Source organism: Streptomyces sp. 8N706 (assembly GCF_052245415.1).
Taxonomy (GTDB): domain Bacteria; phylum Actinomycetota; class Actinomycetes; order Streptomycetales; family Streptomycetaceae; genus Streptomyces.
The window spans coordinates 1-47158 of record NZ_JBQQBW010000052.1 but is presented as its reverse complement, the minus strand read 5'-3'; the positions used below and the strand labels follow the sequence as shown (position 1 = coordinate 47158).

Sequence of the window (47158 nt, the reverse complement as noted above, 5' to 3'; positions counted from 1 at the left end):
CCCGGCTGACCGGCTGGCGGATCGATATCCGTCCGGACACCGAGCAGCAGCCCGTCGAGCAGAACTGACAACCGAGGACCGGTGGCCGGTGACGGGAACCGGGTGACCGTGGGCCGGAGACCGGGAACAAACGGAGCCGGAACCGGAATAACGAGCAGCCATGCGGCCTTTACCCCAGCAGGGTGAGGGCCGCGTGGGGAGGTAGACTTAAGCGTGTCTGGCCGGACGCATGCCCGCGTATGCCCTGAGCGAACCTGTGTGGGATGCCGGGAGCGAGCGGCCAAGGGCGATCTGCTGCGCATCGCGGTGATCGAGGACGCGTGTGTCCCCGATCCTCGCGGTACGCTGCCCGGTCGGGGTGCTTATGTGCACCCCGCCCCGGTCTGTCTCGACCTGGCGGTCCGCCGCCGGTCGTTCTCCCGGGCCTTCCGGGGCCGGGGACCGCTCGATACCACGGCCCTGCGCCGGTATGTCGAGCAGGCAACACCGCAACAGACAGGCAACACCGTAAGAGAACGGCACGGGTAACCGTGCGGTCAGGTACCTCGCGAGTCGGAAGTAGGTCGAGATTGCGATGAGCACTCGATGAGTACGCGATGAGTACGCCCATGAAGTAGCGACGGTCCGGCGGAACCCGGACCTAAAAGGAGCGAAGTGGCTAAGGTCCGGGTATACGAACTCGCCAAGGAGTTCGGAGTGGAGAGCAAGGTCGTCATGGCCAAGCTCCAAGAACTCGGTGAATTCGTACGGTCGGCGTCCTCGACGATCGAGGCGCCGGTTGTGCGCAAGTTGACTGACGCTTTCCAGCAGGGCAACGGCTCAGGCCGGGCCGGCGGTAAGCCCTCGGCGCCCCGCAAGGCGGCGCCTTCCCCCGCAGCCGGACGCTCGGGAGGTTCTCCCGCGCCGTCCGCGCCCACTCCGGGTGCGACGGCCCGTCCCGCTGCCCCCAAGCCGCCGACGCCCGGCCCCAAGCCGGCCGCGGCCGAGGCGCCCAAGAGCAGCACTCCGACGCCCCCCACTCCGGGCCCGCGTCCCACCCCGGCCCCGAAGGCCCCGGCGCCGAAGCCCGGCCCGGCCCAGCCCGTGACGCCGGCTCCGGCCTCCCCGGAGTTCACCGCGCCTCCGGCGGCTCCCAAGCCCGGTGGCACCCCCGGCCCGCGTCCGGCCCGTCCCTCCGGCCAGGGCGGCGGCCAGGGCCGCGGTGAGGGCGGCGCCCGTCCGGGCGGTCCGCGCCCTGGTGGCGACCGTCAGGGCGCTCCGCGCTCCGGTGGCCGTCCGTCCGGTCCGCGTCCGGGTAACAACCCCTTCACCTCCGGTGGCAGCACGGGGATGGCGCGCCCGCAGGCGCCCCGTCCCGGTGGCGCTCCCCGCCCCGGCGGCCAGGGCGGCCCCGGCGGCCCGCGTCCGCAGGGCGGCCCCGGCGGTGCCCCCCGTCCGCAGGGCCAGGGTGGCGCCCGTCCGACCCCGGGCGGCATGCCCCGTCCGCAGGGCTCCGGCCAGGGCGGGCCTCGTTCCGCCGGTGGACCCGGCGGCGGCGCCCCCGGCAACCGTCCGAACCCCGGCATGATGCCGCAGCGTCCCGCTGCCGGCCCGCGTCCGGGCCCCGGCGGCGGCGGCGGTCGCGGTCCCGGCGGTGCCGGACGTCCCGGTGGCGGCGGTCGTCCCGGTGGCGGCGGCTTCGCCGGCCGTCCCGCGGGTCCCGGTGGCGGCGGTCGTCCGGGTGGCGGCGGCGGTTTCGCCGGTCGTCCCGGCGGCGGTGGCCCCGGCTTCGGTGGCGGCGGTGGCCGTCCCGGTTTCGGTGGTCGTCCCGGCGGCCCCGGCGGCCGTGGCGGCACCCAGGGTGCGTTCGGCCGTCCCGGCGGTCCGGCGCGTCGCGGCCGTAAGTCCAAGCGGCAGAGGCGCCAGGAGTACGAGGCCATGCAGGCCCCGTCCGTCGGCGGCGTGATGCTGCCGCGCGGCAACGGACAGACCGTCCGCCTGTCGCGTGGTGCCTCCCTCACCGACTTCGCGGAGAAGATCAACGCCAACCCGGCGTCCCTGGTCGCCGTGATGATGAACCTCGGCGAGATGGTCACCGCGACCCAGTCGGTCTCCGACGAGACGCTGCAGCTCCTCGCCGACGAGATGAACTACGTCGTCGAGATCGTCAGCCCGGAGGAGGAGGACCGCGAGCTTCTCGAGTCCTTCGACATCGAGTTCGGCGAGAACGAGGGCGGCGAGGACATGCTCGTCGGCCGTCCGCCGGTCGTGACCGTCATGGGTCACGTCGACCACGGTAAGACCCGGCTGCTGGACGCGATCCGCAAGACCAACGTCATCGCGGGCGAGGCCGGCGGTATCACCCAGCACATCGGCGCCTACCAGGTGGGCACCGAGGTCAACGGTGAGGACCGCAAGATCACCTTCATCGACACCCCGGGTCACGAGGCGTTCACCGCCATGCGTGCCCGCGGTGCCAAGTCGACCGACATCGCGATCCTCGTGGTGGCGGCCAACGACGGCGTCATGCCCCAGACGATCGAGGCGCTGAACCACGCCAAGGCGGCCGAGGTGCCGATCGTGGTCGCGGTCAACAAGATCGACGTCGAGGGCGCGGACCCGACGAAGGTGCGCGGTCAGCTGACCGAGTTCGGCCTGGTGGCCGAGGAGTACGGCGGCGACACCATGTTCGTCGACATCTCCGCCAAGCAGGGTCAGAACATCGAGAGTCTCCTCGAGGCCGTGGTCCTCACCGCGGACGCCTCGCTCGACCTGCGCGCCAACGCGGAGCAGGACGCGCAGGGCATCGCGATCGAGGCCCACCTCGACCGTGGCCGCGGCGCCGTGGCGACCGTGCTCGTCCAGCGCGGCACCCTGCGGGTCGGCGACACGATGGTCGCCGGCGATGCGTACGGCCGTGTCCGGGCGATGCTCGACGACAAGGGCAACAACGTCGAGGAAGCGGGTCCCTCGACCCCCGTCCTGGTGCTGGGTCTCACCAATGTCCCCGGCGCCGGCGACAACTTCCTCGTCGTCGACGAGGACCGCACCGCCCGCCAGATCGCCGAGAAGCGTGCCGCTCGTGAGCGGAACGCCGCCTTCGCCAAGCGCACCCGCCGGGTGTCCCTCGAGGACCTCGACAAGGTGCTCAAGGCCGGCGAGGTGCAGCAGCTCAACCTCATCATCAAGGGCGACGCGTCCGGATCGGTCGAGGCCCTCGAGTCCTCGCTGCTCCAGCTCGACGTCGGCGAAGAGGTCGACATCCGTGTGCTGCACCGCGGCGTCGGTGCGGTCACGGAGTCCGACATCAACCTGGCGTCCGGCTCCGACGCGATCGTCATCGGCTTCAACGTGCGCGCCGAAGGCCGCGCCACGCAGATGGCCGACCGCGAGGGCGTCGACGTCCGGTACTACTCGGTCATCTACCAGGCGATCGAGGAGATCGAGGCGGCCCTCAAGGGCATGCTCAAGCCGGAGTACGAAGAGGTCGAGCTCGGCACGGCGGAGATCCGCGAGATCTTCCGCTCCTCCAAGCTCGGCAACATCGCGGGTGTTCTCATCCGCTCCGGCGAGGTCAAGCGCAACACCAAGGCGCGCCTGGTCCGTGACGGCAAGGTCATCGCGGAGAACCTCAACATCGAGGGTCTGCGTCGCTTCAAGGACGACGTCACCGAGATTCGCGAGGGGTACGAGGGCGGTATCAACCTCGGCAACTTCAACGACATCAAGGTTGACGACGTCATCGCGACGTACGAGATGCGCGAGAAGCCGCGCGGCTGATCGTCAGCAGAGCGGACCGGGGCCGGTCGGCGGTTATTTCCGTCGATCGGCCCCGGCCGTTGCGTGTACGGTTCTTGTGTCCCTGCCGGGCGAACGGCGGGACTGGTGCTGGACGAGGCCTCACGGGTGGCTTGACCCGGACTGCATGTATGTAGGGACACTGTCCTTTGACCTGCTCCTCGGCGACGTACGGTCGCTGAAGGAGAAACGCTCCGTCGTCCGCCCGATCGTCGCCGAACTGCACCGTAAATACGCGGTGAGCGTGGCGGAGGTCGGCGAGCAGGACCTCTATCGCAGGGCTGAGATCGGCCTGGCGGCGGTATCCGGCGACGCGGGGCATCTCACGGACGTACTGGACCGGTGCGAGCGCATGGTCGCCGCACGGCCGGACGTGGAGCTGCTGGCCGTACGGCGGCGGTTCCACGGAAGCGATGACGACTGATCCCGTCGGTGTCGCGAGCATCAGCATGGTGGAGACGAAGAAGGAGACGGACCGGTGACCGACAACGCGCGGGCCCGCAAGCTGGCCGACCGCATCCAGGTCGTGGTCGCGGAGACCCTGGATCGCCGTATCAAGGATCCGCGGCTGGGGTTCGTGACGATCACGGACGCCCGGGTCACCGGTGACCTGCGGGAGGCCACGGTCTTCTACACGGTCTACGGGGACGACGAGGAGCGCGCGGCGTCGGCGGCGGCCCTGGAGAGCGCGAAGGGTGTGCTGCGGTCCGAGGTGGGGCGGCAGACCGGGGTGCGGTTCACCCCCACCCTGGCTTTCGTGCCGGACGCCCTGCCCGACAACGCCCGGACCATCGACGACCTGCTCGACAAGGCCCGGGCGAAGGACGCCGAGGTACGGGAGGCGTCGACGGGGGCGTCGTACGCCGGGGAGGCGGACCCGTACCGCAAGCCGGAAGAGGACGAAGCGGCCGAATGAAGCGCCGAAGCACCGGACCGGACGGCCTGGTCGTCGTCGACAAGCCGTCCGGCTTCACCTCGCACGACGTCGTCGCGAAGATGCGCGGTATCGCGCGGACCCGGCGGGTCGGACATGCGGGGACGCTCGATCCGATGGCGACGGGCGTGCTCGTCCTCGGAGTGGAAAAGGCGACCCGGCTGCTGGGGCATCTGGCGCTGACGGAGAAGGAGTACGTCGCCACGGTCCGGCTCGGACAGACGACGGTGACCGACGACGCGGAAGGCGAGGTGACCTCCTCGGCCGCCGCTTCCGCCGTATCCCGCGAGGACATCGACGCGGAAGTCGCCGCGCTGTCGGGCGCCATCATGCAGGTGCCGTCGAAGGTCAGCGCCATCAAGATCGACGGCAAGCGGTCGTACTCGCGGGTGCGCGAGGGCGAGGACTTCGAGCTCGATGCCCGGCCGGTGACCGTCTCGTCCTTCGTGGTCCACGAGGTGCGGGAGGCGACGGCGGAGGACGGGACCGCGGTGCTCGACCTCGACGCCACGGTCGTGTGCTCCTCGGGGACGTACGTCCGTGCGCTCGCCCGTGACCTGGGCGCCGGCCTCGGCGTCGGCGGCCATCTGACCGCCCTGCGGCGGACCCGCGTCGGCCCGTACGGGCTCGAGGCGGCGAGGACGCTGGAGCAGCTGGAGGAGTCGCTCACGGTCATGCCGATCGCGGAGGCCGCCGCGGCCGCGTTCCCCCGCTGGGACGTGGACGAGAAGCAGGCACGCCTGCTGTCGAACGGTGTACGGCTGGACGCACCGGGGCTGGGCGAGCCGGGTCCCATCGCCGTGTTCGCACCGGACGGGCGTTTCCTGGCGCTGGTGGAGGAAGCGGGCGGCAAGGCGAAGAGCCTGGCGGTCTTCGCGTGACACAGCGTCTGCCGGGAGTCCGCTGAGGGCTCCCTCCGGACACCATCGTGGAGCGGGGCAGACGCCCCCCTGACGCGTCCCCGCTCCACGATCCCCCTCCGGAGAGTGCCTATCCATCCGCCCACCCGTATTCACCCCAACGGGCAGGCGCGCTGAGTGAATCACCGGAGCGGAAGGGGGCGCGTTCAGTGAGTGCCCCGGTTGATCGCCCGCCTGACGCGCACGGCGGCGGCCCGGACAGCGGTCCGGGCGGTCGTACGGCCTCCGCGGCTGCCGCGGTGCGATGCCGATGCGAGCGCCGAACACCCGGCATGGCAGTCTTAGACCTGCGTAAGCGGATAGGCATCACCTACGTACACGGTTCGGGCGAGGAGCGGTCACAGTGCAGCGCTGGCGTGGCTTGGAGGACATCCCCGAGGGCTGGGGACGCAGCGTCGTCACCATCGGTTCCTACGACGGCGTGCACCGCGGGCACCAGCTGATCATCGGCCAGGCCGTGGAACGCGCGCGTGAGCTGGGCATCCCCTCCGTCATCGTCACCTTCGACCCGCACCCCAGTGAGGTCGTACGCCCGGGCAGCCACCCCCCGCTGCTCGCCGCCCACCACCGGCGCGCGGAACTGATGGCGGAGTTGGGTGTGGACGCCCTGCTGATCCTGCCCTTCACGCAGGAGTTCTCGAAGCTCTCGCCTGCCGACTTCGTGGTGAAGGTGCTGGTCGACAAGTTGCACGCGAGGGTCGTCGTCGAGGGGCCCAACTTCCGGTTCGGGCACAAGGCGGCGGGCGATGTCGCCTTCCTGACCGAGCTGGGCCGTACGTACGACTACGAGGTCGAGGTCGTCGACCTGTATGTGCGCGGGGAGGCGGGCGGCGGCGAGCCGTTCTCCTCCACCCTGACGCGGCGGCTCGTCGCCGAGGGCGATGTGACCGGAGCGATGGAGATCCTCGGCCGTCCGCACCGCGTCGAGGGCGTGGTCGTACGGGGCGCGCAGCGCGGCCGGGAGCTCGGCTATCCGACGGCCAACGTCGAGACGCTGCCGCACACCGCGATCCCGGCGGACGGGGTCTACGCGGGGTGGCTGGAAGTCGAGGGCGAGTCGATGCCCGCGGCGATCTCGGTCGGGACGAATCCGCAGTTCAACGGCGTCGAGCGGACGGTCGAGGCGTATGCGATCGACCGGGTCGGACTGGAACTGTACGGCCTGCACGTGGCGGTGGACTTCCTGGTCTACCTGCGGGGGCAGGAGACGTTCGAGTCGATCGAGGCGCTGCTGGAAGGGATCGCGAACGATGTGAAGCGCTCGCGCGAGCTGATCGAGGCCTACGAGCGCTGAGCAGGGCCGCGGCCGCCGCCGAGCAGCCGAGAAACGGAAACGTCGGTCTTCACCACCTGGTCGCGGGTGATGGAGACCGACGTTCGCGTCGGGGCGCCGCCTGCCCCTACTGCTGCTGCGGTGGCGGGTAGCCGTAACCGGGCTGCTGCGGCTGCTCCCCCTGCCCGGGCTGCTGCCAGCCCTGGCCGGGCGGGAACGAACCCTGCGGGCCCTCCTGTTCGCCCTGCTGGGCCTGTTGGGGTGGCTGCTGTTGGGGCTGTTGCTGTGGCTGCTGAGTCCAGCCCGGCGGGACGGCACCCGGCGGGACCGCGCCCTGCTGGGGCTGCGTACCCGGCTGACCGGGTACGCCCGGCGCCGAGGGCTGGCCCGTCTGCCACTGCGCGCCCGGCTGCGGGTACTGGGGTGGCAGCGGTTGCCCGGTCCGCGGGTCGACCTGCGGCTGCGCCGGCTGCTGTCCGTACGGCTGCCCCGGCTGCTGGGGGTAGCCACCCTGCTGGGGCGGGTAGCCGGCCGGCTGACCGTACGGCTGCGGCTGGCCCGGCAGCGGCGGGGCCCCATGCGGTGGCTGGGCGTTTCCGTCCCCGGTCCACAGCCCCTCGGCCTGCTGAACGCGGATGAAGTCCTCGGCGACCAGGGCCGAGAGGTTGAAGTACGCCTCGCGGGTCTTCGGCCGCATCATGTCGAGATCCACCTCGGCTCCCGCGGCGAGGTGCTCGTCGAACGGTACGACGACCACGCCGCGGCACCGTGTCTCGAAGTGGGCCACGATGTCATCGACCTTGATCATCTTCCCGGTCTCGCGGACCCCGGAGATGACGGTGAGACTGCGTTGCACCAGGTCGGCGTAGCCATGCGCCGACAGCCAGTCGAGGGTGGTGCTGGCGCTGCTCGCACCGTCCACGGACGGCGTGGAGATGATGATCAACTGATGCGCGAGATCGAGCACTCCGCGCATCGCGCTGTAGAGGAGACCGGTGCCCGAGTCGGTGAGGATGACCGGGTACTGCCGGCCGAGCACGTCGAGCGCGCGCCGGTAGTCCTCGTCATTGAAGCTCGTGGACACGGCGGGGTCGACGTCGTTGGCGAGGATCTCCAGGCCTGAGGGCGCCTGTGAGGTGTACCGGCGGATGTCCATGTAGCTGTGCAGACTCGGGATCGCCTGCACCAGGTCACGGATGGTCGCGCCGGTCTCACGGCGGACACGGCGGCCGAGCGTGCCGGCGTCCGGGTTGGCGTCGATCGCAAGGATCTTGTCCTGGCGCTCGGAAGCGAGCGTCGCGCCGAGGGCGGTGGTGGTCGTGGTCTTGCCGACGCCGCCCTTGAGGCTGATCACCGCGATCCGGTAGCAGGACAGCACCGGGGTGCGGATCAGCTCCAGCTTGCGCTGCCGCTCCGCCTCCTCCCTCTTGCTGCCGAGCTTGAACCGGGACGGCTGCGGGACGTTGGCGCCGGGCTTCTTCTTCTTGGGCTGGCTGCGCAGCAGTCGGTCGGAGTTCAGTTCGACCGAAGCGCCGTAGCCCAGCGGCGCCCCGGGGGCGGAGCGCTGCTGCTGCTGGCCCGGACCGGGCGAGGGGGACCAGCCGTCCGTGCGGGGGGTGGTGGGCTGCGGGAAGTGGTAACCCGCCTGTGGCGTGGGGGCGTTCGGGTCGGCGGGTACGCCCTGCTGCTGCGGTGGTTCGGATGCGGTGGGGTGCTGGTCCGGAGCCTGGGCATACGGCTGTGGCTGTGCCTGGGGCGGCTGAGCGCCGGCCTGGGGGTACCCGTAGCCCGTCTGGGGTGCGGCTGCCTGCTGCGGTGGGTGGGCAGCGGGAGGCTGCCCGGCGGCAGTGGGCTGCGGGCCGGGTTGCGGGTAGCCGTAACCGCCGTCCTGCGGGGGATGGGCGGCGGGCTGCCCGGGGTACGCGGTCGCGTACGGATTGACGGGCGGCGCGGCCGGTGCGTCTCCCTGCTGCTGTGGGAGGGGCGCGGCAGGAGCCGGCCAACCGTGCTGCGGGGCAGGGGTGCCCTGCTGGGGGTAGCCGTAACCGGCCTGGGCCTGGGCTTGGGCCTGGGCCTGAGCTTGGGCTTGGGCCTGAGCTTCGGCCTGCGCCTGGGAGGCCTGGGCAGCCTGAGCTGCTTGGGCGGCCTGGGCCTGTGACTGGGCGGGATCCGCAGGCTGGAAGTTCGGGGGCAGCGGCGGGAGTCCACCCTGCGTGGGAGAGCCCGACTGCGGGCTCTCCGGCTGTCCCCCGCTCCACGGGGCGCCCTCGCTCGGCTGAGCCGGGGCCGCCGACGGCTGAGTGGCGCCGGGCTGGGCGGAGTTCGGCGGGGTGGGCTCCACGGGGACGCCTGTGGCCGGCTGGGCGGTCGGCGCGGGCGCGGATTCCTCCTGCTGCTCGTCCTGCGGTGGGGCCTGAGGAGTGTCCGCCGTCGCTTCGTCGGAGGCCGAACCCGCCTCCGGAGTCGCCTCCGGCGTCCGCTCCGGCTCGGGTGCCTGCTCCGGCTCTGGCTCCGGATCCGGATCGTCGCCCCAGAGCGCGGCGGATGGATCGACTCCTGATCCGCTGCGCACGCGCGACGAGGCGGGTGCGGCAGCGCTGTCGGGTTCGGACGCGGCCGCGGGCTCGTCGGAATGGTCGGGTGCGGCAGCGGATGCGGTGTCCGGCGCGGGCTCCGCGCCGCGACCCGGGGGATCGGCCGGGGGAGGCGAACCGTCCTGGGCAGGCGAAACGGCGGCCCTGTCCGCGGGGTCGACCGGCCGCAGCATCGGGAAGCCGGGCGGAGGTGGCCCGCCGGCCGCGGACGTGGCGGAGCCACCCGGTACAGGTGAGGTCGGTTCGGCCGCAGGAGCAGGACCACTTCCCAGAGCGCTGCCCGTTCCAGCCCCCGAGGACTGATGGGGAGTCATGCCGGGACCCCCCGTGGAAGCGGCGGGCGGCTGATGCACCGGGGCGACCGGCGAAGGCGCCTGCGGCGCGGGGGTGTGCGGGGTGAACGCAGGCGGCGTGGGCGGTGTACCGGGCCCGGTCGGCTGCCCGCCGCCCACCGCCGAGCCGAACGAGGGCGGTCCGGCCGTCGGCAACGGGCTGCCGGTCGGCGGCGGAGGAGTCGGTGCGGCGCCGGCCGCACCGCCGCCCGTATCGCCACTGTTCTGCGCGTACCAGGCCGGCGCGGCATAGTCGAGCTTGAACTCGCCAGTGAGCTCGACGTCCCGTTCGTCGTCGGAGTAGGCCCCGTCAGAACGGAGGTCGTCCCGATCGCTGTTCACTGTGCCTCCTGCACTGAAACGCACCTGAGCGGCAGGACCGGAAACAGGCGAATCATTCGGTCGTAGCGGACATGGGTGCGCACCACCGCGTGCCTCACCGACGATCCCCTCCCCGTGTTGGCTGTCTTGAGTGCTGCCGCCGCTCAGAAGACAGCCTAATCATGTGCGCGCCGGAATCGTCAGCTGAGGTCTTGCCACTCCGCCTGCGCCTGGTCACAGCGCTCGGTCACAGCGCTTGGTCGCAGAGTTCGGTTACAGCGCCGGTCGGCCGTCCTCTCGCGGCCTAGTCGATGCGCCGAGGCATGCCCAGCAGACCGGTCTCCGCGTCCGTCGGCTGCGTCAGCACGAACTGCCGGTGGTCGCGCGTGCACCACAGCATGGCATTGTCGCTGAGCGTCGGCAGTGCGGCCGTCACCTCACGCGGGAGCCGCATGATCCGCGCGACCACCTCGGCCTCTTCCGGGGAGAGCCGCTGCATACCGATCACGTCCGCCCGGGCCAGCAGCCGCGGCGCCTTCGGCCCCAGGAACGGCAGCAGGGTCAGCGCCGACTGCCAGGGGCTGGGGGCGAGTTGATTGCGCGGAGGCTGCGCGCCACAGTCCCGTACGACGAGGACCGGGCTGGAGACGGAAGGACCCTGGGGGGCGATCTGCCGCACGTCGTGCACCGATACGCACTGCTGCCCGCCTCCGGCGGCCTGTGCCATCTGGGCCCACGCCGCCGGGCGTGCGGTCTCGACGGCGACCCGTGCGCCCACCGCGACCGTGCGCAGTGCCAGCAACTGGGCCATCCACATGCTGCCCACCAGCACCACATCGAGTGCGGTGGGCCGCAGGAGACTGAGCACTGCGGCCTGGTTCTGCGGGTCGACGCCGATGACCACACCGTCGTCGCCCACCGGCAGCGTCAGATTGCCGAGGGCCTCCGCCGGCAGGACGTGCCGGTCACGCCGCGGCCCCCGCAGCCCGAAACCGGGGAGGAAGCGCTGCTGAGGCAGGGGCGCCTGGGGTGCCTCCGGCTCGGGGGTGGGCAGATGGCTGGGCCGGCCCGGGCGGTTGCTGTTCCAGCTGCGCTGGTTGCTCCAGTCCGCGCGCGGGGGGTACGTGGGCGTGGTCATCAGCGAGTACCTCCGAGGGGGAGCGTTGCCAGAAGACCGGGCAGCTGCTCACGGTCCAGCCGTACGAGCCCCAGTTTCACGGATCCGGAACGGCGCTCCAACTCCCGCTGCGCAGCGGTGAGTTCGTTCTCACTGCGGGACGACAGCCGTACGTACCCGGTCACCCCGGGGGCGTTGGCGCTGCCCCGCGTCGCCGTCAGGCTGAAGGTGCTCGCCATCGCGCGCGTGCCGGCGAGCAGCGAGGCGAGCCCGGCCAACGGTGTGGCGCCCGGGCCGAGTTGCGGCCAGCTGCGGATCCAGTACGAGGTGTGCCAGCGGTCGTCGCAGCGCCAGGCGCGCACCGTCTCCTGGGTGCGCCGGGTCATCCGGCCGCCTTGTCCCGACGCCGCGTTGGTGGCCCGCGGGTTGACGCAGGCGGCGATGCCGAGGGCGGTCACGATCTCCCGTTCCTCAAGGATGTGGGCCCGTAGTCCGGAGCCGTTGAGCCTGCTGACCAGCTGGTCCGCGGCGCGCAGCAGCGAACGCTGGGCACCGCCGAGACCGCCGCCGCGCGCCTCCACGGCCTCCGGGCACAGCTCGGGGTCGAGCTTGAGCGCGATCCAGGTCAGCTGGATGGCCGGGGTCTGCGTCTGGGCCTGCAGCGGGGCGTAGGAGCGGGCGGCGACGGCCTGTTCGGGCAGGTGCGGGGCCGGTGCGGGCTGGGTGTACTGCACGAACTGCGCGGATTCGAGGTGGATGTCCTCCACATCGAGCGCCGAGTGCAGCAGATGGAGGGGCAGCGGGCGGCTGCCGGGCTGCGGACGCAGTGGCTCGTCCCGGGCCTCCACCAGCACGATCGCGGTGAGGAAGGTGCCGTCGCCGACGAACCCGATCGCGCGCTGGTCGCGGTTGGTGTACTCGTACGTCCGCAGGCTGGGGTCGCACTCCACGACGGGCGCGAAGGCGGACTCGATGTCCGGTGGGACAGGGGTCGTGTCGCTCCTGCGCCGGTTCATGGCCCGCACGGTGGCGATCCAGTCGGGGAGCGGGATCCGGCGACGGCGGCCCATCGCGAAGACGACGAGCGCGGCCGCGGCGATCCCGGTGCCGATGGCGGCCACCGGGTGGATCACCAGGCCCACCACCACGAGCGCCGCGGCCACTTCGAGAAGCACGAGTTGCTGCACACGTACGCCGCCGATGCGGCCGGCCTGTGCGCGCAGCCGGGGCGTCACCGGGCCGGCGGGCCGGTAGGGCGCCGGTGCGCCGCCAGGCGCAACGCCCGGCGCTCCCTGGGCCGTTCGTCCCCTGCCCGGACTGCCAGGCTGCTGCTGCCGTTGACTGCGGCGTCGGGTCCTGGTCGCGCTGGACATCCCCCGGCCTGCTCCTCTACTCGTTGGCGCCTCGGCGTCTGACCGCCGCTTCGGTTGGCGCCGTCTAACGTGGCACCCGTACCGTACGGGCCGATCATCGCACGGCATAGTAGAGGGCCGCGGCGCAGCAACAGCCGGGGGCGGTCGCTGGTGGATCCGACAGTCGGGGAGACAAGGCACAGATGGCATCACGTCGGGACGAGCTCAATGCGTACAGCTTCGCGCGCAGAAGGACGGTGGCTTCGTTCCTGAAGCCCCTCCCGAACGGCTCGGTGGAAAGCGCCCCCCGGCCTATGCGTACGGTCCTGCCGTCGGTCCTGCTCGGGACTTTGATCCTGGTCGGATTCGGAGCCTGCGGCCTCATAAAGCCGGTTGCGCCCCAGGGCTGGAATGCACCGGGGGAGAAGGTGATCGTCGGCGATGAGTCCACCACGCGCTATGTGGTGCTCTGCGGCGTCGAGACCAAGGAGGGCGAAGAGTGCCCGAAGGGAAAGTCTCTCCTCCATCCCGTTCTCAATCTCGCTTCCGCCCGGCTGGTTCTCAATGCGAAGAGCAATGAAGTCGTCAAGGTGAAGGAATCGGTGCTCGACGGTCCTTCGGCACCGAAACACGGTCCGTTGATCGGCATTCCGTACGCTCCCGACCGGCTGCCCGACCCGGACGACGCCAAGACGAAGAAGACCTGGATGCTGTGCGAGCGCCCGGGCGGGAACGAGCGCTCGAAGGCGCAACGGGCCGTATTCGTCCTGAGCGAGAGCGACAAGAACCGCAAGAAGCTCGTGGACCCCGGCAAGGGCAGGTTGAACAAACGCACTTCGATGTTCGTCGAGGACGAGGCCGGCCGGCAGTACCTGGTGGACGACCGCGGTGTCGCTTTCCCGCTCAACGCGTCCGCAGCCGCCGAAGCGACAGGAGTAACGGTCCCGGCCGCGGAGAAGGAGCGACAGAACAACCTGCTGCGCAGCATCCTCTACGGAGACACGGCTGAGCCGCAGAAGGTGACGCAGGAGTGGATGGCCACTCTCATCAAGAGCCCTGTCCCCATCTTCCTGCCACCGTTGCCGGGTGCGGGTGGCCCGTCGTCCGCGGAGGGGGTGCCGGAGGAGCACCGGACCATCGGCAAGGTGCTCGAGGCCAATGGCCAGCATTACCTCGTGGAGAGCGACGGGGTGTCGGCGGTCTCGGATTTCGTCGCCAAGCTGCTGTTGGAGGGGCCGGTCGGGAGCGAGGCGTACCCGGACGGGAATCCGCAAGCGGTCGCTCTGGGGCAGGCGAGCGTCACGGCCGACAAGGAGCCGTTCATGGCGAAGGTCATGGGGCCCAAGGGAGCGTGGCCGCAGAAGGTCACGTCCCAGACGAACACCTTCGACGGCAACAAGACCATCTGCAGTGTCTGGTACGGAGCCAACAAAGAGGCCGCCCCGGGTTTCTCCACCGACTACCCGGACATGTCGATGTGGGCCGGAAAGAGCTACCCGGTGCCGATCGCTGACGGCGCCAGCAGCGCATATGTGACGCCGGGCAGCGGGCTGCTCTACACGGAGGCGCAGGGCAAGTCGAAGGATGGCTTCCTCTTCCTGGTCACGGACACGGGATTGCGCTACTCGGTGCAGCGGAACAACGACACCGGGACCGCTGCGGGCAACGCCGAAAAGGATCAGGACCAGGCGAAACTGCGGCTGGGATACGGCAACATCAGCAGTCAGCCCGTGGTGCCGGAGGCGTGGTCGAAGCTGCTGTCGGCGGGACCTTCACTGAACACCGACGACGCAAAGCAGCCGCAGGGCTCCTGATCGGAAGCACCCGGATTCGCCCGGTCTGACCGTCAATGGCCCTGGGGCAGTGGACAGTTGTGTGAATGTTGTGAACCCGTCACAACTACCCGCCCTCCGTTGGGGGATGTCAGACCGGGTGGTTAGAGTGACAGTAGGCATCAACAAGCGATGCCGACCGTACGAGAGCCTCCGCAAGCGCGTACGGGCGAGGTGCGAGTCTCATGGGGGACGTTGACTGATGGCTGGACAGTTCACTACGACCGAAGCAGAGATGGTCGCATTCAGCGGCCGTATCTCCACCGTCAGCAGCTCGATCCAGGGTGAGATCAAGCGTCTGCAGACGGTGGTCGACACGATCACCGGCGGTTGGCGGGGTGCTGCGGCCACCTCGTTCAACACCATGCAGACGCAGGTGAACGAGGACGCGACCAAGCTGAACCAGATCCTGATGGACATCAAGGAAGCGATCGACGAGACCACCAAGAACTACGTGGCCTCGGAAGAGGAGCAGCAGCAGATCGTGTCGCAGTCGGGCGCTTCGGCCTCTCCCTTCGGATGACCGTGCCGCGCCGCCTCCGCGGTGCGCACGCATCACTCTGAATCGACCCGATCTCATCTACTCCCCGAGGAGACACCATGTCCGGTGAAGTTCTCGTCAATTTTGCGACGATCTCGCAGGCCAGCTCTGACGTCCGTGGGACGGCAAGCAACATCAGGACCCAGCTCGACGACCTCGAGAGCGGCGTGAAGAAGATCGCCCAGAGCTGGCAGGGTGCCGCGCAAGAGGGCTACCAGCAGAAGCAGGCGGAGTGGGACAAGCGCGCCGCGTCCCTGCACGCCACCCTGGAGTCCATCGCGAAGGCCCTGGACACGGCGGCTCAGAACTACCAGAGCACCGAGCAGAAGAACGCCGGTATCTGGCATCAGTGACGACTGATGGGCTGAGCAGCCTCACCGGCTCGCACAGTGAGAGAGGGCGGGCGCGCTGCAATGGTGCGCTCGCCCTCATTTCCGTATTGACCCATGCACGTGCATACGTGCATATGTGCCGAGGAAAGAGCAGAACTCCCGTGGGATCTCGCGTCGTAGGACACCGGGCCGGACGCCGGCGGAACCCCGCAAGCGTCCTGGCGGCGGCACTGTGCGCCTTCGGCCTGTCCTGCGCCACCGCTGTGCCGGCGGCCGCGGATGACGGCGTGCCGCTGAACAGCGGCGAGTGCAATATGCCGTCCGACCCGATCAAGGGCACGCCCTGGTCGCTCCAGCGGCTGCTGTTCGACCAGATGTGGGCCGACACCAAAGGAGAGGGTGTCAAGGTCGCGGTCATCGACACCGGTGTCGACAACCAGAACATCCAGCTCCGGCGGGCGCTCGGCCGGGGCAAGGACGTCATAGCCAAGGGCAACGGCACCAACGACGACGTCGGCCACGGTACCAAGGTCGCCGGGATCATCGCCGCGCGTCCGGATGCCCGGACCGGCTTTGTGGGCATCGCCCCCGAAGCCACGATCATCCCCATCCGGCAGAACGACAACGAGAAGCACGGCACGGTCCCGAAGATGGTGTCCGCGATCGACTACGCGATCGCCCAGGACGTAAAGATCATCAATATCTCCCAGGGCACCAACACCAAGTTGCCGCCGGGCAGCAGTCTCGAGAAGGCGATCGAGCGGGCCAGGAACAACAACATCCTGGTGGTCGCGTCCGCAGGCAATGACGGGGCCAGCGGTGAGGCGAAGGACACGTACCCGGCTGCCTTCGACGGCGTCCTGGGCGTTGCCGCGTCCGACCGCAACAACGAGCGCGCGCCGTTCTCCCAGCCGGGCGAATTCGTCGATGTAGCGGCCCCCGGCGTGGACATGGTCTCCACGGTCCCGGGCGACGGCCACTGCGTCGACCAGGGCACGAGCTTCGCCGCCCCCTACGCGAGCGGCGTCGCCGCCCTGATCATGGCCAAGCACCCGGACTGGACGCCCACGCAGGTCATCTGGCACATGCAGAAGACCGCCGACCGGGTCAGGCCGGGCAAGGACATCAACGTCGGCTGGGGCGTGGTCGACCCCGTCGCGGCCCTGACCGACAACATCGAGCCGACGGCCGCGCCCTCTCCGGACACGAACCAGGGCGTCGCCAACGGGAACAGTGTCCACCCGGCGAAGCTCACGCTCGGCGAGACCCCGCAGGAACGGCGCGCACGCTACGGGGTTTACGTGTTCACCGGCGGACTGATCGCCCTCGCAGTGATCGTGGGTTCGGGCATCGCTATCCGCGACTGGCGCCGCAAGACTTCGCTCGACATCAACGGGGAGGCCATCAATGGCTAAGGAAGAGTACGGCGTTGATCTGGATGCGCTGGATCAGGTGGTGAAAGAGCTCCACACGGTCCTCAATCGTATGGGCGGCCCGAAGGGGAAGGCAAAGAACAACACCTACCTTCCGAACGGGGCTCTGGGTAACAACTTCGATGAGCAGAAGGATTTGCAGGCTGCGCATGAGAGCATGAAGCACTTCATCGAGAAGGATATCCTCGGGCTGATCGAAAAGCTTGTTGACGAATTCGGCAAGAAAACCAAGAAAGTCAAAGAAGCTTATGACGACGCTGAGGCCGATAACGCCATGAAGTAGCAGCACTCAGTAGATGGTCGATCAGCGAAGAGACGGAGCAGGGGGTCGGGGGCATGACGAAGCCAGGGTCGAGCGGTGCACACAGCGGTAGGTACGAGGAGACATCGCACTACACGGTCTTCAACGCGAAGCGGGGTAAAGAGCTCAAGGCGATGCTGGACGGAACCAGCGTATCGTCTGTGAAGGAAGTCGCCCGGCACTGGCAGGTGGTCCATGACGAACTCGTCGGGGAGGACGGGAACGGCGGAATCAAGAAGGATTTTGATGAAGCCGTGAAAAAGGTCATGAAGACCTGGCATGGTGAATCGGCCAACAAGTTCTTGCGGCAATCACAGAAGATCAGCGAGAACTTCAGGCGCGGTGCTCCGTACGCACAGGATGTCGCGAACGCGATGGGGCAGGCTGCCGACGATCTGCAGAAGGCGATTGACTCGATGGGGTCGATCGACTGGAGCCCTATGCGTGGGTCGGGGTCGGCCCAAGAGAATGCCGAGTTGGCGATTCAGAAACATATCGAGAAGGGGGGTGGACAGCTGAGCTATGAGTATGTCGCAGACCAGGAGGGGGACCCGGACGGTCTTCGGAGCATCATGATCATGGTTTCTCCAGGTGTCGCCCTCTTCACCGACGAAGGCAACCTGGAAGGGAAAATCAAGTCATACAATGGCGTTCAGGCAGACCTGGCCAGCGGTATGAGCACCGAGGCCGTCCTCAAGAAGTGGGACGATGTCCACGGGGATCTGGGCCTGCCCAAGTTCGTGAGGCAGGACCTCGAATCAGCGGTCGCCATGGAGAAGCTTGGGACTTCGTATGTGGCCCAGTCATCCAAGCTCGAGGTTCCCAAGGGTGCCAAAGACGATGAAATCCCCGAACGCCCGAATGGCGGTGGCGGCGGTGGCGGCGGCAATATCGGTGGCGGTGCCATTGGCGGTGGCATTGGCGGCATTGGCAAAGGCGGAGCCAAGATGCCTTCCGGAGGGAAGGGCATCGGCATAGGAGGCCGCGATCCCATCTCACTCAAGCCGCCCACCGGTACCGGGCGGCCAAGGCCAGGTTCCCAGATCGGCACAGGCTTGGACGGCGTAACGACCGGTCCCACCAAAGTGGGTTCGGGCGGTGGGCTCGGTGGCGGCAGTCTCGGTGTCGGCTCGAGTGGAGGCGGTGCCGGTGGGGGCGGAGTCGGCGCACTCGGCGGCGGTGGTTCCTTGCCCATCGGCGGAGCTGGAGGAATGGGCGGAGCGCGTACAGGCGCCACTGGTACCGGACGTACGGGAGCAGGGGGAGCCGGTAGAGGCGGAGTCGGCAGCGCCGGCACAGGAAAGAGCGGTACGGGCGCCGGGTCCGGCCGAGCTGGCCTGCCCGGCATGGCAGGCGGTGCAGGTGCCGGTGCAGGTGCCGGCCAGGGAGGTGGCACCGGTCGCGGCGGCAGCAGCATGGCTCGCCGGGCCGGTGGAACCGTCGGCAGCCCTGGCGGCAAATCTTCCAGCGGTGCGGCCCAGGGCGGTTCCGGTCTCCATCGCAGCCGCGGTGGCTCGGAAGCCGGTCAGTCCCGAGGCGGCCGTGGTGCGGGCATGGCAGGCGCGCCCGGCGCACATGGAGCGAATGGCGGGCGAGATGGTCAGGGCGGCCAGCGCCCTGACTACCTGACGGAGGAAGAAGAGACGTGGCTGCCGCAACGTAATGTGGCACCGCGGGTCATCGAGTAGTCACGACTGCCGAGTGACCAATCGGCGGAATCACGACAGGGCCCGCAGCCTTCGGGCTGCGGGCCCTGTTCGTTGGGAGAGGTGTTACAGCATGAGCTTCACACGAACGCTGCGTGCGGTGGGTGGCGCGGTGGTGACGGGAGCGCTGCTCTTCGGGACCGCGCCGGCCGCTTCGGCAGATCAGATCAGAGACGACCAATGGGCGTTGAAGGCCTTCGACGCCGAGGCGGTGTGGAAGGAGTCCACGGGCAAAGGCGTGACGGTCGCTGTTCTGGACCACAGTGTGCAGGGAGATCACCCTGATCTGAAGGGGAACGTGCTTCCCGGCAAGAAGATTGAGACTGAGGGGCAGGCAAACTTTCAGCTCAGAGAGAACCATGGTACGGCTATGGCGGCGCTCATCGCTGGTCACGGACATGGGCCTGGTGGTGCTGATGGCGTAAAGGGATTGGCGCCCGACGCGAAAATCCTTCCCGTTGACTTTTTCAAGGGAGACACTGAGTACGCTGTCCGCGACGGGTTCGCGCAAGGTCTGACCTATGCGGTTGATCAAGGTGCCACGGTGGTCAACGTGTCAATCGACCTGGGGGTGTTGAGTGACGACGACAAGAAGGCCATCGCATACGCTCTCAAAAAAGACGTCCTCCTTGTGGCCTCTGCAGGCAATGAGCGCGATGACGAGTTGGATGCACTCGCTGCGTACCCCGGAGTTGTGGGTGTTGGAGCGGTAGACAAGTACCTAGCGGTGTGGGAAGACTCCGATGCCGGACCTGAGCTAATGTTGACGGCACCGGGTGTGTACATCAGGTCTGCCGGAGCCAACAAGCCGTACCGACTGTCGAATGGCACGTCTGATGCTGCCGCGTATACATCAGGTGCGGCTGCCCTTCTACGGTCAAAGTATCCGGACCTCTCGGCCGGTCAGATTGCCAACCGCCTGGTGAAGACCGCGGGGCTGCCCGACGCGAAGAAGAGTCTCAAGCTTCCGGACCCCCATTACGGCTACGGATTCATCCGTCCGTACACCGCGCTGACGAAGGACATCCCGGCTGGCCCGAAGAACGGCCCGCTCAAGATGCCCAAACTGCCGTCCTCGGGGTCGAAGGCATCCGACGGCACAGACGGCAAGGCAACGAACAGCGGTGCCAAGGTGAAGAAGCCAAAGGCCGCCAAGAAAAACACGGGTGCCATCATCGGCATCGGAGTCGGCGTCCTTGCTCTCATCGCCATCGTCGCGGTCATCATCGTGCTGGTGAAGCGCAACAACCGCCGCAACGGCCCGCCGCCGGGCGGTCCTGGAGCCTACGGCGGCCCCGGCGGCTACGGCACTCCGAACGCCCCCGGCTTCCCGCCCCAACAGCCCAACCCGTACCAGCAGCAACCCGCTCCTCCCGGCTACTACCCGCCCGGCCCCCCGAACCAGCCGCCGGGCCAGTAGCCCGGCGTCCACCCGTACGACTCACTGCCTTCGGGGCCCGCGGAATGACATCAAAGTCCGATGCGCGGGCCCCGTTGGCTTGTCCGGACTCGAAGCATAGGGACGTACGGCCTCGAATGTCTCGCGCCAGAGCCGAGTTGGCAGGCTGTAGGAGCCCGGACTGTGCCAGCGACGGAGTTGAGCTGAGTCCCTCAAGGCCGTATCGGCATGGCTGCTCCAAGGGCGTTGTCACAAGCAGGGCTTCCCCTTCGCCCACCTTTGTGGCAAGAGCGCCATAAATCCGGTTGGAGGCAAGCGTTCGCGGTCTGCGGGGACACTCGACCGATGTGATCCGCTTGACGCCCTGCCCGATCGAAATGATCAGGCGTACCCGCCTAGAGTGGAAGTATCGTTCAGCGGACCCTGGTACCCCACGGGCAGCATCTTTCCCTCGCAACTACACTGAGCTTGCCAGGAGTCGATGCGGATGCTGGGCCCGCTGAGGGCGGCTCGCCGGCCGCATGCCCTCACGTGCGGGAGTGACGCTGGTCGGCTGCGGCGGCCAACACTACAGACAGGGTACGTGCAAAGTCAGATGGGCAACGGGGAGGCAGTGAATGGCTGAGCAGAAGCAGTACCGCGTCGACCTCAGCGAGCTGGACGGCGTCGTTAAGAGGCTCAGGGCCCTCGACAAGGACATGGACGAGCCGTGCTCCAAGGTGGGTTACGGCACGTCGATCTCGAAGACCGCCCTCGGGGTGAACTTCGGCGAGGCTGAAGACCTCACTTCCGCTCACGACGAGATGCAGACGTACATGGATCAAACGCTCAAGAAGCTGCAGGAGTTCATCCGTGACTTCGGGCTGAAGGCGCACACGGTTCACGGTGCCTACGACGACGCGGAGCACGACACCCAGAAGTCGATGGGTGGCTGAGGAGAGCATGAGCAGGCGGCTGGCTGGCAAGCCAATGGCAGAACAGGGGGAGAACCGTGGCTGATGCTGCTGGTGAGTACAGGGCGGCACAGGAGTACGACAAGGCCAATGACAAGCGGGAGCGCGACCGGAAGCTGAAGGAACTCCAGCCGGACGGGAAGCGGAAGATCCCTGTCTCGTCCTCGGACTTCCATCATCACGGTCTCGAGGCGCTCAAAGCGATGATCGAGAACGCCGACCCTGACCAGGTGGACAGGGCTGGCGATCATTGGCGAGCTGCTGCCGACCAACTCGGAGGACTCGACGGAAGCGGCGGCATCCGTAAGGCGTTCAAGGACGCGATCGATCACGCCTTGGCTCACTGGGAAGGACCCGCGTCGAAGAACTTCCTCGAGGCGGCCAACGATGTCCTGAGGAAGATCGACCGCAGCTACCGTCACGCGCGCAACGCAGAGATGGCGATGATCGGCACGCGCGAGACCGGCAGGGATGTCGGTATCGCTGCGAATCTCCGCAAGGCCCAAGAGACGATGAAGTCGATTCATCAGCCGGACACCACGGACAGGGTCAAGGACAAGGCCAGTGATGGATCTCGCGACGATGCGCAGTTCCACCGGGACATGGCCAACCCCAACATTGATGCCCGGACGGCACTGGAGCTCAACCGAGAGAATCTCTCGCTGAGCAAGGAGCGCCAGGTCGAAGCGGTCATTGTGATGGAAGAGCTGGCCTGGAACTACAAGCAGCAGTCGAACGGCATGAGGCCCGGCGTCGACAGGGGGGGCGACTGGCCGTCAGAGCCCAATGATCAGACTCCGCCTTCGCCAGTGGTTATGCCCACTATCGGCGGTGACATGAGCCCGAAGAGCTCGGCACCGTCCTCCGGCGCCAAGGGCAGCGGCATCGGCACTCTCAACCCCGCGACCGGACCTCGTGCCAAGGGTATCTCCGGGGGCATCGGAAGCACCGCACCGAAGCAGGGATCTCAGGTCGGTACCGGGCTCAACGGCGTCTCCGGCGGACTCGGTGCGGGCGGTGGCCGTGGTGGCGTCGGCCTGGGCGGCAGTACCGGTGCGGGCGCAGGTGGCGTCGGTGGCGGCTCTGGGACCTCGGGCATGCCCGGCCTTCCGGGAGCCGTGGCGGGTGGGGCAGCTCGCGGCGTTGCCGGCGCGGGCGCCCGGGGAGGACGTGCCGGTATGCCAGGTACGGGCGGTGCTCCCGGTGCCGGGGCGCGCACAGGCGGAGCAAAAGGCGCTGGGCGTGGCGGTGGTCTGGCTCGTCAGCGTGGTGGCGTCGTGGGCGCGGCAAAGGGCGCCGGCGCCGGAGCGCAGGGCGGGTCGGGTCTGCACCGCAGCCGTGGTGGAACTCAGGCGGGCAAGAAGGCCGGTCCTGCAGGTATGGCGGGTGCACCCGGCGCTCGCGGTGGCAAGGCGAACGAGGAGAAGGAGCGCGGTCAGCGTCCCGACTACCTGGTCGAGGACGAAGAGACCTGGACGCCGGAGCGCAATGTGACTCCGAAGGTCATCGAGTAGTCGCTTGACGTACGGCGGAATGTAGCAAGGTGTGGGGGCGTAGCCGGTCGGCTGCGCCCCCACACTCCTGAGAGAGGACAGAGGAATGGGCCACACACGGACGCTGCGGACAGTCAGCGGTGCGCTGCTGGCGAGCACGGTGCTCCTCAGTACTGGTGGGACGGCCGTCGCCGATGAGCCGCGCGACGCCCAATGGCCACTTAAGGCATTCATTGCCGATGACATCTGGAAGATGTCGAAGGGCCGGGGTGTCACAGTTGCGGTGATCGATTCTGGATTCCGTGAATCTCATCAGGACATCAAGAAAAACATGCTTCCCGGGAAGAGTTTCGGTGACGGGGAGAAGAACGGCAGTATTCGCCTCGATCCGGGCGAAGACCTGCGTGATCACGGTACAGCGATGTCGAGCCTGATCGCAGGACATGGTCACGGGCCTGGCAAGTCCAACGGGATCATGGGGTTGGCGCCTGAGTCGAAGATTTTGCCGCTGTCCGTCGAACTCTCAGATTCCAATGAAGGCCAGTTTGAGGCCGAAGCGATTCGGTACGCTGTTGATAACGGCGCGAAGGTCATCAACATGTCCTACGTGCGAGCGCAGGACAGTCGGGTTCAGGGAGCTATTGACTATGCGGTTGATCACGATGTCGTGCTGGTTGCGGGAGTGGGGAACGACGGAATTGCGAGGAAGTGGTACCCCGCAACCTATCCTGGCGTAATTGGGGTTGGGGCAGTTGACAAGTTCGGGAAAGTCTGGGAGGACAGCAACTACAACTCGTCTGTAGATCTTCTGGCGCCCGGAGTTAGGATTCCATCAGCTGGTGGAAAGGGCGACGCGGCGTATCGCATGGCGGATGGCACCTCAGATGGCACGGCTTACGCATCAGCCGCAGCTGCACTCGTCCGTGCTAGGTACCCCAACTTGTCCGCTGGCCAGGTTGCCAATCGCCTCGTCAAGTCGACTGGCCTTCCGGATGACTTGAAGAATGCCAAGCTCCCAGACGAGCATTACGGCTACGGCTACATCCAGCCCAGGGCTGCCCTGTCGCGAGACATTCCCGCCGGCGCAAAGGAAGGACCGCTTCCGATGCCCAAAGCATCGGATTCAGCCTCCACGGCATCGGGGAAGGACGACTCCTCGTCTTCCGCTTCATCCAGGTTCGGTGGTTCCGAACTCGCCCTCGTGGGTATCGGTGCCGCAGCCATCGTCGGCGTAGCAGTGCTGCTCGTCGTGCGCTCCAAGCGCCGTGGCCGGGACAACGAATACGGCCCGGCAGGGGCACAGCAGTTCCCGACATACCCAGGACAGCAGGCCCCCGGCCAGGCTCCGATGCCAGGCAGCCCGTACCAGAACTCGCCCCAGCAGCCCACCCAGACGCCGCCCGGACAGTGGCCCAACCAGTGACCGCGTAAGGAGAGCACGCACGCCAAGGAGCCAGGCCGTCATGGCTCGGACCATGGGAATCCGCCCTGCGGGACTTCATGAGCACGGGGGGTGCCAGGAGCAGTGCAGCTTGGACCAGTGCATAGCCGAGACACCGGCTGAGGCGGGGCTCTCCGCGAAGCGCCCGCCAGCACTGCTGACGGGCGCTTCTCATGGCGTTCTCTGCGACGCTGGACGCCGTAGTCTCGCCCACGGATTACTGGAAGGGTCAGTCGGCGGAGCCGCTGCGCATGGCCTTGCGCAAGTCGCTTGCCTGCTGTGCCAGCCTCTTGACATCGACCTTCTTCAGGGAGGGCGAGGCTGCGTCCCCCAATCCGAGCACATCGCCGACCGAGGTACGGTCGGCCCAGACGCACAGGGGCACGTAGACGCCGCCGCCCTTGGTGACCCCGCAGCGCAGTACGGCCCCTTCGGAAGCGGGGCCCTGGAGGTCGAAGTCCTTTGGTTCGACGGCCATCTGGTTGGGGCTGAATGCCGCCTCCACGCGCTGTGCGGGGTCGGATACCTTCCCCGCTCCTGTGTGGACTCCCAGGATGACCGCGCGGTTGGTCTTCGGGTGGTAGACCGAGTCGACCTGGGCCAGGCCCGTGAACTCCGGGTACGAGGAGGGGTTCCGCTTCTCCGGCGGGAACATCTGCTCCGTGGCCTTGGCGTCATAGCTGAGATCGGCGGGCGTCGACTTCACCACCTTGGGGGTGCTCAGCTTCAAGCCCGCGGGCCTGTTCTGCCCTTGCGCATCCCCCTCCCCTTGCCCCTGTCCGTGCCCTTGCTCTTGTCGGTGTTCCTGCTCCTGCTTCGTCCTCTGCCCGTGCGCAGCGTCGTCGTTGCCTCTGTCATCGAGCATCGACCATGCCAGGAAGCCACCGCCGGCGAGGACCGCCACCACGACGAGGACGACGGTCAGGATCAACCCGGTTCGGCGCTCGGGAGGACCGGGCGGCTGCGGAGCGAAGCTCGGGCCCCAATAACCCGGCAACCCGCCGTGAGCCGTCGGGCCGTTCTGTGGCGGCGCGGGCATGGGGGGAAAGGGCGGTTGAGGGGCGCCGAAGCCGGGCTGTGGCATCTGCGGCGGCTGGTTGGTCACGGTTGTCGGGATCCCTTACATCATCGGTTGCGGGAGCGAGCACCGACATCCTTGCGCAGCCCACCGACCAGCCCGCCACCCGGGTGACAACTGCCTCACTCCCGGAGCGCAGGGTGTTGGTCCTTCCCCTCCCTGCGCGGTGCACTTCTGAGGAATTTCCAAAGAAGGGGACTGCGGACCCGCCACGGTTCTGTATGCGCCGTCCTCAGTCCGACTTGACGCTGTCGTCGATGCCGACCGGGAAGCCTGTAGGAGCAGATTGGGGGACCCGCGGAGGCGGCACTGCCGCGTGGTGAACTCCGGCGGCCGCCCTCGGCGGCACATGTGAACTGGGTTTTGTGAACGGACCCTGGGTGACGGTGGCCCTGCAGGGCAGCGGGTGGAGTCGGTTCGCGAACGCGTTCCCGTTCAGGCTTCGGCACAGCGATCCGCGTCCGTGAGCGCTGGCGGAGCGCGGTGCCTGTGCCGGGCTTGATCCTGGCCTACGCCGTGGTTACCCAGAGGTGACGTATATGGCCTGTAGAACGGCGCGTTGACGGGACAGTTTGAGTGAGGCTCATACAGACAAGCCTTTCGGGGCGTGACTTCCGCGACGGTAGGTTCGCGAGGGGGGAATTCGGGTGAGTGTGCGGTCTCTCCTACGGGGTGTGCTCGTCCAAGAGTTGAAGAGGCGAGCCGCTCAGGTGCTGCCAGCAGATGAGCGGTTGCTGGACAGCCAGTTGGTGTGGCCGGGCCGACGCCTTCCGACGCCCCGGCGTGGGCGTCGTCCGCAAGTCCTGCGCGGGGTACGGATGCCCGGCGACCGGTGGGAAGGGGCGAAAAAACGGTTCTGGGCCGTCTTCTTTCTCGCTTTCTTCTGGGAGAATCTGGGTGGATTCGACTGGCTCTTCGAGTGGGAGCGCAAGAAGGGCAAGCCGCTGAAGGGCGGGTGGAACAGCCTCGCGGGACAGTTCGCGGCAGCTCTTTACCCTCGTTCGAAGACGACGGGGGTTGTGCAGGTGGTACAGCTGACCGATCAGCGGCTGCGGATCACGTATGTCCAGCGGGGCCGCCGGCGCGGCGATGTGGGCACGAGCGAGCCGGGCTGGAATGCAGATGTCCAGCAAGTGGCCTGGCTGCGCGACCGCAGCGATGTCTCGCCCGGTAACCACGAGATCGGATTCGTGGACGGCTCCTGGGTCAGGGTGTACTTCTCGGAGCCGGGATCGGGATCGTTCGTCGGGTCTGTCCGCGGCGGCCTGCTCCCACCGAATCCGTTCCCTGGGGAACGCGTTGAGCGCACTCCCGCTGCCCCGCCAGCCGGTGACCCAGGTGTCTGTGCAGGCTGACTGAGCCGGAGTCCGGGACCGCGTGCGGTCACCGTATGGATACGCTTCCGGACATGACCTCAACCGGCAAGGAAGAACTCGACCGCGAGCAGCTCGAGTCGCAGGAGCAGACCACGGCGTCCGAGGAGCAGAGGCGGGAGACGTTCGAGCGGCAGACCGCGGCGCATGAAGAGGAGCGGGAGACCGAGGAGCAGCGGGAGAGGTCCGAGGAGCAGAGGCGGGAGACGTCCGGGGAGCAGTGGGAGACCCACGAGGAGCGGCAGCGGCGTTCACCGAGCCCTCGACAGGCACGCCGCATACGCATGTTCGTGGCCGCGTTCTTCATGGCTGCGGCTGCGATCGTCCTGGTCGTGCGGTTGAGCGAGCAGAGCTCGGTTCTGACTCTGGGCGTCTACGGGGCAGCGCTCATCCTCTGCGGCGTCGTCATCGAGCTGAGCCGCCGGGGAAGGACCAGGCTCGGCATGTGGCTGCTGGTGGCCGGGCTCGCTGCCGTCGCCGTCGCCGACCAGCTGCTGCGAGCGGGCTGAGGCGCGACGCGTACCGCCGGCAGCGGACATCGGGGATGGTGCCAGGGACCGTAACGCCCGCACTCCCTGGCCCCGGACTCCAGGCCCCCGGCCATGGACTGCCCGGCCCCGGACGCCGAACTCCCGGCCCCCGCCCCCGGACACCGGGCCCAGGCCCCCCGGCCATGGACTGCGCCCGGCCCGGGCGCCGAACTCCCCGGCCCCGGGCGGCCAGGCCTCGGACAGCGTTTCTGCGCAGTATTCAGACCGCAGCGGCCCTCCGCGCTCCCTATGGCTTCCAGTCGTGACCGCTGTGCCGCGGCGGGCGTCCCCGGGAGCCGCCCTCCCGCTCCCGCTGCTCCCGCCGCTCCTCCTCGATCTCCTCACGCTGGGCGTCCAGGAAGCGCTGTGCCTCCTCTTTCTGCCGTTCCAGCTCGTCCGGCGGCAGTTGTTCGTACGCCTGGCGCGCCTGAGCCACCCGCTCGCCGAGCGCGTCCGCGTACGAGCCGACCCGCAGCGCATCGCGCAGACCGACCCGGCCCGCGAGCACCTCGCGCGCCATTTCCTGCAGCACCCCTCCCGCCTGCTCGCTGCCGGCCAGCTTCTGCAGGCTCTTGCGCAGTGCGCGGGCGCGTACTTCGTCGCCGCCGGTGATGCTGGTGAGGTCGGCGTCGCCGATCTGTCGCTCGTCGCTCATGGAGGCCGTTTCCCTATCTCAACTCATTGCGGGGCGCTGGTAGCGGAGCGCCGGGTCGCGGTGACTAGACGGCTCGGTGGTCGTAAGCGCCGCCGGGGACCGGGAAGTTGTTGAACGTGCCGTGGATCGTGGCCCCGATCGTCTCGACGACCCCCACGGCGCCGTTGACCATGCCCTGGGCATTGCCGAAGGCGGAGGTCGCCTGCCCCCATAGCTTGAGAATGTTGGCTATCTCGAGTGCAGCCAGGCCGTAGCCCACCGCCGCACCCACACCTGTCCAGGAGAGCAGGGTCCCGGCCGCCATTTCGATGCCGACGATGATGAGGCCGTCGATGATGCCACTGATGTAGCCCTTGATGGCCTCAGCTGTCGAGTACGCGGCGTGGGCGAGGTGTTTGTAGGTCTCGGCAAGGGAGTCGTACGACTCCTTCTGGCCGCTGAGCTTCTTCGCCAGCTCGTCGAAATAGACGTACGCGGAATCGGCGGCGTTGCCGTTCCATGTGGAATCGAGCGAGGAGTTCCCGGACTTGAGATTGTCCGCCACCGCTTCACAGGCCTTGCCGATGTTCTCCCAGAGTTCCGCACACTTGACAAAGGACTCCCAGTCGCCTGAGAACCACTGGATCACCTCGTCGAGGGGGTTGAAGCCGAAGATCATATTGTAAGCTTCGGTGATCCAATAGGTGGGGCTCATCAGGTCGCTGGCATCGTTGAAGGTGTCCAGCAGGAAGCCCTGCGAAAACTCCTCGGGGGGCTTCGGGGGAGTGAGGAACTTCGTCGGCTCTGCGGTGTCTGCGAATCCGGACATCGTCGAATCTCTCGTGCTCGGCGGCTGCTGTCAGCGCTTGGTCGCGGGGTACGTCGCGTCCACCTTGGCCGCGTTTTCCTCATCGGTGGCGCGGTAGTACTTCGCAGACGCGGCCATTTCTCCGCCCGAACTCCGCACGATCTCCTGGGTCTTCATCAGTGTGGCGGTGACCTGCTGAACAGTCGCCGTGTGCGTGGTGAGGAACAGGTTGAGCAGGCCCTCATTGGAGACGCCGATGTCGCTGTGCTCCCCGCAGTAGCGTTTGGCCTGCTCCAGATCCTCCGCGGCCCGCCCGATCTGCTTGGCGTACGCCTCCAGATCGGTGGGCTGTACGTCGAAACCCATGAAACCCCCGAATACCGCTGATTTCGTCCTTCGTGCCCCCGGGGCGCTTTCGCCTGCCCGAGGCGGTGGGTACCTTACAGGGCGTGTGGAACAACAGGAATGACAACGTCCGTTCTGATCTTGACCGCTCGCGCCCCAACAGTCCGCTGGGTGGGAGTGCCGACCCCGAACTCACCGAGCGCATCTGGACCCAGGGCTTCGGGCTGGCCATGCTGCTCACGGTCATGGTCGGCGGCGGCTGTCTGGCCCTGCTGGCGATCGGTTTTACCGCTGACCCGTCGAGGTACAGCGTCGCGGCACGGGTGGTGGCGGGTATCGGTGTTCCGCTCACGGTCGCGGCCGGTGTCCTCGTCGTACGCGCCAGGCGCAACCGCAGCCTGCCGTGGCTGGTGGGCGCGGTTGCCGTGGAGCTGGCCTGGGCGGCCGTACTGGTGCTGACCGTACGGGGCTGAGGGACGGCACGACGGTCGGGCGCGATCGCAAGCCCGCGTACAGGTGCGTGCCACGACCTCCGCGTACCTGCTACGACCCCGCGTGGGGAGCGTGCCACGACCCCGCGTACGTGCCATGACCCCGCGTCACGCGTGCGTGCCATGACCCTGCGTAACGGGTGTGTGCGCGGAGGGCCGTACGTCCGGCGGGAGTAGCGGGACTCCTGCCGCCGGGTCGCGGTACCGGGGCTCCCGTTATGCTGTCGGCCCATGGCTGCTCCCGGCAACGACGAATTCGAGCGCAAGCAGAACTTCTCCCTCCAGTGGGCGACATCGACTCCGCGGGAGCGGAGGGCCATGCTGCGCGAGCAAAGGGAGCAGACCGCACCACAGAGCACTCGTCGCTCGTACGTCCTCGTGGGCGTGTTCCTCATGACCGCCGCGATCGCCGGGCTGGTGAAGGCCGTCGCTGCGAAGGAACCGGTCTCCACCATCGTTCTGTTCGCGGTGGCGATCCTCTTCTGCGGGGCCATGGCCGAACTGAGCCGTCGAGGCCGGACCAGGATCGGTTTCTCCGTGCTGGTCGTCGGCATGATCGGCGCCAGTCTTGCCGAGACGTTCCAACGCTGACCGGCTGCCGGGCGTGTTCGGAACGCTGGTTCCGGAACCGACCCGGAAGGCTCGTAACGGCTCGGAACGCCGATGGCCTTCCTTCCCGGACCGCGAAAGTCAGGGAAGAAAGGCCATCGTTCGCATCGGACGCCACGGCTGAGCGGAGGTGGTGAGCGAGGCCCCGGGAGAGCCGGTCAGAAGAGTCCGTGCCACATCTGCTCGACGATCACGGCCCACCAGTGGTCCGGCTCCTCCAGCGCCGAGGCGTCGAGGGCGGTCAGCTGCTCCTGGAACTCCGCGACTGCCGCGCCGGCCGCGACCGGGTCCATACCCTGCATCCGCTCCCGGACCGTGGCGAGCAACGCGAGGGAGCGAACGAACGCGGCGAGCGACCCGTTGATGTACCGGCCCCCGCCCGAGGTCGGCTGGACCGCCCGGACCGCGCCGGTGAGATGGGCGGCATCGTCCGGTGCGGTGCACTGGACAGTGATCGCGTACAGCCCGTCCGAGCCGATCCGGACGTGTCCCGCGAGGGTGTCGAGCACGCCCTCCGAGGCTTCGGTCCCGCGCTCGCGCAGGTGGGTCGCGGCGTCCGTGAACAGGCCGCCGGCCGGGGGAGCGTCGGGCCGGTCGGCCGTGAAGAAGAGCGGTACGTCCGCGGGGAGACCAGCCCAGGTGAGCGTCGCCTTCGCTGCCTCCGGCAGCGGCGTCTGCGCCACGTCGTCGGCGTCGTAGCGCCGTACGCCGTCCGTGCCGAAGACCTCGGCAAGGTGGCGGCCCAAGGCGACATCACGCAGGGGCTCGGCGGGCGTCACGTTCGCGGGGACCGGGACGCGGTGCGGGGCCGGCGGCGGCTCCTGGCCGGCGATCCGGTGCATCATCTCGACGTGCTGGAGCAGCGCGTCGATGGCCTCGGCGCGCTCCTCGGGACGCAGACCGTAGTTCTGCGTGCAGGAGAACTGTGCGTTGGGGAAGGCGCTCCGGAGCAGCTCGCCGGGGTAGCCGCCGGGGAGCATGCTGGAGCTGAGATCGGTGTGGACGGCGAGCACGTTCTGCGCGGGAACGCCCATCCGCTGGAGCTCCGCCACCCCCTGGTACTCGGAGTGCGGCAGGCCCGGTCCCGAGTTGCGGAAGAGGCTGGTCTCCTCGCCGTTCGACGGATCGACGTACGTGAAGACGGCGGTGTTGCCGGGACCGGTGACCGGGCGGGCGCCCGAGGCGTCGCCTCCGCCCGCGCCCCCGCCGTGCTTCTGCTGGTACATCCGTACGACCTCCTCGGCCGGCACGGACGGCCAGACGGTGAGCTCACCGGTGCGGCGGTCGACGACACCGCAGGCGTTCCCGATATCGGCGGGCGGCCGTCGCCGGCCGGTCACCGGGTCACGCTCGGGCGGCGGGGGCACGGCCCACACCACCCAGCCGAGGTCGAACTCGTGCGTGGCCACCTGGCGCTGCGGAGCCTGCGCGCCGTGCGGGTTGAGCCAACGGTCGGCGATGGCGATTGCCTGCGCCTGGCTGATCACGAGAAGACTCCTTCAGGACTGACGTGGCCGGCATCGGTGTCGATGGGAAGCCGCGCGTAGGCCGGTACGGGCAGCTTACGAGGCTATCGCTGATCCGTGCGACAGGATGCGGAGAGCCTTGACCCCCCGCCCGGTGGCGACGAGCAGGATGCCGTCGGGGGAGATGTCGGCGGCGGTGAACGGGGTGTCGGAGATCAGCGCGGCGACGACCTTCTCATCCGCCCGGTCCCAGACCCGCAGGTAGTCGGCGCCGCGGCTGAGCGCGAGCGGGGCGGCGGCCCGCTCGTCCTCGGAGGGGCGGAGGATCTGCCCGGGGTCGGCGTGGGCGAGGTGCGTGGGCTGGAGGAGGCCGTGGACGAGTACGGCGGAGCCGCCGCTCTCGCCGACGGGGCGGGCGCCGGGCGTTCCCTCGGGGACGACGAGGACGGCGACGGGCAGCGCGGCCGGAGCATCGGTGTCCGTGTCCGCGCCTGCGTCCGGACCGGCATCCGTGCCCGTATCCGCCGGCGCGTCGCCGATCTCCGCAGGCGCTTGCCGGGCAGGTTCCGCGAATTCCGCGAGCAGGCTGCCCACGGTCACGGCCGTGACCCCCTGGACGGGCAGGCTCCACAGGGTCTGCCAGGGCAGATCCAGCCCCAAGCCATGCAGGGCCGCGGCGTGCTCGGGCATGCCGTCCTCGATGAACGCGGTCTCCAGCAGAGCGGCGCGCATCCCGACGGGCGCCTGGGTCCGGGTGAGGAGCGGGGCGGTGCGCAGATACGTACGGGCCGGTGCCGCCAGTGACTCCACCGGTACGGCCTCGACCGCCGCCCGCAGCGTCACCGGATCGGCGTGGGCGAACAGGCCCGGGTCCGAGAGGAGTTGGGGGAGCAGCCCGGCGCCGAGGGTGTGTCCGGCGGTGTGGTCGCGTACGTACGGGTCGGCCTTGCCCCAGTCCTGTTCGGGAACGGCCTCGAGCAGCGCCATGGCGATCTGCGTCTGCGCCGCGCGTACGTCCGGCAGGCCCGCGCGTATCTCCTCGGCAAGGCCGGGGTGCAGCAGGCGCAGCAGCGTACGGTCACCGTCCTCGTCGGGCGTGACGGGTTGGAGGAACGGCCCGGCCAGCAGCATTCCGTTCGCGATCGCCTCGCGCATGTCCTCCCCGGCGACGGCGCTCGCGAGACGGGCCCACAGCTCGACAGGCAGCCCGTCGCCCTCGGCGAGGGCGAGCGGGGCGAGCATCAACCGCAGCGTACGCGGGTCGGCGCCCAGGCGCCGGGCATGCAGGTCGACCGCTTCGCCGACGCTGCTCGGGAGCAGGGTCTCGTCCGCCGGATCGAAGCCGTCGGGGTGCATGAGGATGCCCCGGACGGCGAGTTGTACGGTCAGTCGGCTGCCGTCGGTGGTGGCAGCGCGGCGGGCTATCGCCTCCGCAAGGGAGCGGCGCGTGTCGGGATCGGTGGTGAACGGCAGCTCCGGAGCCCCGAACTGCGGGTCGAGCGCCGCACCGGCGTGCAGCACCAGGCCTTCCGGATCGGTCCACTCCGGCTCGTCGAGGTCGATGATCTGCGCCATGCCTTCCGGCAGCCCGTCGGCCAACTCGGCGGCGAGCGGGCGGGGGACGTCGGCCAGGAGCCGTACGGCCTCGGTGGCGGCGAGCGGCTTCAGGACCTCCCGTACGAGGAGGGCGGGCTCGTCCGCGGCACGTACGGGCCCGGCACGGTCGACGTCAGGAACGACGACCGTCACGGGGTCGGGGAGGGCGGCGAGTTCCACGTACACGTCCTCCGTACGGGAGGCCCGCAGCCCGAAGTGATCGGCGAGGACCCAGAGCATCTGGGCGGCAGTGAGACCTTCGGGGCTGGGCACGGCGGGAGCGGGCAGCTCGGGCGGAACGGTCGACGGATCGAGCTCATCCAGCGCCACCTGCTTGCGGAACCCCGGGTCACAGAGCATCAGAAAACCGGTCAGCAAACGGGACCGCCCGCTGCCGGAACTCCCGGTGAGCACGACGACGCGCGGCGCGCCGGGCGATCCCGTCCGCCACGCGGCGAGCGCGCGCAGGGCGGCGGCGCGGCCGCCGATATGCGGGTGCGGTGGGTAACCCTCGGTGGGTCCGGTCATGGTGTCCCCCGTCCTACGCCCTCGCGGACTTCAACCGTACGCGGTTGATCTTACGTTCGGTGGAGCTGTGGACAGTGGTCGGGGCGAGCGGGCACGCGGGGCGAGCCACGGCGCATGGCCGGGAGTGCCGGACCACGCTCGTCAACTTCATGGCACGGCTGGCCTGTCACCGGCCAGATGGCGGAAGCGCTCGCACCACGTTGCGTACCACTGGCGAAACCACGGATGGGACTGGGCGAGCGGCACGATGGAGCGCACGGTTTCCTGGTAGTACGAGCGGCGCTTCTCCGGTCGGGGATGTGAGTCGAGACGCTGCACGTTGCTCAGCCGATCCGCCAGCTTGACGATCAGCGCATCGGCCGGTGCGTCGTGCAGCCTCGCCAGATACGCCGACCACGCCTCAGCAGGGGACTGGCCGCCGGTGGGCGCGGGCTTGGTCACCCAGTCGACCAAGACCGCGACGCGGTCCCCGAAGCGCATTCTCACGTCATCGAGCGCACAGCCGGTGTCCTCAACGACGTCGTGCAGGACGGCCGCCCGCAGCACATCGATGTCGGTCGTCTCGACCGCCTCGATCAGTACGCACACGACCTCGAGCAAGTGCTCCACATACGGCTCACCCGCCGGCCGGACCTGGTCTCCGTGCCAACGCGCAGCAAAGTCGACCGCCTCGTCCAGCAAGACCAGCTCGCGCTCCGGAATGCGGCCGACGAACCGCTCACGCAGGACGGGCCAGCCGACCCTCGCCTCGAATGTCCGCAGTGCCACGCTGATGCCCCCTCTCTCCATCTCTCCACCTGTGTGTGGGCGTCGCTGTCCACGTCGCCCTGACACAGGACGCACCCTCATCACGCCGGCCGTACTCTCGCAGTCACCGACCTGGACGTACGAGCCACCGTTTGTCCCTACCGGGAGCAAGGCGCTGACCACCGCTCAGGATGTGCTGGTCCCGCGCAGGCCAACAGATACGGTCGAACGACTTTTTCAACCAGGCGCGGTCCCGGGCGTCCTGATGTGCGCACCGAGGCCCCAGTGTCCTCACCTGGCGACGCGGTACGGGCGCGGCCAGCGGCGGTTTTGGCTTGATTCCCTTGACCTTGTCCTTATGCGCTGGGGCCATAGTGCTTGCGGTACAGATCGATCGCCGTCTCCAGCGGGAAGTTGGGGACGTACCCGAGTTTGCCCGTCGCCTTGGAGACCATGACATTGCTTCCACCAAGTGCCGCGGGCACGGTGGGGTTCGGGTTCGGAGGGAAGACGGCGTACACGAGGTAGCCCAGGTCGAACTCCTGTACCCGCAATGGTGCGAGGCTGCCGTCGGTCAGCCTGGGCTCGAACTCGAGGCGGGCCATCTCGAGGGCTTCCTCGGCGCTTGTGGGCACTCCGCGCTCGGACTCAGGCTGGTTGGGCTGCGTCATGCATTCTCCTGGAGAACCTCGTCACATTCAGGGATGGCGGAGCCAGGCGCGATCCGTGCGGTGCGCAGGATTACGAGATCCTGGAGGCAGGGAATTCTCAACGTCCCCCGCCGTCGGCTCGCGAGGGCACGTTGTGTTCAGCACGGCCACCCGAGCCAATCCACTCATGTCTTACCGGATGTCACGTGCTGGGACGGTAAAATCTGCGGTAGGTCTCGATGGCAGTCTCCGGCGGATAGTTGGGCACGTAAGAAATATCGCCGTTGACCTTGGAAATGACGATGTTGCTGCCGCCGGGTTCCGGGGGAGCGCCGTTCGGGGCGGTGGACGGAGGGAACGCATAGACCAAGTAACCGATGTCGAATTCATGCACGTGCAGAGCAACCGGTGTCCCATCCGGCCAGGCAGCTGGGAACTGGGTGCTACCGATTTCGCGCGCGTCCTCGACGCTCGTAGGCACTCGCTGGTCATCCCTCGGGGGTTCCGATTGCACGCTGTCCTCTCCTGTGGCTCGTCATGGCAGTCTCTGTACCGCAGTGGTTGGTGGTCTTCGTGCGTACGCCGCAGAAGTTTGGTGATGTGGCGCGGTTATGCCCGCGAGAATTAAAGGGGCAGGCTTCGGCGCATGAGATTGATTTGTGACGCGCTGATTGTTTCGTGTTGCCAACCCAGGATATCCAAAACTCATTTGACGCCGGAAGCACGCTCATCCGTGCCCCGGACACTGCACTATTCAATCCAGTCCATTCCTCCTCTACCTCCATGGGCTCTTGTCAATAAGATCCGAGATTGTCCAGGTCGCCGTCGAACACCTGGTCCCAGTGATCGCCGTCTGCTGTGCCGACGTCGATCTCCTCTGCCCATTCGCGCAGACTCCACCGGGCATCCGATGCTTCTGCTTTGGTGACGAACCAACTCATCCGGTACTCGTGATAAAGCCGCAGCACGGTGAAGAACTGAGCAAGACTGCTGGCCAACAGGACCGTGGAGTAACCGCTTTCCGTGTCCTGCAGCACCGAACCACTGGAGCCGTCGAGCACGACGGCACCACCGGTCCAGGTTCCGAGCCGGTAGAACGGGCCTTCCGCCCCAGGCTCCGGGGCGTGTTCCGGCCATTCAAATTCTGCCAGACCTTGTTCATCCAGGTCCACCGAGGTGAAGAATGGTATCTGGTCAGGCAAGAAGGGCATGCCAACTGTGCTCAGGAAACTCCGGGCCGCTTCATCACGTAGTCCGTCAGGCAATGCGGTGTCCCGAATAGTTCTGCAACTGCCATTCCCGAATTGCTTTTCCAGCCATGCCTGTGAGGGTGCGTCTTGGGCGAGTGCTTCCTCGGGGCAGAGCCATGGCGCGGCGGCCGTCATGGCACCGAGGAATGGGCCATCGGCCCACGTGCCGGACTCCCATGCCGACTGCGGCACTTCTACGGCAAACAGCCCGCCTTCTCCGCCGATCAGCCAACGTCCAGGCCCGGCGGCTTTGATCGGCCAGTCGATGTTTGGTGTCCGTGGCGCCGGCAGCGCTGTGTCCTCGTCGAACTCCAGTGGCGTGGCTGTGTCCTGGTCGTGGGGGATCCGTACAGTCGACACGGTGCCCACTTCGGTACCGTCATCGAGCCTGAAGGCACGCTCCACATACAACTCATCCAGCGGCCCACCCATGTTGTCGTGTTGTACGACCCTCCGCATCACGGCGACTGGTTCAGGCCCCCTGCGCTGCACACGCACTTGGTCGACGCGCCCGAGCTCGCCCTCGATCGAGCCGAAGACACCATACGGCCGCCAACGTGACCAGACGGTTCGCCAGGGCATCCGGGACCCAGCGCGCACAAGTCCGTCCGCGACCTCCTGCAAACCCCGGTTCAGGGCCGCCCAGTGCAACCAGGAAATCCACTCCCCGTGCGAGACCGGATCGACCCGCTGCTCTTCCAGGTAGTGCATGTCCCCAGCAAGTCCGTCTTGTGGTACTCCATCAGGCCAGGCCGCCTCTATTCCCTGCAGCAGCGCGTAGCGTCCCACTCCTGCCAGCGACTCACCGTCGGCCAGGAGTTCCTCAAGTGTGCCGCCAAGTGCAGCGTGCAACGGAACGGCCTGGAAGCCATAGCTAGCCGAGAGGGGAAGGGTGGCTCCCGAAGAGAAATGACGGGCGATATGCTTCTGTTTCTCGGCTGAGACGCCGTAGGTCTTGCGGATGAGTGACCGCATGGCATCCGAGGTGATGCCTACGCTCTCCGCGCCGTCAGCATCAATGGCCACGGTCAGCAGGCCCGGGTATTGGTTGACGAGCGTACGAAGTTCCACTTCTCCAGCGGAATGCGACAGTGCCTCACACAACATTTCCCATACGGGAAAGGACACCCGAGCTGTCTCTGCCGTGGCAAGGCACTGAAGGGCGGGATTTCGCTGAACCGCACCGAGGATCGCTTCCGTCCCGTGGAGGGCACGGTCTGGACCATCTCGATGCATCAGCACTTCTGGCCGACGCCGGAGCTGGGGAATGTGTGAGCGTTCGGCATCACCCTCCACCACTATCCGCAAGCACCGCCGATCGTCGCGTCCGAAGCGGTCAGCAACGGCCCGGAGTATGCGCCGAGGCTCGGTTGAAGTGATCGTCGGTCCTGCCCACTGGGCATTGGCCAGCACAACGACCGCATCGCGACTCACTAGCCCTTGCGCGTCCCAGAGGCTTCGCCGCCGCTTGTGTGCATCCTCCGGCGCTACCCCCAGGCTCAATAGCACACGTACAGCCACCTCTTCTGCTGTGAGCCCTCGGCAGTCGATGAACACGGCGTCAGGCATTCGTCGACGCAGGTCGTCCAGCACTGGGCCAGCGCCTGTGTCGGCCTGCCCACGCAGTACGAGTACGCCACCTTTGCGGCGTGGCTCGGTCAGCCAGGCTTCCAGCTGTTCCGCGGCCGTTGCAGGCGACCCCACAGTTGCTCTCCGATCGACGTCATGGGCTGACGGAAGGCGGAACGACACCAGCGTCTCGCGCTCGCGCTGCCGCCGTCCAAACTCGCAACAGTTCACCACGGTACTGGTCCATGTCGCGATCGAACTCTTCCTTGACACCGGAACGGACCGGCGTCCCGGCCTTCCTGGCGTCGGCCTCGGCCTTCTCGGCTTCTTTGACCTCTTCTCGTGCTTCCCGCAGCCTGGCGCGGTCCTCTTGAAGGCTTTCGCTTCCCTCTTGCTTGGATTTCTCTACAGCTTCTTTGGCTTCGTTGAGCCTCTGCTTGGCTGCAGTCAACTCTTCTCGCGGATCAACCTCATCATCTGTCGGCCCCTTTCGGTAACCGATTCCGTAATCGATGATCAAAGGGTTCTTTGGTTGGCCTTCTGGTACCTCTACGCCCCTCTTTTCCCGGGCTCGCATATTGCGTGCACGCTCCTGAGACTCATCTCGGTTCATGTCATGCGTCAGATAGTCGGAGCAGTTGGCGCCACCTGTACCGGTCTTCTCGCCGCAGGGTTCGAACTCTGTATACATCCGCACAGGCTTGAAGCGGTCTCCATACTCCCTCTCGACTTGTCTCACCCATTCGCCGAGATGGGGTTCAGAATGATCGTGATGATGTTCCCGGCTGCCCGGAATGGAGGAATCGATGACATAGTGTATGTCCACCACATTTCCGTTGTCGTCGTACTCCTCCATCATCAGTACGGCATAGTTCTTGCCGGACATGTCTGGCTGTAGTGCACCCTGTCCATGTCGGCTCCGCAGGTCAAGGAACTCCTTGTCCATCTTGTCTATGTCATTCGGGGAAGCATTTTCGCCGCCTGCTTCTTGCCTCACCGCGTAGGTGCGGGCTTCAGCAGACGGTCCACCGCTGCCCACGACGTGGGTCTGATGAAGCGCGTATCCCGGTGTTGGTGAGGTGCCCTCTGGTGCCGCCTTTTTGACCCGGCCCGGATCCATAGCGACAGGACTTACTCCGACCGCGTGCGCCCCGTGGTATTCCGAACTCAATCGACCAAGTCCGCCGATCACGGCAAGCTGTGTTCCTTGGTCGAGCTGATCGAACCCGGGGAGAAGTTTGCGTAGCCTGTTGTAGGTGATCTTTCCGTTGGCTTGTGCTTCCTCCGCGACGCGATACAGAGAGCCGTCATCAGCCCATCCCCGAAGCGGCCTCAGGGCGCCCTCAAGCGCCACTTGGCGCACATCGTGAGACACACGAAGTCGCTCCTGAGATTCTTCGGGAAGCAACCCGTAATGCCGTTGATTGGCATCTTGCGTTTCGCCGAAGTTGGCAGTCCCCCGTGTCCGTTCTTGGTCGAACGTTGAGTCGTTTCCCTTACCGGCTCCCGAAGGATCCGCTGACGGGCGGCGATTATCGGTATTGCCGACGGGGGTGGTGGGGGCTTCACGGCGTGGGGTGGGGGTTCGGTCGGGGCGGTTGGGGGTGGTGGTGCGGTTCGGCTGGGATTCGGTGGTGGGACGGCTGTCGGGTATGGGGCGGCGGTTGGCGTCGAGGGGGATGGCGAAGACGCCGTTGGGGGCGTTGTGGAGGGGGGTGTTGCTGCGAGCGCCGGTTTGGGGGTCTACGTAGGTGATCTGGCCGTTGTGGTTGGCGGCGTTCCAGGCGTGGGCGCGGCCGTTGGCGTCCTGGGTGATGATGACGGCTTGTGAGCCGTGGCCCGCGTTGAGGAGGGTGGTTTCGAGGTTGTTGAAGGCTTCGGGGCCGTCGCCGTGGTCGGTGAAGCGGGCGCCGAGAGTGTTTTCTATGCGGTCGCGGCCGCCTGCTTCGCCGCGGTCGGAGGGGGTGCCGTCCGGGTTGAGATCCGGGGTGCGGGGTGCGGCGACGGTGGGATGGCCGGAGTAGGAGTCGGCGAAGGAGAGGGCGGCGTCGGCGCAGTTGTTGGTGCGGCCTGGCTCGTTGGGATCCTGGCCGCGGCTGTCGTCGACCCAGGTGCCCTCGTTGGGGTCCGGGTGGCGTTGTGGGGTGCCGTCCGCGTTGCGCGGGAAGTTGTCCTCCATGGCCTGGACGTCGCGCGGGCTGGGGCGCCCGACCCCGCCGGGGTCCACGTCGTAGGGGCGGGTCTCCGAAGACGGGAGCGTGGGCCGATTCTGGTCCGAGTCCGAGTCCGAGTCCGAGTCCGAGTCCGGGGTCGGGGTCGGGGTCGGGGCGTCCGAGCTTGGGTCGGTGTCCGAGTCGGCGTCCTCAGCCTCAGGGCTGGTGGAGTCGGCCGGGTTTTCAGCCGTGGGGTCGCTGCTGTTCGGGTCGCTGCTGTTCGTGTCGCCGGTGGTAGGCGGCTCCGTTGGCGTCGGCGGCTCGTCGGGTGCCGGGGGTGCCTGCTGCCGGGTGTCGCGATCAGCCGATGTGGCCTGCTGCTGGTTGGGGTCCGCGGGGTGCCCCTGCTGGGGCACTTGTTGGCGTTCGCTGCCGTCGGTGGCGGCGTCTGGCGTGTGGCTGGAGCCCGAAGCGTCGGGCGCGGACGGACCGGCCGGGTTCTGCGGTGGGGGTGAGTACGGGTTTTGCGGTTGTCCCTGGTGTTGCTGGGGGTTGGGCTGTTGAGCGTACGGGTGGGGTTGTGTGTAGGGGTTCTGCTGTTGAGGCTGGTTGTACGGAGTTGCCTGCGGATTCTGTTGGGCGTACGGGTTGGGCTGGGCATAGGGGTTCTGCTGCTGAGGGTGGGGCTGGCCGTACGGGGTTTGCTGCTGGGCGTACGGGCTTTGTGGCTGGGAGTGGGGCTGCTGCCCGTATGGCGCTTGCTGCTGGGGGTAAGGATTCTGCGGCTGCGGGTGGGGCTGCTGGACCTGCGGGGTTTGCTGCTGAGGATGGTTCGGCTGGTTATGGGGCTGGTTCTGACTGCTGGAGTGCTGCGTGTTCGTCGGGGGTGCGGTCGGAGGAACCACGGGATTGCGGTTGGCATCCAGGGTGAGATGCCAGACACCCAGGGCCTGGGGGTGGATGGGCTGGTGGCTGACTTGGCCGCTCTGGCTGTCGACCCACACCACCCGGCCGTTGTGGTTGACGGCATTGAAGGCGTGACCGCTGCGGGCCTTGGGGTCACCATTCGTGGGCTTCGGCCACTCGACGACGATGATCGCTGCGGCCCCGTGCCCTGCTGCGAGGAGCTCCGCGGCGATTCGGTTGTAGCCCTCGTCCCGGGTGGGGGAGTGTCGATACGTGGTACCGGCCCAGGCTTGGATGTTTTCGTTCGAATGGCGCTCGGGTGACGTGCGGTCGAGGTTGCCGTTGGCGTCGCTGTCCCATGTGCGCGGTGCGGACACCTGCGGGTTCCCGTACCAGGTCTCGAGGAAGGACCTGCTGCAGTCCGCGCAGTTGTTGGACCGGCCCGGGATCAGGGGGCCGCTGTCGTTCTGCAGCCCGCTCCATTGCTGGAACGGGTCCGGGTGTCGTTGGGGGCTCCCGTCGGGATTGCGCGGGACGGCTTCTTCCAGCAGCCGCTGGTCAATGGCGTAGGGAGGACGCAGTCCGCCGACGCCGCCCTGGATGCCTGTGCGGATGTCGTGAAGGTTGGCTCCGGCGCCGGCTTCGGGCGGGGTCGGCGTTGTGTTCGGGGTGGTGCCGTCGCCGTGCGTCTGGGAGGGGTCGGTTGGGTTCTGCGCCTGCTGGTTCTGGTTGCCGGGCCGGTTGGCGCGGGGTTGCTCCGAGCGGCTCGGGGCCGCAGCGGGACGGTCGTCGCGGCGGGGGCCGTCGAGGCGGGGGTCGTGGGGAGGCGTGGTGTCTTGCCGACGGGGGCCGTCCAGGCGCGGGTCGTGGGGCGGTGGCGTGGCCTGTCGGCGAGGCCCGTCCAGGCGGGGGTTGTACGGGCGGGACGTTTCTTCCCGGCGGCTGCTGTCGGCGATGCGCGGGGATCCGTCGCGGGGCGGGGTCTGGCGCGGGGGAGCGGCGTTGCGTTGGGGCGTGGTGGCGGGGCCCGGCGCCGGCGTTTGTTGGGGGGCCGGCGTCGGGCAGGGTATGGGCCCCGGGTTGTTCTGTGGGGTGTTCGCGTGGGGGGTGGATGGCGTGGGGTCGGTTTGGGGAGCGGTGGTGGGGCTGGGGGCCGTGGGCGTAGCTGTGGCCTGGAGGTCTATGCCCTCGTCGTCAGGGTTGGGCGTGTGCGGTGTCTGTGGCTGCTGGTGCGGGGTGGAGGGGGCCCTGTCCGGACCGCCGGTGTGGGGCATCGAGGCGTGCGGGACGCTCGGGCGCCCGGTGCTCTGATTGCCGTTGTTGTCGTTCTGGGGTTGCCCGTTGTCGGACGACGGGGTGGCGGACGGGGTGGTGTTCGCCGGGTTTCCGTTGTCGGGCGTCGGGCTTGCGTTGTTCGGTGTGTTCGAGTCGCTGTTGGACGGCGGGGGGGTGGACTGCTGAGCCGCGTCCGGGGACTGAGTGGGGGACGGGGCGCCGGGGTTCGGGCGCGAGCTGTCCGGGGCCGGAGTGCTGTCCGGGGCGGTACGGGCGTCCGGCGCCGAAGGCCTGTCGGTGGACGCCGGCGAGGACTCGGGACGGCCGTCGTCCCCCGGGGCCGGCGGGTTGTTGTCCGGGATGTTCTCACCCGGGCGGGGGCCGTCACTGGCGTACGACGGCTCGTTGTTGTCGGGGATGTTTTCGCCCCGTGGAGTGTCTCCGGTGTCCGCCCTGGCGGGTTCGTTGTCCGGGATGTTCTCGCCCGGGGTGTTCTGCGATGGCCCGCCGTCGGAGGCAGGTGATGAGTCGGGGGTGGCGGTGTCGTTCTGCGTGCTGGGTGACGGCGTGGCGCCGTTGCCCGACGTGGGCGTGGTGTCGGCCCCGTAGGGGTTCTCGTTGCCCGTGGGGCGGTAGGGCTGGTCGAAGGCGTCGAGTGAGCGGGGTGCCGAGGAGGTGTCGGAGTTCTGCGGCGAGGACGAGCTCGGGGAGGAGGAGTCCGCGCCGCCGGAAGGGCTGGAACCGGGGCCCGGGTCCGGGGCCGTCCTCCCGCCCGAGGAGTTGTCGCCGGAGCCGGACGTGCTCGTGCTCCCCGGCGAGGAGGAGGACGAGGGCGAAGAGTTGGAGCCGTTGCTGCCGCTGCCTGAGCTGCTACTGGAGCTGCCACCGCTGTCCGTAGAGCCGGAGGAGCCGGAGGAGCTGGACGAGCCGGAGGAGGAGCCCGACGACGAGTTCGACGAGGAGCTGTCGCTACCTGCATTCGATGAGTTGCTGTTGCTCGACGAGTCCGACCCGCTGTCGCTGCCTATGTCGCCGCCGCTGTCTCCGCCGTCGTCGCCGGAGTGGCGGCCGGCTGCGCTGTCGAGGCCGTGGCGGGCGCGGTGCCCGGCCTTGTGGCCGGCGCCGTCGCGGAGGGCTTCGCCGAAGGTCTGGCCGGTCTGCTTGAAGGCGTCGACGCCCGCGTCTTTACCCGTCTTGGCGGTGCGGCCCAGGTCGTAGCCGCTCTGGGCGCCGAAGTTCTGGTTGACGGTCTGGGAGATGACGTCGGAGATCATGGCCTGGAGGGCCGAGACGAACGGTTCCTTGGCCGCCTCCAAAGCCGCCTGGAGGATTTGCTGGGCGACCTCTTTGAGGATTTGGCGGACGATGACGCGGGTGGCCGCGGTGGCGCCCAGGGCGCCGACTTCCGAGAGGCCTAGCGTGAACGGAGCTGCTGCTTGTGCGGCGATGATTTCGGCGGCCAGGATGGCGAGTTGGACGATGACCGCGATCTTCATGCCGATGACCAGGGTGGCGCACGTCTCCAGGGTGGAGGCGATGGTCTCGGCTGCGGCGCGGGCGTCGTCCAGGTAGCCGGAGCTGCCGGAGAACTTCTCCCAGGTGGTGCTGAAGCCCTCGATGGAGTCGCCGTAGTTGTCCGAGAGGACGTTGCCCGCCGCTGTGACGCCCCGTACCTGGAGCTGCTCGACATCGGCCGCGAACTGCCGCCACACCTGGGCGGATGCGATCAGCTTGTCCTCATCCGCGGTCGGCCACTGGAAGCCGAGCATCTCCAGGACCCACTCGAGCGAGTCCGGCAACATCACAGACACGGCTGTTTTCCCCCGTAGTTAATGCGCGTACGACCTTCAGCCCGGCCAGGGTCAGGTGTGGCGCGGCGGTGTCAGGCTCGTCATGGCCTTGTGCTCGCCGCGAGTGTTCTGGATGTGCTGCTTCATCAGCGAATCGTTGAAGTCCTCGTTGGCCTCGTGGTTCTTGGCCATGCCCTCCAGGGCCTTGCCGATCTCCTTGAGCTTGGCCGCGAGGTGGCCCATCGACTCGTACATGCCGTCGCGCAGACCCTCGTAGACGACACCGAACTTCTCGCCGATGTCGTCATCCCCCCAGGGCGGGGCGCCGGCCTTGCTGTTCAGCGTCGTCAGGCCGCTCCAGAACTGCTCGGCGGTCGAAGGCGGGGGAGGCTCGGCGGGAGTGGAGCCGCCGGACAAGGTCTTCTGGGTGCCGGGCGGGCCTCCGCCCAGCGCGTGGAGACCGTCCATCAGCCTGGTCACCGCATCGTCGAAGTCCTGGCCGATCTTCCCGAAGTTCCCACCCTCAGTCTTGAGGGTGTGGAAGTTGCTCTGCAGCCCATCCAGTGCCACAACATCCCCCATATCCCCGATGGTTACCCACAGCTATGCTGCAGCTAGAGCTTATCCCCAGGGGCTGACAGTGCCTCGATCTTGTGGCACCACGGCCCCTCTGGTACCCGACTTCTACGGCCGGTGGCCGCGCGCCCCACGCCGCTTGCCACCCACCACGATCTGCGACGGACCGTCCCGCTCCGCCCGCTCGCGCTCTTCTTCCTCGCGCTGCGCCTGCTGCCAGCGCTCTACCTGAGCGCGCTGAGCTTCGCGCTCCTCGGGCGTCTGAGCTTCCGCCGCCCGCCGAATCTGCGTCAGACGGTCGCCCAGCGCGTCCATGTAGCGCTCTGTCTGAATGGCGTCCCGCATGCCGATCCGTCCGGAGAGCACCTTCTGTGCCATCTCCTGGAGTTCGCCGCCCACGGAAGGGTTGTCGGCCAGTGTCCGCAGCGCCTTGCGGAGCCGGTGAGCCTGCTCCTGATCGTGGGCCACGTCCATCAGGTCCTCGTCGCCGATCTGGCGCTCGCGGCTCATCGTCTCCCCCTTCGAACACGGCCCGCATGTATTGCTACAGCAGTTCCCAGAGTGTAACGAGAGCATCGAACGGACCGTCAATCCAACGCCTGTCACAGGTGGGTGACAGGGCTTGCGGAGGCCTGTCCGGACGACGCGCCGGGCAGATGAAATGAGTGTGCTAGACCTGGTGTGGCCGCGTCGCAGTGCGCCTTTTACCACGGGGAGAAGAGATGTCCGATGAAGTCCACATCAATACCGACGAGCTGAGGAAACTCGGTACAGAGTTCGCGACGCAGGCGTACGACCTGGGGCGTCACCTGTCCGCCTTCAGGGGACGGACCGACGCGGAGGCGCTGGGCGACGGGTTCGGAGCGGGCGCGTCGTCGTCCTCGCATTCCGAACTGTCCGAGCTCTCCGAGCTGTCCGAGTTGGTGGGGACGTTGATCGGCCGGTTGCAGGAGCGCCTCGACGAGATCGGGAGCGGAATGAAGACCGGTGCCATGAACACCGAAGCCGCGGAGCAGGAAATCAGCGAGCTGATGCGGGGTGTTGCCCGGTGACGCGTGAAGGCAATTCCCAGGCCCTGCGGGACGCGTCGGCCGGCTGGCGGGAGATGGGCCGGCACCTCGAGGACATCGTCGGCGCTCTCGACCACGGAGTGGGCACCGCTCGGGCCACCCACTGGCGGGGGCCTGCGGCCGATGCCTTCGGAGAGGACTGGAGGCGGCTGAAGAAGACCGTCGACGAGGCTCTGCCCGTTTTCCAGTTGGCCGCGGCGAATCTCGACGATGCGGCCGAACGCATGGAGGTGAACAGCGCCACGGGAGAGAGTCACCGGTCGGACGGCTCGGACAGCTCCGGGAGCGTGGCCCCCGACTCCTACCAGGCCTCCGCGCCGGCCGCCTACCAGGCCGGATTCGCCCTGGTCGCCCTCAGCCAGCTCGGCGCCGCGCTGGGCGCGACCTTCGGCGGCGGGCAGGGCGGGCACGCCGGGGGCTCGCGCGGGCGCGGGGGACGCGGGGCCACGCTCCCACCCAGCGCCCCGGACGGTACGTCCACGGCTCGGCGCCCGGCCGATCCCTTCGGTCCCCCGGAGGTGTCCGCCCCGCCGAAGGAGAGGCCGCGAGGCGGTCTTGGTATAGCGCGCGGGGTACGGACCGGTGCCCGGAGGCCGGACGCTGCTGCGTCCGATGGCCCGGCCAGGGAGCGGGCGAAGCCGGACCAGGCGGAGGCCGCGCAGAAGCCCGGGTCCGCCACGGCACCCCGGTCCGCGCCCTCGCCCGGGTCGGGGACGGGGACGCGGCCGGGGGCGGCGCCCGCGCCTGGGCAAGTGCCCGCGCCCGGGGCGGAGCCGGGGTCCGGGGCGCAGCCGGGGTCCGGGGGCAGGGTGACGGCGGGCGACGGCGGCGGCCGGATTCGCGAGCCGCAGGCGCAGTGGGAGCCGCATCAGCAGCCGGAGCCGGAGCCGGAGCCGAAGGCCGGGCCTGACGCCACCCGGCACGGCGCTTTCGGCTAATGCTGTGACCGGGACGGTTCACCGGCTCGCGACGCCCGGCACGGCACTCCCCCGGCTACCGCTGGGTGGGGGTGCCCCCGGCCGAAGGCTGGGGGAGTGCCCCCACGCTGCGTTGTCGGAGTCGCCCGGGTACTCCCCTGGCCTTCGGCATGGGGGACCCCAGTACGAGGGCGATCTCCCCCGGACTCCGTCCGGGGGCACCCCCACCGCCGTGCGATGTACCGCACCGGACGCCGCGAGCTTCCCGGCAACCGTCCCGGACACAGCACTGGCGGCGCGGTGGTCCGAGCATCAGCCCGGCCACCCGCCACGCCCCGTACACGCAGTCACCCGCCACCGCGTATACGCAGTCACCGCCACGCCCCGTACACGCGGCCACCTCGCGTCCCCGTAGAACGCAGCCATACGCCACGCCGTAGACGCGGCCATACCCCGTAGCGGCGTATGGCGCCGTCTGCAGCGTGGCCCTACGCGCTACGGGGAGGACGCAACCAGCCCGCGAAGGAAAGCCGCCCCCGCCCCCACCCCACTCCACACAACGCTCAGCCACAGAACAAAAGCGGCGGCGGTGCCCCCTCCCGGGAGCACCGCCGCCGTACGCTCACGCGTCGCTCACGCGTCGCTCACGCGTCGCTCACGCGTCGCTCACGCGTCGCTCACGCGTCGCTCACGCGTCGCTCACGCGTCGCTCACGCGTCGCTCACGCGTCGCTCACGCGTCGCTCA

39 protein-coding genes and 1 pseudogene are annotated in these 47158 nt (G+C 68.2%); 23 read left to right on the top strand and 17 right to left on the bottom strand.

Annotated elements, in window-relative coordinates:
- The first annotated feature begins 213 nt into the window (after nucleotides 1-213).
- The 6 genes from ACTWQE_RS20305 to ACTWQE_RS20280 all read left to right on the top strand — a co-directional run bounded on the left by ACTWQE_RS20305 (nucleotide 214) and on the right by ACTWQE_RS20280 (nucleotide 6925).
- On the top strand, nucleotides 214-528 hold the full coding sequence (locus ACTWQE_RS20305) for a YlxR family protein (RefSeq protein ID WP_443330408.1): 315 nt from the start codon (nucleotides 214-216) through the stop codon (nucleotides 526-528).
- Nucleotides 529-654: 126 nt separating this feature from the next.
- Nucleotides 655-3759 (top strand): translation initiation factor IF-2, encoded by a 3105-nt coding sequence (gene infB / locus ACTWQE_RS20300; RefSeq protein ID WP_443330407.1) that lies wholly within the window; start codon nucleotides 655-657, stop codon nucleotides 3757-3759.
- A gap of 145 nt (nucleotides 3760-3904) precedes the next feature.
- Nucleotides 3905-4201, top strand: a complete 297-nt coding sequence (locus ACTWQE_RS20295; protein WP_443330406.1) for a DUF503 domain-containing protein — start codon at nucleotides 3905-3907, stop codon at nucleotides 4199-4201.
- Nucleotides 4202-4255: 54 nt separating this feature from the next.
- Complete coding sequence (gene rbfA, locus ACTWQE_RS20290; RefSeq protein WP_443330405.1) at nucleotides 4256-4693, top strand: 30S ribosome-binding factor RbfA; 438 nt, start codon at nucleotides 4256-4258, stop codon at nucleotides 4691-4693.
- Complete coding sequence (truB, locus tag ACTWQE_RS20285; protein WP_443330404.1) at nucleotides 4690-5592, top strand: tRNA pseudouridine(55) synthase TruB; 903 nt, start codon at nucleotides 4690-4692, stop codon at nucleotides 5590-5592. The genes rbfA and truB overlap by 4 nt, the downstream gene beginning before the upstream one ends.
- 382 nt (nucleotides 5593-5974) lie before the next feature.
- Nucleotides 5975-6925 (top strand): bifunctional riboflavin kinase/FAD synthetase, encoded by a 951-nt coding sequence (locus ACTWQE_RS20280; protein ID WP_443330403.1) that lies wholly within the window; start codon nucleotides 5975-5977, stop codon nucleotides 6923-6925.
- 106 nt (nucleotides 6926-7031) lie between these two features.
- Here the strand turns inward: ACTWQE_RS20280 and ACTWQE_RS20275 are convergent, their stop codons facing one another.
- Complete coding sequence (locus ACTWQE_RS20275) at nucleotides 7032-9812, bottom strand: nucleotide-binding protein (RefSeq protein ID WP_443330410.1); 2781 nt, start codon at nucleotides 9810-9812, stop codon at nucleotides 7032-7034.
- A gap of 82 nt (nucleotides 9813-9894) precedes the next feature.
- Here ACTWQE_RS20275 and ACTWQE_RS20270 point away from each other — a divergent pair, with 82 nt between their 5' ends.
- Nucleotides 9895-10083, top strand: a complete 189-nt coding sequence (locus tag ACTWQE_RS20270) for a hypothetical protein (RefSeq protein WP_443330411.1) — start codon at nucleotides 9895-9897, stop codon at nucleotides 10081-10083.
- Nucleotides 10084-10103: 20 nt separating this feature from the next.
- On the opposite strand, the pseudogene ACTWQE_RS20265 reads toward ACTWQE_RS20270, so the two are convergent.
- The 3 genes and pseudogenes from ACTWQE_RS20265 to eccE all read right to left on the bottom strand — a co-directional run.
- Nucleotides 10104-10172: pseudogene (locus ACTWQE_RS20265) on the bottom strand (hypothetical protein); the annotation flags it as partial.
- A gap of 283 nt (nucleotides 10173-10455) precedes the next feature.
- Nucleotides 10456-11289, bottom strand: a complete 834-nt coding sequence (locus ACTWQE_RS20260; RefSeq protein ID WP_443330402.1) for a hypothetical protein — start codon at nucleotides 11287-11289, stop codon at nucleotides 10456-10458.
- Entirely contained in the window at nucleotides 11289-12641 is a 1353-nt protein-coding gene (gene eccE / locus ACTWQE_RS20255) for a type VII secretion protein EccE (protein WP_443330401.1), read from the bottom strand. Before eccE ends, ACTWQE_RS20260 begins: the two co-directional genes overlap by 1 nt.
- A gap of 182 nt (nucleotides 12642-12823) precedes the next feature.
- Between eccE and ACTWQE_RS20250 the strand changes: the two genes are divergently transcribed.
- The 10 genes from ACTWQE_RS20250 to ACTWQE_RS20205 all read left to right on the top strand — a co-directional run bounded on the left by ACTWQE_RS20250 (nucleotide 12824) and on the right by ACTWQE_RS20205 (nucleotide 24033).
- Nucleotides 12824-14434, top strand: coding sequence for a type VII secretion protein EccB (locus ACTWQE_RS20250; protein ID WP_443330400.1), 1611 nt, complete (start codon nucleotides 12824-12826; stop codon nucleotides 14432-14434).
- 220 nt (nucleotides 14435-14654) lie between these two features.
- Nucleotides 14655-14975, top strand: a complete 321-nt coding sequence (locus tag ACTWQE_RS20245; protein ID WP_443330399.1) for a WXG100 family type VII secretion target — start codon at nucleotides 14655-14657, stop codon at nucleotides 14973-14975.
- Between the two features lie 77 nt (nucleotides 14976-15052).
- Nucleotides 15053-15346: a WXG100 family type VII secretion target gene (locus tag ACTWQE_RS20240; RefSeq protein WP_443330398.1), complete on the top strand. Its 294-nt coding sequence runs from the start codon at nucleotides 15053-15055 to the stop codon at nucleotides 15344-15346.
- A gap of 140 nt (nucleotides 15347-15486) precedes the next feature.
- Nucleotides 15487-16740 (top strand): type VII secretion-associated serine protease mycosin, encoded by a 1254-nt coding sequence (mycP, locus tag ACTWQE_RS20235; protein WP_443330397.1) that lies wholly within the window; start codon nucleotides 15487-15489, stop codon nucleotides 16738-16740.
- Nucleotides 16733-17041 carry a hypothetical protein gene (locus tag ACTWQE_RS20230; RefSeq protein WP_443330396.1) on the top strand — a complete coding sequence of 103 codons (309 nt, stop codon included), beginning with the start codon at nucleotides 16733-16735 and terminating at the stop codon, nucleotides 17039-17041. Before mycP ends, ACTWQE_RS20230 begins: the two co-directional genes overlap by 8 nt.
- Nucleotides 17042-17094: 53 nt before the next feature.
- Entirely contained in the window at nucleotides 17095-18747 is a 1653-nt protein-coding gene (locus ACTWQE_RS20225) for a hypothetical protein (protein ID WP_443330395.1), read from the top strand.
- A gap of 91 nt (nucleotides 18748-18838) precedes the next feature.
- Nucleotides 18839-20185, top strand: a complete 1347-nt coding sequence (locus ACTWQE_RS20220; RefSeq protein ID WP_443330394.1) for a S8 family serine peptidase — start codon at nucleotides 18839-18841, stop codon at nucleotides 20183-20185.
- Between the two features lie 596 nt (nucleotides 20186-20781).
- Nucleotides 20782-21099, top strand: a complete 318-nt coding sequence (locus ACTWQE_RS20215; RefSeq protein ID WP_443330393.1) for a hypothetical protein — start codon at nucleotides 20782-20784, stop codon at nucleotides 21097-21099.
- Nucleotides 21100-21320: 221 nt separating this feature from the next.
- Entirely contained in the window at nucleotides 21321-22631 is a 1311-nt protein-coding gene (locus ACTWQE_RS20210) for a hypothetical protein (RefSeq protein WP_443330392.1), read from the top strand.
- Between the two features lie 85 nt (nucleotides 22632-22716).
- The gene (locus ACTWQE_RS20205; protein WP_443330391.1) at nucleotides 22717-24033 is read left to right on the top strand and encodes a S8 family serine peptidase; all 1317 of its coding nucleotides are present in this window, start codon (nucleotides 22717-22719) and stop codon (nucleotides 24031-24033) included.
- Nucleotides 24034-24280: 247 nt separating this feature from the next.
- Here ACTWQE_RS20205 and ACTWQE_RS20200 read toward each other — a convergent pair whose 3' ends face one another.
- Entirely contained in the window at nucleotides 24281-24781 is a 501-nt protein-coding gene (locus tag ACTWQE_RS20200; RefSeq protein WP_443330390.1) for a hypothetical protein, read from the bottom strand.
- A 1166-nt stretch (nucleotides 24782-25947) separates the two neighbouring features.
- Here ACTWQE_RS20200 and ACTWQE_RS20195 point away from each other — a divergent pair.
- Both ACTWQE_RS20195 and ACTWQE_RS20190 read left to right on the top strand, forming a co-directional pair.
- Nucleotides 25948-26484, top strand: coding sequence for a hypothetical protein (locus ACTWQE_RS20195; protein ID WP_443330389.1), 537 nt, complete (start codon nucleotides 25948-25950; stop codon nucleotides 26482-26484).
- A gap of 53 nt (nucleotides 26485-26537) precedes the next feature.
- Nucleotides 26538-27011 carry a hypothetical protein gene (locus ACTWQE_RS20190; protein WP_443330388.1) on the top strand — a complete coding sequence of 158 codons (474 nt, stop codon included), beginning with the start codon at nucleotides 26538-26540 and terminating at the stop codon, nucleotides 27009-27011.
- A gap of 268 nt (nucleotides 27012-27279) precedes the next feature.
- Here the strand turns inward: ACTWQE_RS20190 and ACTWQE_RS20185 are convergent, their stop codons facing one another.
- From ACTWQE_RS20185 to ACTWQE_RS20175, 3 genes are all read right to left on the bottom strand, one after another.
- The gene (locus tag ACTWQE_RS20185; RefSeq protein WP_443330387.1) at nucleotides 27280-27687 is read right to left on the bottom strand and encodes a hypothetical protein; all 408 of its coding nucleotides are present in this window, start codon (nucleotides 27685-27687) and stop codon (nucleotides 27280-27282) included.
- A gap of 64 nt (nucleotides 27688-27751) precedes the next feature.
- Nucleotides 27752-28495 carry a WXG100 family type VII secretion target gene (locus ACTWQE_RS20180; RefSeq protein WP_443330386.1) on the bottom strand — a complete coding sequence of 248 codons (744 nt, stop codon included), beginning with the start codon at nucleotides 28493-28495 and terminating at the stop codon, nucleotides 27752-27754.
- A gap of 30 nt (nucleotides 28496-28525) precedes the next feature.
- Nucleotides 28526-28840: a hypothetical protein gene (locus ACTWQE_RS20175; RefSeq protein ID WP_443330385.1), complete on the bottom strand. Its 315-nt coding sequence runs from the start codon at nucleotides 28838-28840 to the stop codon at nucleotides 28526-28528.
- Nucleotides 28841-28923: 83 nt separating this feature from the next.
- Between ACTWQE_RS20175 and ACTWQE_RS20170 the strand changes: the two genes are divergently transcribed.
- Nucleotides 28924-29292: a hypothetical protein gene (locus ACTWQE_RS20170; protein WP_443330384.1), complete on the top strand. Its 369-nt coding sequence runs from the start codon at nucleotides 28924-28926 to the stop codon at nucleotides 29290-29292.
- Between the two features lie 249 nt (nucleotides 29293-29541).
- Nucleotides 29542-29901: a hypothetical protein gene (locus tag ACTWQE_RS20165; RefSeq protein WP_443330383.1), complete on the top strand. Its 360-nt coding sequence runs from the start codon at nucleotides 29542-29544 to the stop codon at nucleotides 29899-29901.
- Nucleotides 29902-30077: 176 nt separating this feature from the next.
- On the opposite strand, the gene ACTWQE_RS20160 is transcribed toward ACTWQE_RS20165, so the two are convergent.
- The 9 genes from ACTWQE_RS20160 to ACTWQE_RS20120 form a co-directional block, all read right to left on the bottom strand.
- On the bottom strand, nucleotides 30078-31406 hold the full coding sequence (locus tag ACTWQE_RS20160) for an SUKH-4 family immunity protein (protein WP_443330382.1): 1329 nt from the start codon (nucleotides 31404-31406) through the stop codon (nucleotides 30078-30080).
- 75 nt (nucleotides 31407-31481) lie between these two features.
- Nucleotides 31482-33509, bottom strand: coding sequence for an ATP-binding protein (locus tag ACTWQE_RS20155; RefSeq protein ID WP_443330381.1), 2028 nt, complete (start codon nucleotides 33507-33509; stop codon nucleotides 31482-31484).
- Nucleotides 33510-33656: 147 nt separating this feature from the next.
- Nucleotides 33657-34277 carry an HD domain-containing protein gene (locus ACTWQE_RS20150; RefSeq protein WP_443330380.1) on the bottom strand — a complete coding sequence of 207 codons (621 nt, stop codon included), beginning with the start codon at nucleotides 34275-34277 and terminating at the stop codon, nucleotides 33657-33659.
- 335 nt (nucleotides 34278-34612) lie between these two features.
- Complete coding sequence (locus ACTWQE_RS20145; RefSeq protein WP_443330379.1) at nucleotides 34613-34927, bottom strand: hypothetical protein; 315 nt, start codon at nucleotides 34925-34927, stop codon at nucleotides 34613-34615.
- Nucleotides 34928-35108: 181 nt separating this feature from the next.
- Nucleotides 35109-35300: a hypothetical protein gene (locus tag ACTWQE_RS20140; RefSeq protein ID WP_443330378.1), complete on the bottom strand. Its 192-nt coding sequence runs from the start codon at nucleotides 35298-35300 to the stop codon at nucleotides 35109-35111.
- A 400-nt stretch (nucleotides 35301-35700) separates the two neighbouring features.
- Nucleotides 35701-37284 carry an SUKH-4 family immunity protein gene (locus ACTWQE_RS20135; RefSeq protein WP_443330377.1) on the bottom strand — a complete coding sequence of 528 codons (1584 nt, stop codon included), beginning with the start codon at nucleotides 37282-37284 and terminating at the stop codon, nucleotides 35701-35703.
- A 595-nt stretch (nucleotides 37285-37879) separates the two neighbouring features.
- On the bottom strand, nucleotides 37880-43861 hold the full coding sequence (locus ACTWQE_RS20130; protein WP_443330409.1) for a toxin glutamine deamidase domain-containing protein: 5982 nt from the start codon (nucleotides 43859-43861) through the stop codon (nucleotides 37880-37882).
- Between the two features lie 60 nt (nucleotides 43862-43921).
- Entirely contained in the window at nucleotides 43922-44431 is a 510-nt protein-coding gene (locus ACTWQE_RS20125; RefSeq protein ID WP_443330376.1) for a hypothetical protein, read from the bottom strand.
- A gap of 102 nt (nucleotides 44432-44533) precedes the next feature.
- Entirely contained in the window at nucleotides 44534-44935 is a 402-nt protein-coding gene (locus tag ACTWQE_RS20120) for a hypothetical protein (protein ID WP_443330375.1), read from the bottom strand.
- A 212-nt stretch (nucleotides 44936-45147) separates the two neighbouring features.
- Between ACTWQE_RS20120 and ACTWQE_RS20115 the strand changes: the two genes are divergently transcribed.
- Both ACTWQE_RS20115 and ACTWQE_RS20110 read left to right on the top strand, forming a co-directional pair.
- Nucleotides 45148-45477, top strand: coding sequence for a hypothetical protein (locus ACTWQE_RS20115; protein ID WP_443330374.1), 330 nt, complete (start codon nucleotides 45148-45150; stop codon nucleotides 45475-45477).
- A complete protein-coding gene (locus ACTWQE_RS20110; RefSeq protein WP_443330373.1) occupies nucleotides 45474-46433 on the top strand; it encodes a WXG100 family type VII secretion target in 960 nt (319 codons plus the stop codon). Before ACTWQE_RS20115 ends, ACTWQE_RS20110 begins: the two co-directional genes overlap by 4 nt.
- The last annotated feature ends 725 nt before the right edge of the window (nucleotides 46434-47158 follow it).

Bases quoted from the DNA above. Each gene is read 5' to 3' on its own strand.
- ACTWQE_RS20295 (WP_443330406.1), top strand. From the start codon at position 3,905: ATGTATGTAGGGACACTGTCCTTTGACCTGCTCCTCGGCGACGTACGG.
- truB (WP_443330404.1), top strand. From the start codon at position 4,690: ATGAAGCGCCGAAGCACCGGACCGGACGGCCTGGTCGTCGTCGACAAG.
- ACTWQE_RS20275 (WP_443330410.1), bottom strand. From the start codon at position 9,812: ATGACTCCCCATCAGTCCTCGGGGGCTGGAACGGGCAGCGCTCTGGGA.
- ACTWQE_RS20260 (WP_443330402.1), bottom strand. From the start codon at position 11,289: ATGACCACGCCCACGTACCCCCCGCGCGCGGACTGGAGCAACCAGCGC.
- eccE (WP_443330401.1), bottom strand. From the start codon at position 12,641: ATGTCCAGCGCGACCAGGACCCGACGCCGCAGTCAACGGCAGCAGCAG.
- ACTWQE_RS20250 (WP_443330400.1), top strand. From the start codon at position 12,824: ATGGCATCACGTCGGGACGAGCTCAATGCGTACAGCTTCGCGCGCAGA.
- ACTWQE_RS20245 (WP_443330399.1), top strand. From the start codon at position 14,655: ATGGCTGGACAGTTCACTACGACCGAAGCAGAGATGGTCGCATTCAGC.
- ACTWQE_RS20240 (WP_443330398.1), top strand. From the start codon at position 15,053: ATGTCCGGTGAAGTTCTCGTCAATTTTGCGACGATCTCGCAGGCCAGC.
- ACTWQE_RS20230 (WP_443330396.1), top strand. From the start codon at position 16,733: ATGGCTAAGGAAGAGTACGGCGTTGATCTGGATGCGCTGGATCAGGTG.
- ACTWQE_RS20225 (WP_443330395.1), top strand. From the start codon at position 17,095: ATGACGAAGCCAGGGTCGAGCGGTGCACACAGCGGTAGGTACGAGGAG.
- ACTWQE_RS20220 (WP_443330394.1), top strand. From the start codon at position 18,839: ATGAGCTTCACACGAACGCTGCGTGCGGTGGGTGGCGCGGTGGTGACG.
- ACTWQE_RS20215 (WP_443330393.1), top strand. From the start codon at position 20,782: ATGGCTGAGCAGAAGCAGTACCGCGTCGACCTCAGCGAGCTGGACGGC.
- ACTWQE_RS20210 (WP_443330392.1), top strand. From the start codon at position 21,321: ATGATCGAGAACGCCGACCCTGACCAGGTGGACAGGGCTGGCGATCAT.
- ACTWQE_RS20205 (WP_443330391.1), top strand. From the start codon at position 22,717: ATGGGCCACACACGGACGCTGCGGACAGTCAGCGGTGCGCTGCTGGCG.
- ACTWQE_RS20195 (WP_443330389.1), top strand. From the start codon at position 25,948: ATGCCCGGCGACCGGTGGGAAGGGGCGAAAAAACGGTTCTGGGCCGTC.
- ACTWQE_RS20190 (WP_443330388.1), top strand. From the start codon at position 26,538: ATGACCTCAACCGGCAAGGAAGAACTCGACCGCGAGCAGCTCGAGTCG.
- ACTWQE_RS20185 (WP_443330387.1), bottom strand. From the start codon at position 27,687: ATGAGCGACGAGCGACAGATCGGCGACGCCGACCTCACCAGCATCACC.
- ACTWQE_RS20180 (WP_443330386.1), bottom strand. From the start codon at position 28,495: ATGTCCGGATTCGCAGACACCGCAGAGCCGACGAAGTTCCTCACTCCC.
- ACTWQE_RS20175 (WP_443330385.1), bottom strand. From the start codon at position 28,840: ATGGGTTTCGACGTACAGCCCACCGATCTGGAGGCGTACGCCAAGCAG.
- ACTWQE_RS20165 (WP_443330383.1), top strand. From the start codon at position 29,542: ATGGCTGCTCCCGGCAACGACGAATTCGAGCGCAAGCAGAACTTCTCC.
- ACTWQE_RS20155 (WP_443330381.1), bottom strand. From the start codon at position 33,509: ATGACCGGACCCACCGAGGGTTACCCACCGCACCCGCATATCGGCGGC.
- ACTWQE_RS20145 (WP_443330379.1), bottom strand. From the start codon at position 34,927: ATGACGCAGCCCAACCAGCCTGAGTCCGAGCGCGGAGTGCCCACAAGC.
- ACTWQE_RS20130 (WP_443330409.1), bottom strand. From the start codon at position 43,861: ATGTTGCCGGACTCGCTCGAGTGGGTCCTGGAGATGCTCGGCTTCCAG.
- ACTWQE_RS20125 (WP_443330376.1), bottom strand. From the start codon at position 44,431: ATGGGGGATGTTGTGGCACTGGATGGGCTGCAGAGCAACTTCCACACC.
- ACTWQE_RS20120 (WP_443330375.1), bottom strand. From the start codon at position 44,935: ATGAGCCGCGAGCGCCAGATCGGCGACGAGGACCTGATGGACGTGGCC.
- ACTWQE_RS20115 (WP_443330374.1), top strand. From the start codon at position 45,148: ATGTCCGATGAAGTCCACATCAATACCGACGAGCTGAGGAAACTCGGT.